This window comes from Bacillus sp. ISL-46 (genome assembly GCF_018613205.1).
In genome coordinates this window covers 1-57,286 of record NZ_JAGGQR010000051.1, presented here as the reverse complement: position 1 = coordinate 57,286, position 57,286 = coordinate 1, and the positions used below count along the sequence as shown (strand labels likewise).

General features: G+C 39.6%; 62 protein-coding genes and 3 pseudogenes (1 of these 65 cut by a window edge). 28 read left to right on the top strand and 37 right to left on the bottom strand.

Annotation, left to right across the window (positions count from 1 at the left end; genetic code table 11):
• Positions 1-84, bottom strand: partial view of a YwzD family small protein gene (locus tag J7E67_RS23720; RefSeq protein ID WP_214732946.1) — the 5' portion only. Its footprint begins 72 nt before the window's first position; the window shows 84 of its 156 coding nt (coding positions 1-84); its start codon is at positions 82-84; its stop codon lies off the left edge, out of view.
• Positions 85-402: 318 nt separating this feature from the next.
• Between J7E67_RS23720 and J7E67_RS23715 the strand changes: the two genes are divergently transcribed.
• Together J7E67_RS23715 and J7E67_RS23710 are read left to right on the top strand one after the other, a co-directional pair.
• Entirely contained in the window at positions 403-1,677 is a 1,275-nt protein-coding gene (locus tag J7E67_RS23715) for a C40 family peptidase (RefSeq protein WP_214732945.1), read from the top strand.
• A 123-nt stretch (positions 1,678-1,800) separates the two neighbouring features.
• Positions 1,801-2,151 (top strand): DUF805 domain-containing protein, encoded by a 351-nt coding sequence (locus J7E67_RS23710; RefSeq protein ID WP_214732944.1) that lies wholly within the window; start codon positions 1,801-1,803, stop codon positions 2,149-2,151.
• Positions 2,152-2,558: 407 nt separating this feature from the next.
• On the opposite strand, the gene J7E67_RS31930 is transcribed toward J7E67_RS23710, so the two are convergent.
• From J7E67_RS31930 to J7E67_RS23695, 4 genes and pseudogenes are all read right to left on the bottom strand, one after another.
• Positions 2,559-2,687 (bottom strand): hypothetical protein, encoded by a 129-nt coding sequence (locus tag J7E67_RS31930; RefSeq protein ID WP_285290454.1) that lies wholly within the window; start codon positions 2,685-2,687, stop codon positions 2,559-2,561.
• Positions 2,688-2,999: 312 nt separating this feature from the next.
• Positions 3,000-3,521, bottom strand: coding sequence for a GNAT family N-acetyltransferase (locus J7E67_RS23705; RefSeq protein WP_214732943.1), 522 nt, complete (start codon positions 3,519-3,521; stop codon positions 3,000-3,002).
• Positions 3,522-3,548: 27 nt separating this feature from the next.
• On the bottom strand, positions 3,549-4,010 hold the full coding sequence (locus tag J7E67_RS23700) for a GNAT family N-acetyltransferase (protein ID WP_214711866.1): 462 nt from the start codon (positions 4,008-4,010) through the stop codon (positions 3,549-3,551).
• A gap of 106 nt (positions 4,011-4,116) precedes the next feature.
• Positions 4,117-4,245: pseudogene (locus tag J7E67_RS23695) on the bottom strand (DUF4275 family protein); the annotation flags it as partial.
• A 217-nt stretch (positions 4,246-4,462) separates the two neighbouring features.
• On the opposite strand from J7E67_RS23695, the gene J7E67_RS23690 reads away from it, so the two are divergent.
• A complete protein-coding gene (locus J7E67_RS23690; RefSeq protein WP_214732942.1) occupies positions 4,463-4,975 on the top strand; it encodes a GNAT family N-acetyltransferase in 513 nt (170 codons plus the stop codon).
• Positions 4,976-5,529: 554 nt separating this feature from the next.
• Here J7E67_RS23690 and J7E67_RS23685 read toward each other — a convergent pair.
• A complete protein-coding gene (locus tag J7E67_RS23685) occupies positions 5,530-5,943 on the bottom strand; it encodes a type II toxin-antitoxin system death-on-curing family toxin (RefSeq protein ID WP_214732941.1) in 414 nt (137 codons plus the stop codon).
• Between the two features lie 276 nt (positions 5,944-6,219).
• On the opposite strand from J7E67_RS23685, the gene J7E67_RS23680 reads away from it, so the two are divergent.
• Entirely contained in the window at positions 6,220-6,672 is a 453-nt protein-coding gene (locus J7E67_RS23680; RefSeq protein ID WP_214732940.1) for a C40 family peptidase, read from the top strand.
• A gap of 603 nt (positions 6,673-7,275) precedes the next feature.
• Here J7E67_RS23680 and J7E67_RS23675 read toward each other — a convergent pair.
• Together J7E67_RS23675 and J7E67_RS23670 are read right to left on the bottom strand one after the other, a co-directional pair.
• Positions 7,276-7,506 (bottom strand): helix-turn-helix domain-containing protein, encoded by a 231-nt coding sequence (locus J7E67_RS23675; protein WP_214732939.1) that lies wholly within the window; start codon positions 7,504-7,506, stop codon positions 7,276-7,278.
• A 321-nt stretch (positions 7,507-7,827) separates the two neighbouring features.
• Positions 7,828-8,418, bottom strand: a complete 591-nt coding sequence (locus J7E67_RS23670; RefSeq protein ID WP_214732938.1) for a hypothetical protein — start codon at positions 8,416-8,418, stop codon at positions 7,828-7,830.
• Positions 8,419-8,679: 261 nt separating this feature from the next.
• Here J7E67_RS23670 and J7E67_RS23665 point away from each other — a divergent pair, with 261 nt between their 5' ends.
• A complete protein-coding gene (locus J7E67_RS23665; protein ID WP_214732937.1) occupies positions 8,680-9,165 on the top strand; it encodes a hypothetical protein in 486 nt (161 codons plus the stop codon).
• Between the two features lie 619 nt (positions 9,166-9,784).
• On the opposite strand, the gene J7E67_RS31925 is transcribed toward J7E67_RS23665, so the two are convergent.
• Positions 9,785-9,910, bottom strand: coding sequence for a TetR-like C-terminal domain-containing protein (locus J7E67_RS31925; RefSeq protein WP_214732977.1), 126 nt, complete (start codon positions 9,908-9,910; stop codon positions 9,785-9,787).
• Between the two features lie 116 nt (positions 9,911-10,026).
• On the opposite strand from J7E67_RS31925, the gene J7E67_RS23655 reads away from it, so the two are divergent.
• Genes J7E67_RS23655 through J7E67_RS23645 form a run of 3 tightly spaced genes read left to right on the top strand, consistent with a single transcriptional unit; the run spans position 10,027 to position 11,367 of the window.
• Positions 10,027-10,368 (top strand): PadR family transcriptional regulator, encoded by a 342-nt coding sequence (locus J7E67_RS23655; protein WP_214732936.1) that lies wholly within the window; start codon positions 10,027-10,029, stop codon positions 10,366-10,368.
• Positions 10,361-10,843 (top strand): hypothetical protein, encoded by a 483-nt coding sequence (locus tag J7E67_RS23650; protein ID WP_214732935.1) that lies wholly within the window; start codon positions 10,361-10,363, stop codon positions 10,841-10,843. The genes J7E67_RS23655 and J7E67_RS23650 overlap by 8 nt, the downstream gene beginning before the upstream one ends.
• On the top strand, positions 10,840-11,367 hold the full coding sequence (locus J7E67_RS23645) for a permease (protein WP_214732934.1): 528 nt from the start codon (positions 10,840-10,842) through the stop codon (positions 11,365-11,367). Before J7E67_RS23650 ends, J7E67_RS23645 begins: the two co-directional genes overlap by 4 nt.
• A gap of 530 nt (positions 11,368-11,897) precedes the next feature.
• On the opposite strand, the gene J7E67_RS23640 is transcribed toward J7E67_RS23645, so the two are convergent.
• Positions 11,898-12,284 carry a YppG family protein gene (locus tag J7E67_RS23640; RefSeq protein ID WP_214711877.1) on the bottom strand — a complete coding sequence of 129 codons (387 nt, stop codon included), beginning with the start codon at positions 12,282-12,284 and terminating at the stop codon, positions 11,898-11,900.
• Positions 12,285-12,698: 414 nt separating this feature from the next.
• On the opposite strand from J7E67_RS23640, the gene J7E67_RS23635 reads away from it, so the two are divergent.
• The 3 genes from J7E67_RS23635 (at position 12,699) to J7E67_RS23625 (ending at position 13,503) form a co-directional block, all read left to right on the top strand.
• Entirely contained in the window at positions 12,699-12,803 is a 105-nt protein-coding gene (locus J7E67_RS23635; RefSeq protein WP_214711878.1) for a YjcZ family sporulation protein, read from the top strand.
• A 69-nt stretch (positions 12,804-12,872) separates the two neighbouring features.
• Complete coding sequence (locus J7E67_RS23630; protein ID WP_214711879.1) at positions 12,873-12,968, top strand: YjcZ family sporulation protein; 96 nt, start codon at positions 12,873-12,875, stop codon at positions 12,966-12,968.
• Between the two features lie 418 nt (positions 12,969-13,386).
• Positions 13,387-13,503 carry a YjcZ family sporulation protein gene (locus J7E67_RS23625; protein ID WP_168241186.1) on the top strand — a complete coding sequence of 39 codons (117 nt, stop codon included), beginning with the start codon at positions 13,387-13,389 and terminating at the stop codon, positions 13,501-13,503.
• A gap of 169 nt (positions 13,504-13,672) precedes the next feature.
• Here J7E67_RS23625 and J7E67_RS23620 read toward each other — a convergent pair whose 3' ends face one another.
• Entirely contained in the window at positions 13,673-14,380 is a 708-nt protein-coding gene (locus tag J7E67_RS23620; RefSeq protein WP_214732933.1) for a GntR family transcriptional regulator, read from the bottom strand.
• Positions 14,381-14,468: 88 nt separating this feature from the next.
• On the bottom strand, positions 14,469-15,878 hold the full coding sequence (locus J7E67_RS23615) for a GH1 family beta-glucosidase (protein ID WP_214732932.1): 1,410 nt from the start codon (positions 15,876-15,878) through the stop codon (positions 14,469-14,471).
• 1,038 nt (positions 15,879-16,916) lie between these two features.
• On the opposite strand from J7E67_RS23615, the gene J7E67_RS23610 reads away from it, so the two are divergent.
• Both J7E67_RS23610 and J7E67_RS23605 read left to right on the top strand, forming a co-directional pair.
• Complete coding sequence (locus J7E67_RS23610; protein WP_214711882.1) at positions 16,917-17,306, top strand: YmaF family protein; 390 nt, start codon at positions 16,917-16,919, stop codon at positions 17,304-17,306.
• 259 nt (positions 17,307-17,565) lie between these two features.
• On the top strand, positions 17,566-17,832 hold the full coding sequence (locus J7E67_RS23605; protein WP_214732931.1) for a hypothetical protein: 267 nt from the start codon (positions 17,566-17,568) through the stop codon (positions 17,830-17,832).
• Positions 17,833-17,943: 111 nt separating this feature from the next.
• On the opposite strand, the gene J7E67_RS23600 is transcribed toward J7E67_RS23605, so the two are convergent.
• From J7E67_RS23600 to J7E67_RS23590, 3 genes are all read right to left on the bottom strand, one after another.
• Entirely contained in the window at positions 17,944-19,881 is a 1,938-nt protein-coding gene (locus tag J7E67_RS23600; protein WP_214732976.1) for a beta-propeller fold lactonase family protein, read from the bottom strand.
• Positions 19,882-19,941: 60 nt separating this feature from the next.
• Positions 19,942-22,044, bottom strand: a complete 2,103-nt coding sequence (locus J7E67_RS23595; protein ID WP_214732930.1) for a hypothetical protein — start codon at positions 22,042-22,044, stop codon at positions 19,942-19,944.
• A gap of 74 nt (positions 22,045-22,118) precedes the next feature.
• Positions 22,119-22,649, bottom strand: coding sequence for a DoxX family membrane protein (locus J7E67_RS23590; protein ID WP_214732929.1), 531 nt, complete (start codon positions 22,647-22,649; stop codon positions 22,119-22,121).
• A gap of 1,311 nt (positions 22,650-23,960) precedes the next feature.
• On the opposite strand from J7E67_RS23590, the gene J7E67_RS23585 reads away from it, so the two are divergent.
• On the top strand, positions 23,961-24,116 hold the full coding sequence (locus tag J7E67_RS23585) for a DUF1540 domain-containing protein (RefSeq protein WP_214711887.1): 156 nt from the start codon (positions 23,961-23,963) through the stop codon (positions 24,114-24,116).
• Positions 24,117-24,545: 429 nt separating this feature from the next.
• Here the strand turns inward: J7E67_RS23585 and J7E67_RS23580 are convergent, their stop codons facing one another.
• Positions 24,546-25,283 (bottom strand): hypothetical protein, encoded by a 738-nt coding sequence (locus J7E67_RS23580; RefSeq protein WP_214732928.1) that lies wholly within the window; start codon positions 25,281-25,283, stop codon positions 24,546-24,548.
• A gap of 176 nt (positions 25,284-25,459) precedes the next feature.
• Between J7E67_RS23580 and J7E67_RS23575 the strand changes: the two are divergent.
• Together J7E67_RS23575 and J7E67_RS23570 are read left to right on the top strand one after the other, a co-directional pair.
• Positions 25,460-25,681 (top strand): annotated as a pseudogene (locus J7E67_RS23575) (transcriptional regulator); the annotation flags it as partial.
• A gap of 370 nt (positions 25,682-26,051) precedes the next feature.
• A complete protein-coding gene (locus J7E67_RS23570; RefSeq protein ID WP_214732927.1) occupies positions 26,052-26,564 on the top strand; it encodes a DoxX family protein in 513 nt (170 codons plus the stop codon).
• Between the two features lie 335 nt (positions 26,565-26,899).
• Here J7E67_RS23570 and J7E67_RS23565 read toward each other — a convergent pair whose 3' ends face one another.
• Positions 26,900-27,022, bottom strand: coding sequence for a YjcZ family sporulation protein (locus J7E67_RS23565; RefSeq protein ID WP_214711891.1), 123 nt, complete (start codon positions 27,020-27,022; stop codon positions 26,900-26,902).
• A 329-nt stretch (positions 27,023-27,351) separates the two neighbouring features.
• Here J7E67_RS23565 and J7E67_RS23560 point away from each other — a divergent pair, with 329 nt between their 5' ends.
• Positions 27,352-27,969, top strand: a complete 618-nt coding sequence (locus J7E67_RS23560; protein ID WP_214732926.1) for a DUF47 domain-containing protein — start codon at positions 27,352-27,354, stop codon at positions 27,967-27,969.
• A 72-nt stretch (positions 27,970-28,041) separates the two neighbouring features.
• Here J7E67_RS23560 and J7E67_RS23555 read toward each other — a convergent pair whose 3' ends face one another.
• From J7E67_RS23555 to J7E67_RS23545, 3 genes are all read right to left on the bottom strand, one after another.
• Complete coding sequence (locus tag J7E67_RS23555; protein ID WP_214732925.1) at positions 28,042-28,392, bottom strand: VOC family protein; 351 nt, start codon at positions 28,390-28,392, stop codon at positions 28,042-28,044.
• A gap of 256 nt (positions 28,393-28,648) precedes the next feature.
• On the bottom strand, positions 28,649-28,948 hold the full coding sequence (locus J7E67_RS23550; protein ID WP_214732924.1) for a putative quinol monooxygenase: 300 nt from the start codon (positions 28,946-28,948) through the stop codon (positions 28,649-28,651).
• 133 nt (positions 28,949-29,081) lie between these two features.
• Positions 29,082-30,092, bottom strand: coding sequence for an NADP-dependent oxidoreductase (locus tag J7E67_RS23545; protein ID WP_214732923.1), 1,011 nt, complete (start codon positions 30,090-30,092; stop codon positions 29,082-29,084).
• 118 nt (positions 30,093-30,210) lie between these two features.
• On the opposite strand from J7E67_RS23545, the gene J7E67_RS23540 reads away from it, so the two are divergent.
• Entirely contained in the window at positions 30,211-30,792 is a 582-nt protein-coding gene (locus J7E67_RS23540; RefSeq protein ID WP_214732922.1) for a TetR/AcrR family transcriptional regulator, read from the top strand.
• 270 nt (positions 30,793-31,062) lie between these two features.
• On the opposite strand, the gene J7E67_RS31485 is transcribed toward J7E67_RS23540, so the two are convergent.
• The 4 genes and pseudogenes from J7E67_RS31485 to J7E67_RS23525 all read right to left on the bottom strand — a co-directional run bounded on the left by J7E67_RS31485 (position 31,063) and on the right by J7E67_RS23525 (position 33,204).
• Positions 31,063-31,278 carry an ACT domain-containing protein gene (locus tag J7E67_RS31485; RefSeq protein WP_374223938.1) on the bottom strand — a complete coding sequence of 72 codons (216 nt, stop codon included), beginning with the start codon at positions 31,276-31,278 and terminating at the stop codon, positions 31,063-31,065.
• A gap of 24 nt (positions 31,279-31,302) precedes the next feature.
• Positions 31,303-31,368 (bottom strand): annotated as a pseudogene (locus J7E67_RS32380) (ACT domain-containing protein); the annotation flags it as partial.
• A gap of 219 nt (positions 31,369-31,587) precedes the next feature.
• The gene (locus J7E67_RS23530; protein ID WP_214732921.1) at positions 31,588-31,848 is read right to left on the bottom strand and encodes a DinB family protein; all 261 of its coding nucleotides are present in this window, start codon (positions 31,846-31,848) and stop codon (positions 31,588-31,590) included.
• A 111-nt stretch (positions 31,849-31,959) separates the two neighbouring features.
• Positions 31,960-33,204, bottom strand: a complete 1,245-nt coding sequence (locus tag J7E67_RS23525) for an SH3 domain-containing protein (RefSeq protein ID WP_214732920.1) — start codon at positions 33,202-33,204, stop codon at positions 31,960-31,962.
• Between the two features lie 295 nt (positions 33,205-33,499).
• Here J7E67_RS23525 and J7E67_RS23520 point away from each other — a divergent pair, with 295 nt between their 5' ends.
• From J7E67_RS23520 to J7E67_RS23500, 6 genes are all read left to right on the top strand, one after another.
• Complete coding sequence (locus J7E67_RS23520) at positions 33,500-33,928, top strand: hypothetical protein (protein WP_214732919.1); 429 nt, start codon at positions 33,500-33,502, stop codon at positions 33,926-33,928.
• A 546-nt stretch (positions 33,929-34,474) separates the two neighbouring features.
• A complete protein-coding gene (locus J7E67_RS23515) occupies positions 34,475-34,684 on the top strand; it encodes a hypothetical protein (RefSeq protein ID WP_214732918.1) in 210 nt (69 codons plus the stop codon).
• A 337-nt stretch (positions 34,685-35,021) separates the two neighbouring features.
• Entirely contained in the window at positions 35,022-36,776 is a 1,755-nt protein-coding gene (locus J7E67_RS23510) for an alkaline phosphatase D family protein (RefSeq protein ID WP_214732917.1), read from the top strand.
• A 265-nt stretch (positions 36,777-37,041) separates the two neighbouring features.
• The gene (locus tag J7E67_RS32375; RefSeq protein ID WP_374223937.1) at positions 37,042-37,551 is read left to right on the top strand and encodes a CBO0543 family protein; all 510 of its coding nucleotides are present in this window, start codon (positions 37,042-37,044) and stop codon (positions 37,549-37,551) included.
• A gap of 482 nt (positions 37,552-38,033) precedes the next feature.
• A complete protein-coding gene (locus J7E67_RS23505) occupies positions 38,034-38,171 on the top strand; it encodes a hypothetical protein (RefSeq protein WP_168240856.1) in 138 nt (45 codons plus the stop codon).
• A gap of 820 nt (positions 38,172-38,991) precedes the next feature.
• A complete protein-coding gene (locus J7E67_RS23500; RefSeq protein ID WP_251026950.1) occupies positions 38,992-40,623 on the top strand; it encodes an SWIM zinc finger family protein in 1,632 nt (543 codons plus the stop codon).
• Between the two features lie 115 nt (positions 40,624-40,738).
• Here the strand turns inward: J7E67_RS23500 and J7E67_RS23495 are convergent, their stop codons facing one another.
• Positions 40,739-41,632: a PdaC/SigV domain-containing protein gene (locus tag J7E67_RS23495; RefSeq protein WP_214732915.1), complete on the bottom strand. Its 894-nt coding sequence runs from the start codon at positions 41,630-41,632 to the stop codon at positions 40,739-40,741.
• A gap of 740 nt (positions 41,633-42,372) precedes the next feature.
• On the opposite strand from J7E67_RS23495, the gene J7E67_RS23490 reads away from it, so the two are divergent.
• Positions 42,373-45,315: a DEAD/DEAH box helicase gene (locus J7E67_RS23490; protein ID WP_214732914.1), complete on the top strand. Its 2,943-nt coding sequence runs from the start codon at positions 42,373-42,375 to the stop codon at positions 45,313-45,315.
• Positions 45,316-45,496: 181 nt separating this feature from the next.
• On the opposite strand, the gene J7E67_RS23485 is transcribed toward J7E67_RS23490, so the two are convergent.
• Positions 45,497-45,979 (bottom strand): hypothetical protein, encoded by a 483-nt coding sequence (locus J7E67_RS23485; RefSeq protein WP_214717973.1) that lies wholly within the window; start codon positions 45,977-45,979, stop codon positions 45,497-45,499.
• A gap of 196 nt (positions 45,980-46,175) precedes the next feature.
• Between J7E67_RS23485 and J7E67_RS23480 the strand changes: the two genes are divergently transcribed.
• Positions 46,176-46,322: a hypothetical protein gene (locus J7E67_RS23480; protein WP_214732913.1), complete on the top strand. Its 147-nt coding sequence runs from the start codon at positions 46,176-46,178 to the stop codon at positions 46,320-46,322.
• A 165-nt stretch (positions 46,323-46,487) separates the two neighbouring features.
• Positions 46,488-46,622, top strand: a complete 135-nt coding sequence (locus J7E67_RS31920; RefSeq protein WP_285290737.1) for a hypothetical protein — start codon at positions 46,488-46,490, stop codon at positions 46,620-46,622.
• 84 nt (positions 46,623-46,706) lie between these two features.
• On the opposite strand, the gene J7E67_RS23475 is transcribed toward J7E67_RS31920, so the two are convergent.
• From J7E67_RS23475 to J7E67_RS23440, 8 genes are all read right to left on the bottom strand, one after another.
• Positions 46,707-47,249, bottom strand: coding sequence for a DUF4865 family protein (locus J7E67_RS23475; protein ID WP_214732912.1), 543 nt, complete (start codon positions 47,247-47,249; stop codon positions 46,707-46,709).
• Positions 47,250-47,527: 278 nt separating this feature from the next.
• Entirely contained in the window at positions 47,528-48,271 is a 744-nt protein-coding gene (locus tag J7E67_RS23470; protein ID WP_251026949.1) for a hypothetical protein, read from the bottom strand.
• Between the two features lie 98 nt (positions 48,272-48,369).
• Positions 48,370-48,687, bottom strand: a complete 318-nt coding sequence (locus J7E67_RS23465) for a hypothetical protein (RefSeq protein WP_214717967.1) — start codon at positions 48,685-48,687, stop codon at positions 48,370-48,372.
• Positions 48,688-48,844: 157 nt separating this feature from the next.
• Positions 48,845-49,618, bottom strand: a complete 774-nt coding sequence (locus J7E67_RS23460) for a class I SAM-dependent methyltransferase (RefSeq protein ID WP_214732911.1) — start codon at positions 49,616-49,618, stop codon at positions 48,845-48,847.
• Between the two features lie 135 nt (positions 49,619-49,753).
• On the bottom strand, positions 49,754-50,113 hold the full coding sequence (locus J7E67_RS31915; RefSeq protein WP_285291938.1) for a CBO0543 family protein: 360 nt from the start codon (positions 50,111-50,113) through the stop codon (positions 49,754-49,756).
• 186 nt (positions 50,114-50,299) lie between these two features.
• Positions 50,300-50,473 carry a hypothetical protein gene (locus tag J7E67_RS23450; RefSeq protein ID WP_214732909.1) on the bottom strand — a complete coding sequence of 58 codons (174 nt, stop codon included), beginning with the start codon at positions 50,471-50,473 and terminating at the stop codon, positions 50,300-50,302.
• Between the two features lie 219 nt (positions 50,474-50,692).
• Positions 50,693-51,523, bottom strand: coding sequence for an aldo/keto reductase (locus J7E67_RS23445; RefSeq protein WP_214732908.1), 831 nt, complete (start codon positions 51,521-51,523; stop codon positions 50,693-50,695).
• A 48-nt stretch (positions 51,524-51,571) separates the two neighbouring features.
• Positions 51,572-52,804 carry an MFS transporter gene (locus J7E67_RS23440; RefSeq protein ID WP_214732907.1) on the bottom strand — a complete coding sequence of 411 codons (1,233 nt, stop codon included), beginning with the start codon at positions 52,802-52,804 and terminating at the stop codon, positions 51,572-51,574.
• 178 nt (positions 52,805-52,982) lie between these two features.
• On the opposite strand from J7E67_RS23440, the gene J7E67_RS23435 reads away from it, so the two are divergent.
• Positions 52,983-53,354, top strand: a complete 372-nt coding sequence (locus J7E67_RS23435; protein WP_214732906.1) for a winged helix-turn-helix transcriptional regulator — start codon at positions 52,983-52,985, stop codon at positions 53,352-53,354.
• 63 nt (positions 53,355-53,417) lie between these two features.
• Here the strand turns inward: J7E67_RS23435 and J7E67_RS23430 are convergent, their stop codons facing one another.
• The 3 genes from J7E67_RS23430 to J7E67_RS23420 all read right to left on the bottom strand — a co-directional run bounded on the left by J7E67_RS23430 (position 53,418) and on the right by J7E67_RS23420 (position 56,796).
• On the bottom strand, positions 53,418-53,741 hold the full coding sequence (locus J7E67_RS23430; protein ID WP_214732905.1) for a glycosyl hydrolase family 28-related protein: 324 nt from the start codon (positions 53,739-53,741) through the stop codon (positions 53,418-53,420).
• A 47-nt stretch (positions 53,742-53,788) separates the two neighbouring features.
• A complete protein-coding gene (locus J7E67_RS23425; protein ID WP_214732904.1) occupies positions 53,789-55,474 on the bottom strand; it encodes a hypothetical protein in 1,686 nt (561 codons plus the stop codon).
• 191 nt (positions 55,475-55,665) lie between these two features.
• Positions 55,666-56,796: a 3D domain-containing protein gene (locus J7E67_RS23420; protein WP_214732903.1), complete on the bottom strand. Its 1,131-nt coding sequence runs from the start codon at positions 56,794-56,796 to the stop codon at positions 55,666-55,668.
• Positions 56,797-57,286 lie beyond the last annotated feature (490 nt).

Below are 57,286 nucleotides of genomic sequence, written 5' to 3'. Positions count from 1 at the left end.
GTTTTTGCCCGTTTCGTATGCCCTTCTCACGATCTCTGAGAAATTTGCAACATTGGAGATTCTAGTTTCTGCTGTACGATCCACCTTTCTTTTCCTCCTTTAGTTTAATCTAATTCCCAATTCTACTAGAACAATAGCTTCTTGTAAATGTATGTCCAGTCGACTTTTGTGGAAATAATATGAAAACTATCTAATATTGTCATTATTTCAACGATTTAGAGAGGAAATTGTCCTATTAAGCAGGTTTTGGGTTGGGTGTTTTCTGCCGTTAATTTAGCAAATTATTCTAGTTTTTCACCTCTTTTCTAGTAATTCAGTCAAGATTTGTAACTTTTTTATCAAACTACTAGAAAACTATGGTAAAATTATTAAAAATGTGTAGAAAAAGAGGTGATTTGCTAGATGAAGAAAACCATTGTTCGTGCCTTATCGACAGCTGCCCTGCTTTCGACCGTTTTTGCAGGAACTGCCCTGGCCGATACATACAAGGTCCAAAAAGGCGATAGCTTATCGAAAATCGCTCAAAAATATCATACGAGTGTCAAAGAAATAAAATCAGCAAACGGATTGAAGTCGGATTTTATCTCCGTCAATCAAATGCTCAAGATTACGGTCGCTAGCAAACTGACTCAGGCTTCAAAGCCAGCCACTTACACCGTTGTAAAAGGTGATGCCTTGATTAAGATTGCCAACCGTTTTCATGTGACCGTTGGTGAACTGAAGCTGTGGAACAAGCTTGATACCACGATTATTCGTGTCGGTCAAAAGCTTACAGTGGCGGCTCCTAAACAGACACCGACCGCAGCAAAACCATCTCCGACGCCGACGACGCCAACTGCAAAGCCGAAAACAGGTGCAACCGCTCAGAAGACATCTACAGCAGCTACCAGTGTTTACACGATAAAAAGCGGCGACTATCTTGGCAAAATTGCTGGGAAACATAAAACAACGGTGAGCCATTTGAAGTCACTTAACAAACTAAAGTCCGACATGATTTATGTTGGCCAAAAACTGAAGGTTCCTGTGCAGGAGGCACCAGCGTCTCCAGGAAAACCTGTGACACCTACAACACCGAAGCCACCAGTGACAACCACGCCTGCTACTTCATTACCTGTTGTAAAGCAGACGGAAGTGACAGATTATATCGTTAAAAGCGGGGATACGCTTGGTAAAATCGCTGGCCAATATAAGATTTCAGTTAAAGATTTGAAAGCTCTTAACAAATTAACCTCCGACCGGATTAATGTAGGCCAAAAACTCAAGGTCCCTAAACTAAAAGTGACTGACACGAAGACCGAACCAACTGATAACGCGGATTTCGCCGCAAAGATGGTCGCAAGTGCCAGGAAACTAATCGGTATTCCTTATGTCTGGGGCGGCAGTACTCCGTCTGGCTTTGACTGCAGCGGGTTTGTTTATTATGCTGCCAAACAAGCAGGGATTGAAATTAGCCGTACTTCAGCTGCAGGCTTCTATGACCGCACCTATTATGTCAATACGCCAAAAGCGGGCGACATTGTTTTTTTCGAAAATACATATAAAAAAGGGATTTCCCATCTAGGAATCTACCTCGGCAACAACCAGTTCATCCATGCCAATGATTCAGGTGTGATGATTTCCAATTTGCAAAGCCCGTATTACCAGGCACACTTTGCGAGCTTTAAGCGTTTCTACTAAAAAATAGTGGTAAGACTAGTCTAAAAATTTTTGTTGGAATTTTTTTATGTTAATCGCATACTAATAAAACAATAGTCAATTATTCTAGTTTTTATCATTTTTTTTTAGGGGGGCACACGTTTAATGGAATGGTATTTAAAAGTCTTAAAGAATTATGTAGGCTTTTCAGGTAGAGCAAGACGGAAGGAATATTGGATGTTTGTTCTCTTCAATATGATCGCCATGCTTATTTTAGCCGCTATTGATGGGGTCTTAGGTACATACCCATTATTTTATGGGCTCTATTCTTTAGCCGTCCTGTTACCATCACTAGCTGTTACAATTCGCAGGCTGCATGATGCCGGCAAAAGCGGCGCATGGATTTTAATTAGCCTTGTTCCTTTGGTTGGTGCGATTGTCCTCCTTATCTTTACCTGTTCGGATAGTCAAGCTGATGACAACCAATTTGGACCAAACCCGAAAGCAACGTTCTAGTTTTTTAACCGCCTTTTTTGTTAAAAGGCGGTTTTTGTTTTGGAGGAAATCGGGAGATTTCCTTAATTAGCCCTGATTTGATACAGTATCCAAGTCTTAAGCAGAGTCTAGGTTTTCAGTGTCTGGAATTCATCTCGAAGCCAAGGGATCGGTCGCAGCCGTGCGTGAGGTATAGGGAATGAAGATTGAGATCATTTTTTTTAAATTTCCTGTCCGTCCTGTCCGTCCTGTCCGCCCTGACCGATGTGGACTCTCTGTCGATGATTCTCACTGAGGCTTCTATTGGGATCGGTGTTCAAGCCTATTCTCCATTAGCTGGGGGATGTCGATAACGCAGGAAGTAAAAGTATCAAGACGGAATAAAATGGATAACCATTCCTTAGACGATGGTTATCCATTACACTTAACTATTTTTTACTATCTCTTGCGGCTTGTTTCCTAGCTTTTTTACTTTGTGTCAGCTCGCCTCCAAATTCTGTATCTGCCTTATTACTTCCAGTATGGGGCTGATTTCGATTGTTATTTCGGTTTGTCATCGTATTTCCTCCTCTGTCATCATGCGTAGATTTTCCCTGATGTTTCAAATAAGCCACCATTTGAAGTAACGTAAGTAGGATCGTTTGCTTCCTAAAACGTAATTTTTAGCGGCTAATTTTATCGTGCTTTTTTATCATGAGATTTATTCCATAAATAATAGGATTTTCAAAGAATAAATAGCTGACAAAAAACGCTTGGAAATTCCAAGCGTTTTTATGTGTTAATTTTTGTAGTTAATATAAAAGCAAATTCATATGCTACTTTTTCATGTGAATTGATTTGTTGGAAATCTACCTACAACTACTTCAGTATCATAGATACTTCTCCATTCGAATATCCGTCCACATTTTACCATGGCAATATGTAAATTTTTCGATCCGGCCGATCTCTTTGTAGCCTAACTTCTGATAGAGTTTTTGTGCTTGTTTGTTAAATTCAAAAACGCCTAATTCAATCCGCTTCAGCCCTTGCTTCTTAATCTGTTCCTCCATATATTGAATGGCATCATAACCAATCCCTTTGCCTCGTCCTTCGGATTCACCAATAGTGATTCCGATCCAGGCGGTCCCAGGCTCTTTTTTGTAGAGATAGTTTGGATCGACCACATAGTTCATTTCACCGATTAACTGGTCATTGAGATAGATAAGATAGATGTGATGGTCTTCCAAGCGTTTTGTTAAGTCCTCCAGGGACATTTCTTCACGACGTTCCATTTCTGATTGGTTTTGGTTCGGGCGAGTCAACGGAATTAATGCAGGGTCGTTTTCCCAACGATTAAACACCTCTACGATGTTTGAGGTAGGTTCAGTTAATTTTATAAAATTAGTGGTCATTGTGCTCTCCTCTCTAATACAATTACATTAAAGCTCTCGTAAATCTTGAGATAATCGAACCATATCTCTACAATGTATCCCATTTTCAAAAATCTCTTCCGGGTAGTGCTTAATAAAAAAGTCGATATCGACATCCGTTATTCTAAAACCACATTTTTGATAAAGAGCCAATTGCCCTATGCTGGAATTTCCAGTACCGACCTCTATGGTTTTGTATCCTTTTTGCTTGGCTGTTTGAATCGCACTCATTATTAATTGTTTTCCAATGCCCCTCCCTTGCTGGTTTTCCGCAACTGCTATATTCACCAATTCCACAGTTTCAGGTCTCGTCGGCAGGAGCACATACACCCCAATAATATGATTATCACTCTCAGCTACATAGCATTCTCCCCTATGCAGATATTCCTCAACAAGTGTTGGAGAAGGATCAGCTAATAACAACAATTCTATTGGAGGTTCTTCTTTTATTTTTAGTTTCCGGATATCCATATTACTACCTCTATAAATTGGATTTTCTCTCATTTTATCATTGCTTCTTCAACTCAAGATTTAGAATAATTTCCTATTATCCTCGTTGCTGAATAAGATAAAACGACTATTCCTCCCCTGGCTGATAAAAATAGGGTCCACAAAAGTATTCATGCGTCAGGATATAGGTCCATGTAAAATCTTTATCCACTACATAGACATCATCTATATAACCGTCCATTTCATTTATGATGTCTTTACTTTCTTTGTAGTAATATCGAGTGGTTAGTATGACTATGATTAATCCAATGAAAGAAACTAGAAGCCAGAGCAAGGGATTCACCTCTTTTTACAGAAATAAGATGGTGTTAGGATATGGTAGTTGAAATAGCATCTTCCTTTTCAGGATACATGATATAGTTTGACTTAGTTAGCGATTTTTCAAAAAAACCATAAAATGAGGTGTATTTTAGTTGAAAGTGATTGAAACAGAACGGTTGATCCTTCGCTGGTTAACACCCGAGGATGCCGCGTTTATTCTCGAGCTTTTGAATGATCCTTCTTGGATACGGTTCATCGGTGATCGAGGGGTGCGGACGTTAGAAGATGCTCGGAACTACATTGTAACGGGACCGATGGAGATGTACTCCCGGCTGGGCTTTGGTCTATATTTGACGGAGCTAAAGGATGCGGAGAGGACTCCGGTTGGGATTTGCGGATTGATTAAACGCGATTCTTTAGAGGATGTCGATCTTGGCTTTGCTTTTTTAACAAGGTTTCAAGCGAAGGGTTATGGCTTTGAGGCCGCTTCGGCCACGCTCGTCCATGGAAGGGAACAACTCGGTCTGAAGCGGATAGTGGCTATTACATCAAAGGATAATGATGGCTCATCGAGGCTGCTTGAAAAGGTCGGAATGAAATTTGAACGAATGATTGTGCTCGCTCATGATCCGGAGGAGCTTAAGTTGTTTGGGGTTGAATTTTAAATAGAGGTAGCTTCAGGGAATGCCAAACTGGTAACTGACACCAGACTTCTGGTTACAGTTTACCCCCAAAAATACGTTTGTGGGAATCAGACTCCTTGTTCTACAAGCTATTCTACAAAGACAACCGGGTGCAACGGCACCGAAAGGTGCTAATGTCATTCCCACATATAAGACCTGTTATTTAACCGCCTTTTACGAAAGGGTGGTTTTTGTTTTTGAGGAAATCGTGAGATTTCCTTAGCAGTATCAAAGATTGATACACACGAACGCTTCGATTACGGTCTCTACGTTGTCTGATTCTCGGATTCATCTCGGAGCCAAGGAAAGGTCGCAACCAAGAACGAGGAATAGGGACCGAAGACCCGAGTTCATTTTTATAAAAGTTACCTTTTTTAATAAAAACCCTGCTATTTATTTATGTGATACAATTTTTATCGGCCACTTTCAGGATTTATCTGCCGCTTTGAGCATTTTATCGGCCACTTGCCTTTTTCCACTGCCAAACCTCTTACAAATACCCCATTTCAAAAAAGACCCACCAATGTAGTACATCTTTAAAAATATTCTGGTTCCGTCCATTTGTGAATCCAAGTGACAATTTCCTCAAAGGATACATCTGGCTGTTCTGGATCCACGATTTGAACGCAAAAATCCTCTGCCCTTTTCAGATGGACAATTAACCGATATTTATTTTGTCTTAGAAACATATACAAACTAGCAAAAGCAGTTCGCTTATTTGCATTATGAAAACAATGATTTTTTAATAAACTTTCAAATAGGGCTGCTGCCTTTTCATAAATGGCAGGATAGGCATCTTCCCCAAATGGGCTCTGTTTCGGACGATTAACTGCGCTACTTAAAAGCCCCTTATCTTTCACACCTAGTGGTTCTTTTGGTGAATACAATCTTATTTGGTGAGTATTCAGAAACATTACTTGATGATCTGTTAAATATTTTACTTCGTCCATGATTACCTACCTATCAACCAAGTTTTTAAAGGTTTGGTCGTATTCATTAATCATATCGTTCATTTGCTCCAAGAATTGACGAGTTTTGTCCGTTTTGAAAGATCCTTCTTGGATACGATTCATCAGGGATAACGGTTTGAGAAGTTTAGAGGATGCTCGGAACACATAAAATTATATCAATATAATTTTGTAATGAAATTGTAATTTGGCTGTGATGTCTCTGTTACACCTTCCTAGTATATTAAAACTAACAAATCACACTAGGAGGTAACAATCATGCTAAAGAAATTCATCGTAGCATTTGTCATTATCGTTTCTTGCGGCTCTTTGTTTGCTAACATGGGTGATAAAGCGGAAGCAGCATATTATAATTCAAAAGCAGTTTCGGTTGCAAAGTCTAATTTAGGAGTACCTTATCGTTGGGGCGGAATATCACAAAGTGGCTTTGATTGTTCAGGACTTGTTAAATATTCATATGCAAAAGCTGGAAGAACGCTAAACCGAACCGCCGCTCAAATGTTCTATGGAAACGGATATCGTATCTATAATTATATACAGCCAGGTGATTTAATGTTCTTTGCTCCAACCAAGGCAAGTCAGCCGACACATGTTGCGATGTATATCGGGAATGGTAAAATGATTATGTCTTCTTCTTCAAAAGGAGTCATGATTACAAGCACAAACAACCCCTATTGGCATCCAAGATATGTTGGAACAAAACGCGTTTAACGACCATCTAGGAAGTTAAATATATATAAGTATTAAATTTAAAAGCCTGTATCGATAATAACTAAGTTATCATCGATACAGGCTTTTTCTTTTTTAAACTAAACTGCCCCTTATATACAGTATCAGAAAAAAAGCGTTGACGTGATGCACCCTTTATCATTGTTTATATGTATCCGATAAACAGTAGTTTTCGAGAAATCTAGCACAAGGTACATCATTTAAGACATATATACCTTAATGACCTTAAAATACTGATACATATAATAAACATATTGAAAACATTAATTTTTAATTGGTTACCTATATATATAATCAGATTATTTAGGTACAAAGATGATATTGAATTTTCAGAAAGCAAATCCTACTAAAGGGACAGTGCACCGCCTTTCTGATATATATTCACAGTTAAGTGGGAGTTTACGGCAAGAACTTTATAGGAAGTATTTTTTCAATGAAATTGCATAAAAACAATGCCCTTAAAAAGCATAGCTTTTTTTATTATAAATTTTATCATATTCTTCTTCAACTACCTGCCCCGTTTGTTTACCAAGAAAATCAACACCATAATTTAACAGGGCCAAATAAAAAGAAAAACTCGTCTTTTTAGGAAAGGCGAGATTCTTGGTTTTCTTGTCTAATTGATCTATACAATGTGGCTTTTGATACTCCTGTCATTTCTTCAATTTCTTTTACGGTGTATTGTTTACTATTGTATAGCTTAATGGCTTTTTCAACTTTCTTATTGTCCGCTTTAAGTGTCCCGCCTTTTCTTCCTCTTGCTCTTGCACTCTCTAATCCTGCTTTAGTTCGTTCAACTATTAAATCCCGCTCCATTTCTGAACGCTCATAATGTTTCTATAATATGAACTTAAAGGGAAAATAAAAGGCTATGTTAAAGTTTAAGATTGATTTTGAATAAACCATAATTACACATTAAAAAGGAGTTTGGAAATGTATCTCCAGCTCCTTTATTTTACTCCACGTTTTTCACTAAAGCACCCGTTACTTTAAGTGAAACACATCACAAAATAAATGCACTCTGTAAAGCAAGATTGTTTCCAATATATATGTAGTTATTGCAATGTATTATGAATTCATCGTTTTTTTCACTTACTTATTATTTCAGATAAAAAAATAATTAGAAATTTGATTTTATTATTCAAGATTCACTTGGTTTGTCTTCGAATATTTCCTTTCGGTCCATAAAAAAACATTTGTAATGAACTTTGCACAAACAATAACCAAAACATAGCCTAAAAATACGTGTATGTAGTTAGTCTTTCCGTATATTCTATGTAAATCCATTGAAACGAAAATCGGATTCATTAAAAATGCAAAATTTAATGCAGTTATACCAGAGAAGATATAATAATTTTTGTTATGATTTAGTGTCCATTGGTACACCAACATAAACGTAACAGGAATAATACTGGAGTCTATTGCAAAACCTGGAATCAATGGTATTAATGGAAATGGGTGATTCCAAAAACCCAGCTCTCTAGCGAATGTATCAATATAAAAAGCTAACATATGAACGCAAAGTCCATAAAATCCAATATGAAAGATTTTATTTTTATCAATTTTAAAAAACAGAACAATGAGGGGAGCAATAAACAGAGCTACTACCATCCAGTATTCGAAGGAAGTATATACGGAATAATCTATCCAATAATCAATTAAATCCTTACGAGCCTCTTTAATCGATTTTGCAATTTTATCAAATTGTTCTATCCGATTATCTTCCAATGAAACCATCCTTTTTAATTTATTCCTTGTACAAAATTTTCTAATTTATTCCCTAAATAATCTTCCTATTTTTGCGTCTGTTTATGTACAGAGATAAAATTCTCTCTTGAAAGTTTATTCTTCAACTAAACTGCCACGTTAGCTTAAGTATAATTGTTCACAATCTACTTGTTTTGTATATTAATATTTGATTATTTCACATAGTATATAACGCTTTCCAATAGCTAAAAATAAAATACAAAATTAAAGGGGTAAAGATAAATGCGGCAATTTATAGAAAATTTAGACTTAGGAGCAAAGGGACTGTGGTTTCCTGTTGCAGCAAGTGTTTTATTTGCTATAACAGCCCTTATAATCCCCAAAAAGAACATTTCCTGGAGGGAAATCTATATTACATTTGGGGTAGTAGGGTTTGTTACTTGGTTTAGCGATGGTCTACTTGCCAGGGGTTTCGATCTTTATGATATAGGGGATCCGAATAAAGCTGGACTTGGAGATATTCTCAGTTATACCTTTATACCAACCTCACTTGCAATACTTTATTTAAACTTCCTTACAAAGGATAATAAATGGAAATTGACAATCGGTTTCACTTTAATATCACTTTTAATAGAATTTGGGATGGTCTATGTTGGGTATATGAAATTTAAAGGATGGAATTGGTTAATTTCAATAATTGTGTTTCTTATTGCTTTCGGTCTTATACTACCAATTCATATTAGGTTAATTAGAAATACTATTGTCTAGATAGAATCTGCATACTTCTAACAAATTTACAAATAATACCTCTAATTGCATACATTTGAGGTGAAAGATTTGTATCGTAAATCAATTGATAATAAGTTGCTTTGGCTTATTTTTATGGGGATAGGAAGTGCAATCCTATCCAGTATCTTTAGCGGTATTATTATTACTTTATCTTTAAAAGGCCTGAAGCAATCGTCAAAAACCCAATCTAAAGGTGAAGTTGTTAATCTTGACAGTAGGGTGAGAAGGGGCTATTAATTTAGCCTTTTATGACGCCCTTTGGGTCAAATATGACATAAAAGAGTACAATATTTCACATTCTTGCTCTCTATGATGTGGTAGCGTCAGGAAAATGTACATCGTTAAATATAAAAAGCCCAGCTAGATCGTTGAAATGAAATGGTGCTTTCAAGTTGCTGATGAAAATAAATCTTTCGTTTTTGGGATTTGCTAAGGTGCTTCATGAATGCTTCTTCCCACTGTTTCCGAAGATCGTTCTTTTTGTTTTTGAATTCTCACATTCTAATTTCTTATTAAATCAGTGAAAGACGAATTTCTTAAACTATCAATTTGTTTCTGTCATTCTAAATTATAAGGGAGTTAATTTCATAGGAGATAACTATAGATTCCTCTTAAACAATATCCCCGCTTGTTCTGCCATCACACGAGATGGAATTGTCATTCCATTCTTAAGCCACCATCCAACTAACCCTACGAAAGCTGAACTGAAAAATTGTACAAAAATTTTTTAAAAAAGGACATACTGTCAGTGACATATTACTGTTGATGACAGTATACTGTTATTAACAGTAAAGTGTTGCCGAAAAAATTTTACATTCAAAATAGGGGGTTATATATTTCATGAAACATACAGGGAGACATACAGGTGCATTTCTTCTGCTGTTTTTAACAGAGGGAGATAGCTATGGAGGGAAACTTCTGCAGAAATGTGAAGAAGAGCTTCCCATCAATCCAATTGATAGTGCCATTCTTTATCGCACATTAAAAACATTAGAGAAAGAAGGTGCTGTTGAGTCTTATTTGGACACATCTGATCAAGATAAGCTGATAAAAATGTACAAAATTACTACAGTTGGAAAAAGAAAATTAGAAGATTTTCAAATAGATATCGAAGAAAAAATGAAGAACTTATCATTTTTCTTAAATAAATACAAAGAATGGAAGGAGTCTAATCATGATTAATGGTGCTATCCTTTACGCTATGGCTATTATTCTTCTCAGTATTTCTTTTATAAAAGATCGAAATAAAACAAGAGATGCTCTATTAAAGTCATGGAAAAGCTTTCGTAATATTATACCTGACATGCTATCAATTATGCTTTTCGTTGGACTATCACTATCTATATTAACTCCATCCTTAATTTCTTCAATCATTGGAGATAAATCTGGATTGACAGGTATTGTTTACTCAGCATTAATTGGATCTATTGCACTAGTTCCAAGCTTTGTTGTATTTCCTCTTGGACATACATTAGTCCAAAATGGTGCAGGACTCCCTCAAGTAGCTGTATTAATGTCTACATTAATGTCAGTAGGAATCACAACTTTACCTATGGAACAAAAGATATTTGGGCGAAGTTTTGCCTATTCTCGCAATGCGTCTGCACTGTTAATGTCTCTACTATTTTCATATATTATTTGGGTGGTGATGGGATGAATGAATTAAAAAGATATCGTTTCTTTTTCATTTTATTATTTGGGCTCATTATCCTTACTTTTATTAACCAATCGGTGGGATGGAACGCGTTTCAATTAACAGGAAAAAGTATTTTAGATATGCTGTTTCTACTCCCTCCTGTCTTAATCTTCGTAGGTTTGCTTGACAAATGGGTGGAGAAAGAAACACTAATTAGATATATGGGGAGGAAATCCGGCATCTATGGCATTTTGTTCTCCCTATTATTAGGAGTTATTGCAGCTGGTCCCCTCTACGTAGCTTTTCCAATTGCGGCACTTTTATTAGAAAAAGGAGCAAGCATACGCTATATTGTATTTTTTTTAGGAGTTTGGACAACTGCAAAATTACCGGTTATTGTATATGAATTTGCTTCATTTGGAGTTAAATTTACACTCATTCACATTTGTTTTGGTTTGTTATTTTTCTATTTAATGGGTATTATTTTTGAGAAATTTTATAAGCATCGACAATTGTTAAAGTTTGATATAACTAAAGACGTTTAGATTTAGATCGATAAACTTCGTGGCATCTTTTCGTAAGAACATTTCCGAAAATTGCCTAGAAACTTAGTTTATGGCCCTTATTAAGCCCCAAAAGCAACAAAGTTTACGAAAAGAGCCTTACTAAAAAAGGGGGGGTGATTCCATTTCAAGGGGTTTCGTGCAACTTCCAAAGGGTTTTGTGCCATTTCAACAGGGTTTTGTGCCATTTCAACATGGTTTTGTGCAATTTCTAACGGGTTTTGTACAAAAATCTATGGGTTTTGTACGAAAATCTAGGTGTTTTGTACAATTAGACAATATTTGGAAATATATTCACCCGAATATGGGACTCCCTATCGAATCAAATGAAAAAAATTTCGGTGCGATTACGGATTTTTTTGAACAAACGGGAACTTGTGCAATTTGTTTAGAAAGGATTAGAGCTATAATCCCATTAATAAATAACTGCATATTAAAGAGGGGGTTCAATAGAAAATACCTACACTTCAAATGTAGGTATTTTCTATGTTTTTAGCCATGGCACTAAAAAGCTACTTTTTAAATTTTTTTCCTATTTTACTGAAAAAGGGTATGATCCCTTTAAGTAATGGTTTATATTGTTTGGTTGTCGTAACGAAGGTGTCATAGGTTTGCATAAGTAAGTCAATATCAACATTGTTCATAAAGTTTTCTATTTTACTCTGGGTGCTTTGCGTCTGTTGCTGCCTGTTTTTATGAGCTGTTGCAGGTTCCTTTTTTCTACGTCCAAAAAACCAATCATCTGAAGACGATCGTTTGTTTTGTTCCGGATTTTCTTTTGCATGGTTTTCGCTTTCTTTGTGTGTTTCTCTACGTTTACGGTTTCCAAACATGAATCTAGAAAAAGGGTCAATTTCTCTTGCCGGCTTTTGTTCTTGATGATGATGATCCCCATCCAATTACTTCTCCACCTCGCTTTTATCCTCTCTTAGATAAGCTATGATTGGTTTTGTATCAAAGTGTGGATACTTGTACAAAAAAATAAAAAAGCAGGCATTTTGATTATTTTTTTTAAAAATTCAACCCTTTCTCAGCGCTTGTCCAGTCCGCTTTATTCTTTTTGCATAGTTTATTAGGGAGAGACAGGAATCTCTCATCCGCCGTAAAGAACAGACATATTATTACCTCCGAAAAGGAGCGTATGACACCAGCATTCGCTTCTTTTTGTTTTTTTCCGGTTGATCCAATTTACGGTACGATTGCGGATTTTTATAACAAACGGGAAGTTGTCCAATCATGTTTCGGTGGAAAAAATATATTAATGGAGAGGATGGAAATGACTTCCTCAATAACGAATGGGTGGTGAAGAAGATATGGGCTATGGTTATGGAGGTTCCGGCGGCGGTTATAGCGGCAACAGCTTTGTTTTAATCGTTGTATTGTTCATTCTATTAATTATCGTTCTTTCAACATTCTAGTTTAGTGGAACAATCTGAGCTTGTTTCATTTGAGCATTAAATCGTCATTTTCAAAATGGGGTGAGAAACATGAGTGATGGACATAGAAATAGTTCAACTGCGTTAATCGTTGTACTTTTCATCTTGCTTATCATCATCGGAGCTTCCTTCATGGGAGGCTACTAATTTAATCAAGTGACAGGTCACTTTTTTGAAGGAAGGACAGGTTGAAATAATCTGTCCTTTTTCCAAGCATAAATAAACAGAATACCTCGTATTCTGAGCAGTCTGCTTGAGAAAGGAGGCAAAAAATTTTTCTAACCTTTCTCAACGCTTGTCCAGTCCTTCTTATTCTTTTTGCATAGCTTATTAGGGAGAGACAGGAATCTCTCCGCCGCCAAGCACACACATAGAATCACCTCTGGAAGAAGCGTATTTCATAATGCATACGCTTCTTCTTGTTTTTATCAGTTAAGAAAAATGACGGTCCGATCGCGGATTTCTTCAAAAAAACGGTGCATGTCCAATCACGTTCTCTTGTAAAAAATATAATAATGGTGGGGATGTAATTAACATCCACAAACGAAATAGGTGGTGAAAAGATATGGGATTTTGCGGTTACGGTGGCGGTTACGGCTACGGCGGTGGTTATAGCGGCAACAGCTTTGTTTTAATCGTTGTATTGTTCATTCTATTAATTATCGTTCTTTCCACATTTTAGTTTTAGAGACAATCTGAACATGTTCATTTGAGAATACAATCGTCATTTTCAAATGATCGATCGGAAGGAAGAGCCTAGTATGGGCTCTTTCTTTCATATGTTTATTCTGCGAAAAGCATATGTGCACAGTATTTAAAAAACGGTTAAGAACAGGAGTCTTAACCGTTTTTTATTTAAAATTGATGCGATTTAAGATTTTTGCTTTTTGATAATGAAAGATGGATTGAGATAATTCAAAGATGGTTCCGTTCGTTAAACAGACGGTGTTTTCGATAATTAAGGCTGGATCGAGCGGATGAACCTGGAGCAATTCCGCACTGGCTTCATCGATTTTTTCGCAATAGATGACTTTGTCCGCAAAACCAATCGTTAATTTTAAGTCGTCGATCAGGTAACTATAAATTGAATTTGAGGCAATCTCTTCGTTTAAGTAGGGGACAATGTCTTTTTTAAAATAACTGATTTCAATCGAGAAGGGTTCTTGATCTACGATGCGGAGCCGCTTAATATAATAAAGCTTGGTTCCGACTTCACACCGCAATTGTTTTGCTTTCTCTTCATCGGCTTCTAGCACGTGTAAATCGAGAATTTTCGTCTCAATGTTTTTTGAAGTCAAATCTTTAGTTAAGCCTCGAAGACTGCCTAAATTGATCGTATCGGTTTCGGATTTTTCCCGTAAGAACATGCCGCTGCCCTGCACCTGATAGATGTGGCCGCGATTGACGAGCTGATTAATGGCTTTTCGAATCGTATTACGGCTCACTTCAAATTGTTTTAGCAGTTCTTCTTCTGTCGGCAGCTTTTTCGTGTGATCGAATTTCCCATCCCGAATGTCCCGTTCTAATTGATCCGCTATTTCTTTATATTTTATAGCCATATAATCTCCCTATTGTTTCGTTCCATTATTTAATGACTTTATTATACATCAAGCCTCCTGATTAATATCAAGAGGCTTTCTTTTTTACTTAGAGCTCTTCTCCTCTCGTCTCAATGATCTGCTTATACCAATGAAACGACAGCTTTTTCTTTCGGTTTAAGTAATCCTTGTGATCGACGTATATGAATCCGTATTGCTTTTTATAACCGTTTAACCAGCTTAGGAGATCAATGACAGACCAGGCGTAATACCCTTTTAAATGAATGCCTTCTTGGATGGCACGCTTAATCACTTTTAAATGCGCTTCAATATATTTAATCCGAGGAACATCGACGATTACACCCTCAATGATCGGATCCTCATCACCGAGTCCGTTTTCGGTTACATACATTTTGATATCTCCATAACGCTCTTTTAACATATGCAGCCCGTCTAAAAATCCTTGCGGTGAGATCTCCCAGCCCCATTTTGTATAGGTTTTATCTTCCATTTTCACGGTCCGATAAAAGCCATCAAACGACGGGTTGCCTGGAGTCAGCGTCGAGGTTTCTCGTGAATGTTCCATGGTTGAAACAGCTTCGTGATTTTTTTCGACACGAATCGGCTGATAATAATTCAGTCCGATAAAATCATTTTTTCCGGCATTTCTTTTTAAGGTATCCAGCTCTTCGTCTGTCCAAGTTGGCGTCCAGCCTTTTTCCTGTAATTGCTCGACCACGTAAGATGGATATTCGCCTTTTAAAATGGGGTCATAATACCAAAACGTTTCATATTCATTGGCATGCCGGGCAGCTAGGACATTCCCGTGTTGGTCATCTACGCTGTAAGCTGGTAAGAATACATGGGTAATTCCAATTTCGCCGTAATGATTCAGCCCCTTATAGACTTCGACGGCTTTTGCATGGGCATAAAACACGTAATGTGTCGCTTGAAAGTATTTTTTCTCATCGTTTTGGATCCCAGGCGGATGCGCCCCTTTTAAATAGCCTAAGCCGGTAAACATAACCGTTTCATTAAAGGTAATCCAATGTTTAACGCGGTCACCGAAGGACCGAAAACAAATTTTCGCATACTTGACGAAGGCTTCCGCTGTTCGCTTATTTGTCCATCCGCCGTCTTCTTCCAGCGTCAGTGGCAAATCCCAATGATAGAGCGTAACAAATGGCACAATCCCATACTTTAAACATTCATCGATCACATTATTATAAAATTCCAAGCCTTTTTCATTAACTTCACCATCACCAGTTGGCAAAATACGTGCCCATGAAATCGAAAATCGGTACGACTCCAATCCCATCTCTGCCATTAATTGAATATCTTCTTTGTAGCGATGATAATGGTCGATGGCTACGTCTCCATTGGTGCCCTCATACGTTTTCCCCGGAATCTTTGAAAAGACATCCCAATTGGTTACCCCTTTACCATCTTCATTCCACGCTCCTTCTATTTGATAAGAAGCAGAAGCAGCGCCGAATAAAAAATCATGCGGAAACTTCATTTATTTCCCCTCCATTTTTATACCAACTTATTAAATTTATTACTATATATATTATTTATAGGTATAAATATCAATATGATTATATACCGTTTTTTTATTTTTGACTAGAAAAACTTCCTAGATAGTATCTACTGAAATGGATCATTAAATCCGAGTGCGATTTAATAATTCATGCCCTTTTATACTCCATATTTCGCCATTTATTATAACCTTTCCCCTTTGTTCAACTACTAACAAGAAAGCTAAAAAGCTGGGGTTTTTCCTGGCTAAGGTCATTGTGTTTGCCGCTTATGGAGAACCTTTTATTTTTTGGACTGGATTTCGGACCGTGGCAGGCTTTTTAGTTACCTTTTTTAATCATGCTGGGATGAAAATTTTAGGTTAAGATACTAGATTCCATGGTTTACTGTCCACTTTTCATAGTTTACTGTCCACTTTTGATTTTTACTGTCCACTTCGATCAACTTACTGTCCACTTTCCCCTATTTACTGTCCACTCCCTTATTTCCACCTCAAACTACCCAAAAAGCCAGTCGATAGACTGGTTCTGGTAACTTTTACTCCTCCTTATTCCATTGGACCAGCCTAAATTCAAGACCTAAAACCATTTAGTTACCTTTTTTAATAAAACCCTGCCATCGGATTTACCCGAAGAACAATTTATCGGCCACTTTCAGGATTTATCGGCCACTTCGATCACTTTATCAGCCACTTTTTCATTATCTGCCGCTTTTCGATTTTATCGGCCACTTTCGGCATTTTATCAGCCACTTGTCTTTTTCCTGCCCCAAACCTCCTAAAAAAACACTAAAAAACTAAAAATCCAGGCCTTCAGCCTGGATCAGGTTATTGTCTTTCCCTTTTCTCAAAACCTAAACCAATAAGTTACCCTTTTTAATAAAAACCCTAGTCAAGTCCATTTAAATGGAAAGGAAGCCTACTCTGGGTTCTTTCTCCTTATGTTTATTTCGAAAAAGGACATGAATGATTTAGTTTTTTCATAAATTGTAAGAGCGATTTAGAAAAGGGGGAAAAGATATGGAAATTCCGGTTACTGGGTTTATCATTCATTCAAGTGATTCAGATATGGATACTGAGCATTCTCACCAATTATATCTGACGTCTTGGAACGGCACACCTATTCATAGACATCATTTTTCAGGAGTGACCTCTTTTATGGGAGGGCATGACCATAGATATACAGGGACAACGGAACCTGCCCCTACTGGTGTACAACATACTCATAATTACTTTACCGTGACTTCGTTGGATGATGGCCATAAACATGAAATCCGAGGCACAACGGGTCCTGCTATTCCCTTACCTGGTGGAGTTGGACATTATCATAATTTTCACGGAGTGACGACAGTTAACGGAGTCCATCCTCATTCACATAAATATAGTGGTACAACTAGCCCTAGCGCCTAGCGAAGTTTCACCCCATTAAAAAGCCGATTTCCTAATGGTGAACTGCACCCGAATTGTTAGAGTGTGTCTAACAATTCGGGTGCAGTTCAAAGGAATCGGCTTTTTTTATCTTCTTTAACTGAGGCATCCTTAATCTTAATAAAGGCACCGCTCCAACTCATTTCTCTATTAATTTTCCACTATCCGTTTCACCCATGTTAAAACACACATAGACTAATGATGACTTTACAAATTATTTATCTAAGGAGATGACTGAATTTTGTATAACCCTTACCAATACAATCCTTATCACTTTAATCAACCACATCATTATAGCCCACACCATTATAAACACACAGTATTAAGTAACGTTGAACCTCTTGTTCAATATGGATTACAAGAAGCCCAGCACACTTCTTTTCCTCATGCCTTACGAGAAGTTGCGGCTATTACGTACCTTATGGGTATGGGATATGAACCTACTGTAGCCCGTAAGATCGTTGAGTCTTGGGAAATAAACGAGGCATTTTATCCAGGGCAGATATGATTCCCAACCTTTCAAAGGGGTAATGAAGCACCGTTTTCACGGTGCTTTCTTGTAAAAATTACTGGTATTGCGAAATTAAAGGTAGCTCCTTGTCTATTTTTTGATTACCCTCTATTCTATAGAACGGACATATTCGGCTATTTTTAATATTTCACCGTCTGTAAACGTAGGCTTTCCTTCATATCGAATTCGCTTAATAACCTCTTCAATCGTATTAGCACTGCCATCATGGAAATAAGGTGCACTTGCCCATACCCCTCTTAATGTTGGAACATCAAAATGAAGAGGATCTCTTGGGTTTGTAAAACCTGCTCTAGCATCACCTTTAGATGGTTTATCTAACGGATTAGTAGTACCGATATTATGCAAATAATTAGTATTTCTAGTTGCCAAATGACCGTTTTCACCAATAGCCTTTACGCTATCAGTAAATTGGGTCCCTGCATGACATGCAATACAGCCTGCTTTCCCTTCAAACAATTTTCTTCCATCCTCTGCTGTAGAGGTCAGGCTTCCATCCTTAGTACGGTAAGGACTTTTTGGGACTGGGAATGAATCTGGATCATCGAGATAGGCAAACATCGCATCATACATATGCCGGACATCTTCAGGGAGTGGTTTTCCCGGATCAAATTCTGTCATGCCACCCATTTCACCCTGCACAGTCAATAGATAATCCGTAAAATCATCACGACTGCCATCCCACATAAATAATCCGGTTTTTGTCGTTAAAACATTGCTTGGAACATCTCTTGGTCCTTTTGGAGTCTTTAAAGTAAGTCCATTTGTTTCACCATCAGCATGACAAGAAATACAACTCATCCAATTATTCCCTGTAATTCCTGTCGCAAACTCTTCGCTATTGGCACTATAAAAAATCGTTTTCCCTTCTCTTACTAGTGGGGACAGAGGATCTTTTGATATCAACTCAAGATTTTCACCTTTCATTTTTGCACGAGCGTATGGACTGTCTCCTCCAGTAGAAATCTCGGCAAGATCATGACTCATAGCGTTGTGAGCATAAACGGTTTCGCCATCTGGTGAAATCACGGCACCTCTTGGATTATTTCCTTCAATTCTTCTTAGAATCTGCGTTGCATTGCCACCACGATTTAAATCAAACACAACGAGATCTTCGCTTCCAGACATGACAACATATGCTTTGTTGCCGTTTGGATGAAAGACGACATCATAAGGATTCGAGGAAATGATTGTGTCATTCTTTTTATCTGTGACATTAATTTCTTCGAACAATTCTTTCCGTTCATCAATCAACTCTTCATCAGTCGTTAAATCAATGACAGAGATGGCTGGAAAAATCGTTTCTTGAAAGTGAATAGGTGCATCAACATTTGTTAACAAGTGAGGAATCCAAGCTTTTTTTCCATCGGGATCTATCACAAATTGTTCTAAGGTATTTGGAATCCCTTGGCTTTTTTTGCGATCGTTATTATCTGGTGAATCGGCAAGGGAAATTACTTTACTTATTTTTTCAGTTTCGGTATTAATCACACTAATTTTCGCATCTAAATAATGCGGAACATATAACTTTTGCCCTTCTGCCGTAATCGCTAATGTTCTAGGTCGATCGCCGACTTTAATCTTAGACTCAACTTTTTTATTAGTTAGATCGATTACTGATAATGTACTAGATCGGTAGTTTGCAACATACAGCTTTTTACCGTCCTGACTTGTTACAACACCATATGGTTCAATTCCGACATCAAGAAAATCGACCACTTTTTCTTTTTCAATTGATAGGATGTCAATTTTATTGTCATACCTACAGGAAACATACAATAAACTTTCATCTGGTGAAAGGGTTAGCTGTACAGGGGATTTTCCGACAGGTATTTCAGCTGTCACCTTTTTTGTTTGACTGTCAACAATGGTAACTGTATTTACATCAATATTGGCTATATAAATGGTATTACCAGCCTTATTCATAACAATATTGTTGCTGTTAACAGCATAGTCGCGGACAACTCCTGGCTCTTTCTCTTTTATAACTGCGTTTATTCCTTCCTTACAACCAACTAACGCCCCCATCAATAGGAGCGTTAACCAGAAAAGGGCAATTTTCTTCACGATTATCTACCCTCTTTATCTTTATTTTTTTACTTCAACAGGTACAAGAACAGGTGCAATGCCGTATTTACCATGACCCGCTTGAGTTTGTGGAACTTGATCTCCATCTGTGTTTCCAGACTCATCACCATCAATGTAAAAATCACCTGTATCCCAGAATTCACTTGCCTGCATTCCTTGTTTAAGATCTGGACCATCTATCACAGTTTCATAAAAATCAACATATCGTGAAATAATGGTTTCCACTTCCAATGCTTCTGGCTGTTTTTCATCACCTTCCATATTGCTTAAGTTATTAATCGCAACACGTAAGACAGCAGATACTCCACCTGCAGTAAAGGCATCATATTTCATTTCGCCTTTCACAGTTTCATAGGCTTTTGCCTCATTATCCCAAAGCGTTTCATCCATTGCTTGATAAACGGTACGAGCAGCATTACGATATTTTTCATCTTTTGTTGCAAGATATGCTGCTGTTAAGCCACGAACGGCACCAAGTTGTGCATTTAATGTTGTTTCCTCATCTGCACCTTTACCGAATGTATAGCCTTTTGCAACTAGGCCTGAATCTGTCATCAGTTTATCAATGATAAAATCTGCTTGTTTTTTAATTAGTTCAATTGCACGTTTACCTTCAACTGTATTTAATCCTTCAGCGTCTTCTGCATTTGCATATCCAACTGGAAGACCATCAATTGCACGCTGGAAAATACGAAGTGATTCAATTGTATAGCCTGCATTAAACGTATCTACATAATTTCCTTGCTCTTTACCATTATGTTCAACTACAAATGCACCTTCTTTTTCATTAAAGTGCATGGCATCAATGTTTTTAAACACATGAAGCAGTACGTCACGGTTAACAGAGTATGGATCGTTTACAGTCACATCGTTTCCTGCATTGTTATCAAGATTTACTTTAGGTGCAGCAGGATAAGGATCACTGTCAAAAAGTGCTCGGAATGATGGTGCGACATTTTTATTTTCTGGACGCTGATCTGTAGTGCCGAAGAATTCAGATGACGGCCAAAGCATTAACCATTGATCTGTTAAAATGCTGCGCGCATCTGTTACTTCTAGTGACTCAGCATTAGGAACGTCTGTATTTCCGTCTTCTTTTACTTGGATTGTATGAGGTAAATACACATAGCCTTTTGATGGATCATACTGACTTCCAACACTTGCTGGAAGTAATCTCTTATCATTTGCCTTGTAAAATAAGTGATTACGAACGTAATTTAATTTGTTCCAAATTTCCTCTACTAGGATGGCTCCCTGCATACCATCTGCTGAGCTGACACCAATGGCGACGTTTTCATTATGATCATCAGTAGGTGTTTCACCTTCCAATTCTTCATCACCGTCTACAGTATGAAACCCACTCATAAAATCTCCGGCCCAAAGAGCTTGTTTTAAGAATGCCCCCCCATATGCTGCTGGATTTAATACTTTATCCATTTTATTACGATCCCATCGAAGTGACTTAAAGTTAACTTGATATTGAGGAACGTAAGTATTTTCATCTCCTGAAGCATAGCTAGAAGTATCTACTTCTTGAATATAATGAGGATCACCTTTTGCATATTCAATAAAGGTAGGAAACATATTCCTATGAATCTCTTCACGAGGATAGCCAACTGCATCAGCTAATTTATAGAAACGCTCTCCTAATAATTCATGTGATTCTTTCCCCTGCTTTTTAGCTAATTCCTTGACAACTGGACCATTAATTAAATGTAGCCCTAACCCTGATTTTTCTACCACTTCATACATAGCTTCCTCTGAATATTCATACGATTCAATTCCTGCTGTATAATCAAACTTTGTGGGCGAATCTAATTTTTTGGGATCAAGAACATCCAAATCAAGCCCTAGTCCCTCTACTAAGGGTTCTCCTGAAAGTTCAAATTCTGCATATGCAAACATGTTACCTGCTGTATCAAACGTATAATCTGTCACAGGTACTGTTACAGAAGCGTTTGTCACTTCTTTACTTACTTGTTGCTCTTGTTCTGATGTTTTTTCTTCTTTAGCAACTTTCTTATCACTCGTACATCCAGCAGTTAGTACTAAAGTGGATGCAAGTGCAATAGATGACATCACTTTCCATGGCTTGTTTTGCATAATAATATCCTTTCAACATCATAATTTATCTATCATCATAATAAAAATAAAAAATAAATTGATTAACATATTAATTAAGAAATATTCTTAATAAGCCTTTTTGGTATAACAGGCTCTTCTAACTTTTTGTTCTTAAAAGAAAGCTTTTGATCTATTCCAAAATATCGGTCTAAACTGAAAACATAACTACTTTGTATAAAAAATAAAATTGCAAATGCGCTTGTATAAAGGGTCAGACTTATTAAATTCATATTTCCTGAAAGAATAAAATTCACATGCATAAAAAGACAAATGAAAACAGAAGGAATAATCATGAATCCAACGATCAAACATATTCCCAAAATAATTTGAACAATAGGAATTGTATAATTGAAGAAAATAACATGATCTAATGCTACATGTTCAATGAAATGCTTATAAAATTCTGGAACATTCGGTTTTTCTACTGCTGTTAATAAATAATGTTCAATAAAAACACCAGGTTCACTAAACCAGTGTTTTTCACTAATCTTCGTTACGCCTGCTAATAGCCATCCTACACCAAAAAGAATACGCATTACAGTTACCAATAATTGCAAAACCACTTTATTAATTAATGTACTCATTATTATCACCTCCTACGAATCTATTAAGAATATTCAACAATCAAAATGATAATGATTATCATTTTCGTTTTGATTTTATAATTAAATGATAATCATTGTCAATGCAAATAAAAGTTCAAATTACATAATATATGATATAATGGAAAATTTAATAGTTTAAAATAGAGTAGTAAAAATATATATTGTAAAAATAAGGAGAAAAAATGGATCGATTTAAAAACGTTTTAATTATTTCTTTTTTATTAGCAAATATTATCGGACTTTGTGTTTGGATTTTTTCTATATCGAAATAGAAAAATTCCTTTATTAACAGCCTCCTTGAAAAGTTAATTTCTTAATGGAGTAACCTTATTCCACTACCCTAACCGTTATCTGAACAAGAAAAAAAGGCTGCCAAAAAGACAACCATATCTTGAACTCAAGCACCCGTTAGCCATCTATGAAGCAGGAGTTTCACCACAGAAAATGAAAGATAATTCGTTCTTTCATGGTAGACAACCATGCCGCGCTGCTTTTTTACTAAATGTTTTAAAGAAAGGAATTGAATAAAAGATTTTTAAATTTGCTTCTTTTTTACAAAATGAGCAGGTGCTATGATAATTATCAACTTTAACAACATGAGGAACGTCAAGTGCTTCGAGAGCTTCAGTTACATGTTTTTTACAAACTAACACTTTTACAACCTACTTTCATCAAATTTTCTTAATGCAATTCAGGATGATTAAAAAAAGTGTCATTTTCTTCAAAAACTTCTATATCACATTGTTTATTTAAAGGGCATTTCACACATTCTTTAAATGATTTCATCTTTTTATAACGATTCGGTTTTTATTTTGTTCTTTAATTGAAAGATGATAATAATCCTTTACAATTTTGTTGATAGCATTCTGACCACTTGTCTCCAATGAATTGGGCGATGGGTTTCACTTATAATGTATTGATAATAAAATCTGTAAGGACAACTAATAAAAGTTTCCAAATGATAATCAGTCAGAGTTTTTATTGAAACTTCATAGCTATTTTTTAACATTTGAATATTCCCCTTTATATAAGGACTTTTCACTTTGTACATTATTCAGTTATCAATTCCAGACAATAATTGATATTCATTATCAATATCTTAAATTATAATTGAAAATGATTATCAATGTCAATTATAAAAAAGAGCGACTTTTCAGTCACTCTTAAAAAATTTTTCTTTATAAAAATATATAAAAGCGTTATCTAATTAGAAATTTTGATGTTATTTTCATCAATGGGTATCATCCAAAGTTTATTCGTCAAAGATAAGGAAAAGGAGGTGCGATACGAATGGCACAAGATGTTCTTTGTGAAGTAGATAACTGTACCTACTGGGGCAACGGAAACAAATGTAATGCAGATGCTATTTATGTAGTCAGTCATAAAGGCAAACAGGCATCCAATAGTGAAGAAACAGATTGCAAAACATTTGTTCTAGAAGCATAATTTTCGTTGGGATAGCCTTTGTATGGTTATCCCTCTAATATTTATAGTATTGATAATAATAATCATTTTCATACTTGTTTATGGATATTTCTTATTTTATTGGAAAAGGAACTGAATAGAAAATATTTATATTAGCTTCCTGTTTACAAAATATACAGGGACTTTTATACAATTTGCTTATTTCTACATGTGGGACGTCAAGACCTTTTAGTGCCTTTTTAACATGGTTTTTACACACCATTACCATATAGAGACCTCACTTTCCTTGATCTATAAATAAATATATGTGCTGTATAAAACATTTATCATCACTCAAATATTGCTGACGTGTACACATTTGAATTTTAATTACAAAAAAAGAGCAGCATTTCAGCCACTCCAATGTTATCCCTTTCTTCTTATTTTCGCTTGAACATCTGATTAAGCAGATTAAACTCCAATCGCTTCTTGATTAGCATTCGATTCTTTGAATAGCTGTTCCCACTGCTCATATAGGCTTTTAGCTGTCTGATAATCATCGAAGCCCGCTTTTAAATCTTCCTGTAATTTCTCTTTTAAATTGCGGCATGATGCCTCCCATTCCTCTAAACTTTTTAAATCAAAAAGTTTTGAAAACCTGGGTTTCATACTTTCCCAATTAGAATAAATGGTATTACACCATTCCAACAATTCTTCACGGTATTGTAGTTCTTCGTCTAAATCCACACATTTATCTGTATCAACCTCAATCTCCTCTTGATAAGCAGCCCTTTCCGTTATTCCTTCATGGAATGGTTGTTCCTCTTCCCATTCCAAACGTTGATCAGAATCGACTTCAATCTCTTCTTGATTCGCATTCGTTTCCAATAATTCCTCATGGAATGGTTGTTCCTCTTCCAATTCCAAACGTGTATCAGAGCTGACTTCAATCTCTTCTTGATAAGCATTCGTTTCTTTGAAAAGCTGTTCCCACTGTTCATATAGGCTTTTAGCGTTCAGATAATCATCGAAGTCCACGTTTAAATCTGACTGTAATTTCTCTTTTAATTGACGGCATGATCCTTCCCATTCCTCTAACCTTTCCCTATCATAGAGCCTGGTAACCTTTGGTTTCATACTTTCCCAATTAGAATAAATGGTATTACACCATTCCAACAAATCATCGCGGTATTGTTTTTGTTCTTCCATTTTGAAACATTCCCCTCACCAAGGTTATTTATTTTTTCTCATCCTGATTATAAGGACCACAAATTTATACTATGTTCCACGATTGTCCTAGGATTAGACATTCACCCATATGTAAATAACAACATGACATCATAAAACGGAGAGGTTTCAAGATGCTATTTATCAGCTCTAAGTTTTTATTCACTCAATATCAAGATTATCTTAAGAAATTAGGAGAACAAAACTGCCAAGAGGACCTTGCTGCTTTTTCTGTAGTTGAATTAAAGATTGATGAGGAACACTTTATACAATTTCAAAACGAATTAAACGATTTATTGACTAAATACTACAATACTACGAGCAAGAAAACAGAGTCTCCGGTTCGAACAATTGCTTTTACAATTATTCCAGATGCTTAACAGACTAGAAAAAGAGAGTCTTAATTTACCTCGATGGCTTGGAGTATTCTCCGAGTCATTATTTATGAAAAAAAACTTTCTCCAACGTTGGGAAGAGCTTCAATAAGGAGCTGATCACTCAGCTTCGGTTTACTAAGTCGACTGTTCAATAATTAATTCTTTCTATATAAATAATGGTATTTCCTTTAATCTACAATACATTTGTTCTTTAAATAACTTGCTCAGTTGGCAGAAGAAGGAAATAGGGATATTGGTCTATCTAACCCCAAAAAACTTAGTACTTTACACTCGTTGACTAAAATATCAGTTTAAACGATAATGATAATCGTTATCAATGATAATAATTGTCAATTATTTAGGGGGCTTTATTATGTTTATTACATTTTTAAAGGAAAACCGTTTTGTCTCACTGCTACTTACTTTACTTCGACTCTATCTTGGTTGGCAGTGGTTAAATGCTGGTTGGGGAAAAATCTCTAGTGGGAAATTTGATGCAAGCGGCTTTTTGGATGGAGCAGTAAAAAATATGTCTGGTGAACACCCTGCTGTTCAACCTTGGTGGGGGAACTTTTTAAAAGAGGTAGCATTACCATCTGTCGATCTTTTTAATGTAATCGTTCCTTGGGGTGAATTTTTAGTAGGTCTCGGATTAATTTTAGGTATTTTCACTTCATTTTCTATACTAATGGGGCTTACTATGAACTTTGCTTATATGTTCTCTGGAACAACAAGTACCAATCCACAAATGGCTTTACTAGGGATGTTTATTCTAGTTGCTGGACTAAATGCGGGAAAAATTGGTTTGGATCGATGGTCAATACCTTTTTTAAAAAGATTATTTTTAAAAAAAGCAGAGAAAGAACAATTTCCCCAAAGTGCTTAAAGGGAAGACAAAATCAGCAATTTGTCTAAAAATACGAAAAACGTCTGCTTTATAAGCAAACGTTCTTTGGAGGTAAATCTTTATAAATATTTGGATTTGGTTTAGTAATAATATATGTACAAGATATTAAAACTGAATAGGCAAGTGCTGAGCTAAATGAAAAAAAGTTCTCCAAAATCAGGCTTAACTCATTGGTTATTCACATGAAAGGCTGCATAAGCTAGAGTGTAGCCAAAACCCCATAACCAATCCATGGACCATACACCTTCATGAGTTATAGTTTCAACCAAAAAAGCCCTTATAGGGCTTTTTTTAGTTAAGAAAATTGTTTCTTCTTAGAAGCAGATTACTGCTCCTACGATGATTAACAAGATAAACAATACAACAATTAAAGCAAAACCGCCGCCATAGCCGACACCGCCGTAGCCATAGCCACAACCACCACCATAACCAAACATATTATAGACCTCCTTTAGGATTATTCCTTACAATTTATGTTAAGAGCTTAGGAATGTGAAGGGCTTTTTCACTAGGTCTTTTACGAGACAAATACATTCCCTATGACGAAAACCCGCCTTATGTACGAATAGCTAATTTCTTTAAAATCTTAATAACCAAGAAAAATACCATTCGGCAGTTTTTTGTCGAGTAGATATAGGACGTAAGCCGTTACTTTTGTCCAATGGTTGCATTTATTATAGTAATTGCTTTTAAAAGCGCCTTGATAAAGGTTTTATAACCCTTTTGTTAGGCAATTACACTAATTGGACCATGTGGAGGTAAATTAATGGCATTAAAAAAGAAAGACAAGTTCTTTAATCATTTAAATAGTATTTCTTTAAATTTAAAAGAAAGTGCAAACTACTTTGCTGACTACAAATTAAAAAATGTTAGTGATCTTAAAATTTTTTCCGAAACGATGAAAGAATTTGAATCAAACGGAGATGCCATGGTTCATGACCTGATTAGAGATCTAAATAATGCCTTTATCACTCCATTTGAGCGTGAAGATATTTTAGCTCTTTCCATCAGCATGGATGATATATTGGACGGCTTATACCATACAGCTGCCCTATTTGAAATGTACTCTATTTTTGAAATGGACAATTATACACTTAAATTTGTTGATGAGATCAAAAATTGTGCCGCGGAAATTGATGCAGCGATTGAACTGCTTTCCACTAAGAAATTGCTTCATATAAGAGAACACGCAATCAAAATTAAAGAAATTGAGTCGAATTGCGACCACATTCTGCGTGCATCCATTAAACATTTGTTTACCGCTGAGCTTGACCCTATCCGAATTATTAAATACAAACAAATCTATGAAGGTCTAGAAGAAATCGCGAACTGCTGTCAAGCAGTGGCGAATTCGTTTGAAACCATTATTATGAAGAATGCGTGACACGTTTCATCATCCAGAAGGTATTTTGTTCTCTAACTTATTTCCATATTGCACCAAATTGTTTCGAAGGTTTTAACACTTACACACCATCAAATGATTGCCATCAGGGTCTTTAAAATTGAACCATTGGTTATGCTCTATTCCTGTTGTTATTTCTACCTTCTTTTCCTTCATATACTCGTAAGCATTTTCTATATTATTAGTATTGAAATGAAATAGTGGGGCATTTAATATATTTTCAACTGAAAAAATTTTGCTATCTAATACAATCCCTGTTCCATTCATAGGTACTATAAACAAATGACCAAATAATATTTCGCCTTCTGCTGCTAAACCAAGTATGTCACAATACCAATTACGTGCCTCAACAATATTACTTACAGGAATAAAAACTGTACCGATTTGATTTAGTATAGGATTCATAAATACCTCCAATAAATGACATTAATTCACTTTAAGAATCAATTCGTCGAAAGGTCTCTTTTTCCCTTTTCTTATTGAACTAATCTGCAACTATAGTTCAATAAGAAAAGGGCTGCATCTGCAAGCCCTCTTTCTTGAAGTAAAGCACCAGATAGTTTAAGTACAAAATTTCACAATCTTTCTTGTAAAGAATGTTGTTGAACAAAAGCACCTTTTTATTTAGGAAACCTTAATAGCTTCAATTTAGCTCACTCTTTTACTCCATGAACGAGCGTTCGTTCGAGGCATCGTATTTTAGAATGTCCATTCTCATCCTGTTTCCCCACTTTTTTAAAAACGGCGCCGACTCATGTCTTTCAACATGGGCCGTCAGCGATTCTTGATCTTGCCACCGCTGGACAGTCAGCATGCGTCCGGCGCGCGCATCTTCCAAAGTAAAGGCATAAAAGAGGCATCCATTTTCAGCTCTCGTGCTGGAAACGACGGCCTGAACGTCTGCAGTGAACTCATTCACATCAGACGGATTTAGGTGAACGTAACCCATGAGTATAATCATTGTTGTTCATCCTTTTTTTCTTAATTTAAGTTAGCAAATTTTTTCAAAGCTCATTCGCGGTCCTCGCTAGTGGAACGCTGCAAAATTTTGCGACGTTCCACTAGGAGTGCGATAATCATTCGAGCTGTCGTCCTTACACAACCGTGAGCACGATCTTGCCTTGGATGTGCCCACGGGCGGCTCGTTCGTGCGCCTTGCGAGCATCGGCAAGTGGAAACGTGCTGTCGATGGCGACGCGAACCTTCCCGGCATCGAGCAAGCGCCCTAATTCCGCTAGCTGCGGGCCGTTTGAGCGCACTTGGGTCATCGATACCGTGACGCCCAGCTTTGCGGCCTCCTCGGCGTCGGAGAAGCCTATGAACACTGGGAACAAAGCGCCACCACGCTTGAGCGTACGCAAGAAACGACCGGTTGTTGGACCTCCGAGGGTATCGAGGACGAGATCAACGTCATGGGCGATGTCCTCGGGAGGGCTCTTGGTGTAGTCGATGAATTCGTCTGCACCGAGCTCTCGCAGGAACGACTCATGCTTGCCCGATGCCACCGCGATGACATGCGCACCCTTCCATTTAGCCAGTTGCACCGCTAAGTGCCCCACGCCGCCCGCGGCACCATTGACGAGTACCGTCTTGCCGTTGAGCGGCAGCGGGCGATGCGACTCCGGTTGAAACGGATTCGCTTCATTGTGCCCCAACTCGATCAGGAACTGCCATCCGGTGAGACCTGCCATCGGCGCCCCTGCGGCGTGCACGTGATCGATGCCAGCCGGTTTGAGTGCAAGATCCGACGCTGGCGCGGCGACGTACTCGGCATATGCAGCGCTCTCCCCCATGCTAGGAAAGCGAACCATGCCGAAAACTTCATCGCCGATGGAGAAGCCTTGCACATCCGTGGCTACCGCCTCGACGACGCCCGACATGTCCGACCCCAGAATGAAGGGAAAGGACACCGCCGGCTGCCACTCAGGAGGAAGATCCTTATACCCCTCGCGCAGGTACCAGTCGGGGGGGTTGATGCCAACCGCGTGAACGCGGACAAGCACCTCACCCGGTTTCAGTTCGGGAAGCGGGGCCTCCTCGTAACGCAGTACCTCAGGGCCGCCGAATTCGTGCAGCCGAATCGCCTTCATTGTGTTTGTAGACATCGCTTTCTCCTTTCACACAAATGTGTTATCCTTATGTAGAGCAGTGCTCCACTTAAACGGGTCACTGTTCCGTTTATTATTATACGGAGCACCGCTCCGATTGTCAAGGAGGAATCAGATGCGAGCTGATGCGAAGAAAAACTATGAGCACATACTCGCAGTCGCGAGCGTCGTTGTAACCGAGCACGGCGTCGATGCATCGCTGCGCGATATCGCTCGCAGAGCTGGTGTCGGGCTCGGCACACTGTATCGTCATTTCCCGACGAGAGAGGCGCTGCTCGAAGCTTTGCTCCGCGCAAGCTTCGACGAGTTTACGACAAAGGCAAGTGAGCTCGAAACTGCGAGTTCACCCGATGATGCACTCGTGTCGTGGCTACGCGACGTCGTTGCATTCACGGGCAACTATCAAGGTGTTGTGGACGCGATGATGGCAGCCAAGGAGGACACGGAGTCCGCACTCCACGCTTCATGCGTCACGATGCGCACGGCAGGCACGCGACTTCTCGCTCGCGCTCAGGCCGAGGGTCTGGCGCGTACCGACATGGATGGTGATGACCTGTTCTCGCTAGCTGCTGCGCTTGCGTGGCTCAGCAACCAACCCTCGTCCGCGCCACGAGCTGAGCATCTCTTCAGTATTATCGCGAGCGCGATCTTGACGAATCGAGCGAGCAGCGATTTCAGGGCGCGGCCGCACAACTGATGATGGAGCGCCGCCAAGAAGGGCATGGCGGAGGCACTGAGTACGTTGATTGGCGGCCCAGATGCCCTCTACAGAGGAACTCTGGCCCGCCTCGCCGCTCCTATCACGGCGCTGATCGACCGTGCAGTCAAAACAAGCCCCCCAAGCTTCGCGGGTACTACCCCTTATAGGAATTCAATGCATCTAGGATACTAAAATAATCTCCTTTAGCTTTGAGCCAAAGGAGATTATTTATAATTCCAGTAATGTTTGTTTGAGTGCGAATTATTATTAGATGACAGAATGTCCGTGTTCAGATAATATCTGTAAAGTTTGTTCTAAAGTGTCTGACTTAACTAGAAGATAATCTGTGTTATAAGTAGAAATGGCAAAGATACTAATTTTAGCTTCAGCAAGTGGGAAAGCAAGGGAAGATAATACTCCTGTCATTGAAAAATCAAGAGGTCCTTCCACTTTAATACATCTCCATTCGTTACTTATTTCAATATTTTCAACATGCGACGGTACTACTTCTTCCGTACAAACTATAGATAGTTCTTCATCTGTATAAGTAATTGAGACAAAGTTTTTATTTTCAAGAGCCCATTTAGCACTTTGATTTTACCACATTCCTTGTTTCACTAACCCGCCACGTTACTTCAATAAGAAAAAGCATTACCGTTGTTCAGTAATGCCCCCGTTACTTTAAGTTCACCATTTCACAATCTTTGTTACATATACTAAGAATAGTTTGTTCGGGCAACATTATCGAAACCTATTTTTTGGCTCCTCGCGCAATGACATAAAAAATCCCCTTTAGTTAATCAAGCTTACTTTTATTTCGTCCAAATTGAATCTCAGTAGTTCTTCCTTTGGAGTAAGTGGCTTCTTTGTTTTTAATAAAATAAATGAACCGAGCCAAGCATTATAACAATCTGCTACGTGTACCAATGAGTCTCTCACACTTTGCCAACCATATCCATTGTGGCGAGTAAAGTCATTGGGTTCTAGTTTCCTACAAAACTCTAGCAGCGTTCCTCGAGTATGTCGGACCCATTCATATTCGTTTTGATCCATTATATACACCCACTTTTTTTTAGAATGATAAAACTTATTCTTTATATGTAAAAATAGACCCCTACTTTAGCCCAATAAAAAAAGCCTCAAATCTGAGGCTTTTTTGTCAATTTATTGTAAAGATAGTAAAGTCATTTGTTGACCTCTTTTTCCTTCAAGTGTTAGGGTCACTTTTTCCCCTTGATGTTCAAATAATTCATTTAACATGCTGCCTGATGCTTTGGCAGCATACGTGATCCCATTAGATGTGATAAACCGAAACGTTCCTTGAGGGTCCACCCCTCCTATATTTGCTGTAACTTTTATTTGATTCGTAGCAGCTGCTGTTGTGGCAGGGATTTTAATTTCTTGGCCAATTTTCAACTTTGCTGAGTCTACGGTTGGATTTAGTTCTTGAATCGATGCGACAGAAATATTTAGGGCTTTACTGATTTTTGTAAAATTGTCACCCGGCTTAATCACATACACTGATGTAATTGGTTTTGTTGTTGCTGGCAGGTTAGTAGTTAAATAGGTTTCACTCACATACGCAGCTTTGCCTTTGAATTTAATCTGAGCCCATCCATTTATAGATGCTTCGACAGAAACTCGATCGTTTAATCGTAACGTACCTATTACAGCACTACTCGTAGAGGCAGCTTCTCTCACTCTCAAGGAAGTGGCCGTTACATACATGGGTTTGGCTTGAGTGACCGCTGGTTTCGTCGTTTCTTCTTGTGTGGTAAGATAATTGGCACTCACAAAACAAACTCTTCCTTTGATCAGAATGCCAGCCCAGCCGTTTTCTATGAAGGAGACCTTCACTACATCCCCTTGTATATATTTTCCGATGACACTGCTTTCAGTCCTCGGGTGTGACCGAACATTTAGGGTGGTAGCGGTAACTGTTCTGTTATGTACTTTTGGTAAAAGAATTTTTTTACCGTTAATGGAAGTTCGTCCATTGGCCTCTACTATTTCTTGTGCTGTTACTCCATGTGCGGCAGCGATATCTTCGATTTTTTCACCGTTTTTTACCTGATATGTATATTCCTGAATAAAGGCTGCATTTGATGTGCTTGCAAAAAAGCTAAGGACTACGGTAAAAATACCCGTCACAACCAGTTTTTTTACTGGGCTAGTTTGTATCCATTGGTTCACCTGTGACACATATGTATTCCAATTGGCACGAATATCTTTTAGGAATCCTTTGACATCTAATACATTTCGAATATCAAAATAATTGACGCGTTGATCATATTCGCGTTTTTCCATCCTTGAAGTGAACTCTGGGACAGGTTTGATTTGCTTGCTTTTTCCGTGGGTTTCTTTCCTGATTCGTGTTAATTCACCATTTTCAAATAATTCTTTCGTCATAATATCTTGTTCTCCTATTTCCTGTTTAGGGTCATTCATTTGTTCTCATTTAAGAAAAATGGACGATTATGTATTTTTTTAAGGCAGACGATCATGGTTAACACTAAATGCGGCCCATGACCATTTACCTCCCCTATGTATATTTCGACATTTTCCATCATATTCTGTCCCAATTTTCGTTAGTTTTTCAGAAATATACGAAAATACTGGAGACTGACTACGTCACTATGACAAATTTTTCAAGGGCATTCCCCTATATATTTGCATACGTATATAAGGAATGGAGTGAAATACAGTGAATGCTCAAACAGAAAATACAAAAGAAACCAAGGAAAATAGTAATTCTGACAAGATGGAACTGATTTCACAACTTGAAAAACAAGTTTCCGTTTCAGTCTGGATTCAATTTATTGGTCAACTCATGGAGGCATTTTATTTATCTAAAATTATGTTGATTGATGAGGAAGCCCGATCGGATGCCAATGAAAGACAGATATTACTGGGAGCATGGATTCAAACCATGGGCCAATTTTTAGAAGGTTTTGGTACGACGAAACAATTATTAACGGATGAGGAACGGCTCACGTTGGAAGCTCAAGAAATCACCAATTTGGGAGATTGGTTACAATCCTTAGGGGTTGTATTAGAAGCAAACGCAGGTACGCAAATTATTCTGGAGGAAAAAAAGAATGAATTGGAACCGACCGAGGAGTTCTTGCCATAACTGTTATTTATTTGTTGAAGTTCGATGACTTAAATTGTTACATGGCTAAACAACTACATTGAAAAAAGGAATGGGTTGGAAATGAATCAATCGAGTATGCTCTTGTTTAATGAAAATGATAAAAGACGGATATTTCTGCGACCTCATGCTTTTTATCACCATTTTCACTATGGGAGACCACATTTCGGCACCCCTTTATTTGGTGGATTTATGGATGGATGGTTTAACCGCCCATTTTTCTCTCCATATGGTTACAGTTCCCCTTATTATGGATATGGTTATCCTGGATATTATCCTTATTATTAGTTTAATGTCTTTTTTAACTGCCAGGTGCAAGAAATTATAGTTGAAGATGGGGTTGCGGCTGCAACTCCTTTTCTAATGCCACTAACGGCAGTTTAGTTTATTAAGATATCTTCCATTTGTTTAATTGAGTGCCAGCTCATGTTATAATGAGTAACTTAGGATCATTACTACTTTTACTTAGAAGTGAACGGATGCCAAGAAAAGCCTCCGCCTAGTGATAAAATTTGGAGGTGTAATTGAATGAACAAACGATGGACGATTGGTAAAATTAAAGAATTCGTTGAGAACCATTCGGAAAGCAAGTTGCTGACGACGGAATATCAAGGTTTTTCGCAAAAGTTACTATTTACATGTGCATGTGGCAGCAACTTTGAAAAAACATTTACGAAATTTAAAAATAATAACCAACGTAAATGTGACGTGTGCCAACCTCCAAAAGAGACACGATAACGTATATCGAATAAACGAAGTGCCAATTTCTATTAAAGAGAAGTTGGCACTATTTTTATTTTATAGGGGAATAAAAGTGGATTTAGTTTGTAAGTTTTTCATTAAGATAATATTTAAAAAAACGGTATGGAAAGACTACTTAAAATGGATATAAATTGCCGTTGATTGGAAAAAATATAGATATTATCCCTTTTTAAATCGAAGGTCCTATTCTAAATGAACTGTCTATCGACTACCCGACTATTTCTCTATTTACAATCTTCATATTCAATTAATAAATCCCATTTATAATCAAATCCGTGGTTAAGAAATGTAATCTGAGAGGGGAATATGAAGCATGACAAATGAGAGATCTTTGGACGAATTAATTAGGAAGTTTAACGAACAAAATTTGAAAAAGAATATTGATCGCCGCAGCTTTCTTCATGGAGCCGGCAAGATTGCAGGGCTGTCCCTAGGGTTGGCTATTGCTCAATCAATGGGAGGATTTAAAGTAGATGCTGCTCCGAATTTCAGCGAATATCCTTTTACTCTTGGTGTTGCTTCTGGCGATCCGCAATCTGACAGTGTCGTTTTATGGACAAGGTTAGCTCCGGATCCGTTAAATGGCGGAGGAATGCCCTCTCATATCGTTCCCGTCAATTGGGAGCTTGCAACAGATGAAAACTTCCGCAGCGTTATCAAACGAGGAACAGAACATGCTTCTCCTGCCCTCGCTCATTCTGTCCATGTAGAAGTGAGCGGCCTGAAGGCGAATACGGTTTATTATTACCGTTTCAAGACCGGAAATGAACTAAGCCCTGTTGGAAAAACAAAAACCCTTCCGGCAGCAGGTGCCAGCGTAGCAAGTATGACGTTCGCATTCGCTTCCTGCCAGCAGTATGAACACGGGTATTATACTGCGTACAAGCATATGGCGAAAGAGGATCTCGATCTTGTGTTCCACGTTGGCGATTACATATATGAATACGGTACGAACGAGTATCTTTCGCCAACGGGCAATGTCCGTGCCCACAAAGGCGATGAAATTATCGCGCTTGAAGATTACCGCACTCGCCATGCCCAATATCGTTCAGATGAACATCTAAAGGCTGCACACGCTGCATTCCCGTGGGTTGTTACATGGGATGACCATGAAGTGGAAAACAACTACGCAAATGTCATTCCAGAAAAAGACCAGTCTGTTGAAGAGTTTATCAAGCGCCGTGCCGCTGCATACCAGGCTTATTACGAGCACATGCCGCTTCGCAGGTCGTCATTGCCGCACGATGGAGGCATGCAATTATACAGGGATTTCACGTATGGTGATTTGGCGAACTTCTATGTTCTTGATACACGCCAGTACCGTGATGACCAGGCGAATGGTGATGGAACGAAAGCTCATACACCGGAATCCTTGGATCCAAAGCGCACTCTTCTTGGAACAGAACAAGAAAAATGGCTGCTTGGCAATCTAGGAAACTCGAAATCCCATTGGAACGTCCTTGCCCAGCAGATTTTCTTTGCGCAGCGCAAATCTGGAAGCAGCACGGCTCCGAAATACAGCATGGATTCATGGGATGGCTATCCGGCCGCACGAGAGCGCGTTACGGATTTCGTAGCTGGACATAACATCAACAACGTGATCGTTATTACAGGAGATGTCCATGCAAGCTGGGCTTCTAACCTGACAACGGATTACAACAATCCAGACGCTCCGATTTTTGGAGCAGAGTTTGTGGGAACATCGATTACTACAGGAGGAAACGGATCGGATTGGCGTGCAGACACAGCCAAATCTTTAGCGGACAACCCGCACATCAAATTCTTTAATAATTACCGCGGTTACGTTCGCTGCCAGGTCACTCCGCAACAATGGCGTGCAGATTACCGTGTCGTTCCATTCGTAACTGAGCCGGGAGCAGATATTTCAACAAGAGCGTCATTTGTTTATGAGAAAGACCAGAAAGGGATAAAGGAAATAGCAGCCACCACGGTGCCTATGGGTATCCAATTGTCTGCAGAAGTGGAAGAAGACCGCCACAAAGCCCACGCACGAGCGCATGAAATCCAAATGGAGAAAAAGCGCAAACGCGAAGCCGTTCCTAATTAAATAAGATAATACCTGTAGAACAGCAGGCGTTTCATACGAAGGATACAAAATAGAATGGTCTATTTTGTATCCTTTTTATTTGGAGGCATAATATCGTAGTTATTCTTAGAGTACAAGGATTCAAACTTTGAAATAAGAAATTTTTACGGTATAGATTCAAAGATAGTAAAAGAATGGGGTTTTTATTGCACCTGTCAGTTGAAGAGAAAATAGTAATAATTTTAAGCTTTTTGGTAAACTTTAAAATAAAAACTGTTGAAATTGGGTGTTCCTATTGCGTGTTGTACTGTGCCTAACTCTGGTACTTTGCTGCTGGAAATTTGGAGATATAAAAAATTGGAGAAACTATTACCCCACTATTTTATACCTAATTGTAAATAATTTATTATATAGCTTCTTTGTTAACGGAAAATATTTTCTATGGAAGTTGGAACCTGATTTTTTATTAAACCATACCCTTTCAGTATTAATTCAAACTTTCATCATTTTTCCATGTATCGTCATACTATTTTTGTCCTATTTACCTAAAAATCGGAAGAATCAAATAATGTATTTAATAATATCGGCAGTAATTCTAGTTTGTATCGAAGGTATAATGTTTATTGGTGGAAAAATCACCTATCATAACGGGTGGAACTTCTGGTGGTCAATCGCCTTTAATTTCGTGTGGGTTATTATGTTGAGATTTCATTACCTTAAGCCGATTCCAGCTTGGTTGGTTTCTTTTTTATTTACAGCTTTTTTTGTCATTTATTTTCATGTTCCGTTTCCTTAACACAAGTAAACAACGAAAAAAGATTTTTATCGTTGATTTCAGACTTTAAAAAAATTTAATACCTAATCACACCGAACTTATTGTAGGTGCATAACATGCCTATATGTAACTGCACCTGTTAAACCCTCAACATATATAGGTCCATACAAGGACTGCAACAAAGCAAAGGAAAATATACCTCATCAAAATGTACATCAACCGTATCAACAGCCCCAACATATTCCACAGTACCCACAAACACCATACGCTCCTCAGTATCAGCGATATTGGTGATAGCAGAGAGACCATTACAACTATAACTGGGACGAAGACCGCTTTGAATCTTAAAGGGGTCTTTGTAAGTTTATATAGATGGGCTGGTCTAACTAATGATTTAGTTAGACTTTTTTGCGATGGGCATACCCCTACTCAAGTTTACTGGTATAAGAGAGTGATAGTTTGGCAATAATGATGATAGTTACATATTCGAGGGGGTTATGAGGGTGAAAGAGAATAGGTTGTTATTGTCAGAGTTTGCGAGTGAGGAAGGTTTTGAGCTTAACAGCTATCTTACCAGTTTGTTTGAATATTTTTCTAGTTTGACAAAAAATGAAGGTACGAAGATCGAGCCAACTCCTTGATTTGTGAGGAGTGGCTTTTTTTGTGTGTTCATTTTACTGTGTTGGGGGTTGAGAATGGGGTTTCAGGCATTTACTGGCAACCAGTGGATTCATTCAATGGTTTACTGTCGACTTTTTTCACTTTACTTTCCACTTTTGATTTTTACTGTCCACTTCTATCTACTTACTGTCCACTTTCCCATATTTACTGTCCACTCCCTCCATTCAACCTCAAACTCCCCAAAAAGCCAGGCGATAGACTGGCTCTGGTAACTTTTATTTCTACTTTTTCAATTGGACTAGCCTAATTTCAAGACTTAAAACCATTAAGTTACCTTTTTAAATAAAAACACAGCCAACTTTTTACCCTAAGAAAAATTTATCGGCCACTTTCAGGATTTATCGGCCGCTTTTCGATTTTATCGGCTACTTTAAGCATTTTATCGGCCACTTGTCTTTTTCCTGCTCCAAACCTCCTAGAAAACCCACTAAAAACTAAAAATCCAGGTGTTCAGCCTGGATCAGGTTAATTTCTTTCCTTTTTCGTAGCGGACCAGCCTAAATTCAAAACCTAAAACCATTAAAGTTACCTTTTTAAATTAAAACCCTGCCACCGCCTGAAATTTGGTGTCAGGCACCACGATATGCCGCTAAAATTTTATTATTTGATTGCCGCAAAAAATTAGTGTGTGGGGATTTCTTCGCAAACAATTTCTCGGTTGCGGACGCTATCATGGGTTCATTTTTCAAAAATGTGTTTTGGATTGAGGCTTGCCTTCCTCTTTGGGTGAGTTTTTGGGTATAATAGAGGAATATGGATTTTTTGGAGGGGGTTGTGGCTTTGGAGTCGACGCCTGCAAGTGAACGGATTGAGCTTTTTGGAGATCAGGTGCGGGAATTGCTGCACCCGACGGTGACGGAGGATGCGAAGCTGGTTCAGAAGGGTTTGATGCTGTACCGGCAAGGGCTGGTGAAGCAGTTACAGATATGGAATGAGCAGATTACTGCGACGGTCCAGGATGTGACGCCTTGTTATGTGAAGTTGAATTTTGAGTTTTTGTCGCAGAGTGAGTGCTCGTGTCCGACTGAGGGGTTTTGTCGGCATCAGATGGCGGTGTTTTTGAGTGCTTATTCTCGGGTTGGCAGTGTGGCGGATTGGGTCGCTGAATGGCGGGAGCCGATGCGTGAGTCGAAGGCGGTTTCGGACTGGGGGCTGCAGACGGCGAAGGATTTGATTAAGGCGAATGGGGTGTCGAAGCCGGATTATGGGCGGTGGGTTCATTCGTTTGAGGTGAGTTTTGATACGCTGTTGGCGACGAAGAAGTATACGAGCCCGTATGTGATTCCGGAGTTGTTTGGGATTTATGAGCGCCGGATTCATGCGAGTGCGCCGGTTGAGCAGGAATGGCGCTTGCTGTATGAGTTGGTTGGGATTGTGGTTTCGTTTCGGAAGCTGGCTCGGCTGAGTGAGCAGCTCGGGCATGATGAGGATATGGTGAAGCGGGCTTATTTGCATTTGTTCCATAATTTGATGGATGATGCGGAGGAGCTCTCGATGAAGATTGGCGTGCAGTCGCTTCCGTTTGATTTTGATGAGTTTGTCGATAAGTTACGGGAGGATACGTTTGAGCTGTTGACGTGTACGCAGGGGTTGGCGTATGAGCGGATTTTCTTGTATCGGTTGTTGTGGATTCATTTTTTCAAGAAGAAGGCGTGGCGTGAGGAAGAGTTGGTGAAGATTCAGGCTCGGATGAAGGGGCTGCAGGATTGGGAGAGCCCTGCCCCGCTGCTGCTCGCTGGGATTCATTTGAATTTCTTGCTTGGGGATGATGAGGCTGCGTTGAAGTTGACAGGTCCGTTTGGCGATGAGGAGATTGCACCTTATTTGGTGTATTGGATTGAGTATTTGTCGGGGCTGAAGGCGTGGAAGCGTGTTGGCCCGGTGATTGAGTTGTTTTTGCAAAAGGTGAAGGGCTATTTGGAGTGGCTCGGCGGGTATCATAGTTGTGCGACGTTTGTGCGGAATGCGCTTCGGGCGGTGGCGCCTTATTGTGCGGAGAGTGACCGGGTGGATTTATATGAGCGGGCGATGCTTTCGATGCTGCCGTATAGTTTTGGGGATTATGAGTTTGTGTTGTTTGAGCGCGGGCAGTATGAGCGCTGGGGTGAGCTGCAGGCGTTTGTGGGCTTGGATTATTATGAGTTGCCGAAGGACCGTTTGAAGCTTGTGGAGAAGGAGCGTCCTGAGGTGCTGTTGGCGATGCTGCATCAGACGGCGCAGCGTGAGATTGATCAGAAGAACCGAGCGAGTTACCGGATGGCGGTACGGCATTTGAAGAAGCTGCGGACGTTGTATAAGAAGCTGAAACGGGTCGATGACTGGGAGTATTTCTTGGATACGTTGATGGAGCGGACGAAACGTCTGCGGGCGTTTCATGAGGAGTGTAAGCGGAGTAAGTTGATTGAGGGTTGATGGATTTTTCTTAATAGAGCAAAAGGTGCCAATTCTCGTGGCACCTTTTATTTTTGTTATTTTTAGCAGGGGCGGTGGTGCTGGTTCGTTCGAATGTAAATTTGAACTGGGATGGTTACTGTTGAAGCAGGCTTAGTAACAATAACGAATGTATGTTTTGGGCTATGGCCTGATAGGTAATCTCAAATTCTGCATGGTCCCCTTCTGCATGGCTGACGGGAATGCTAATTCCGAGGGAGTCACTGGTGAAATAGCTAAATGTGTCGGACTGATTTTCGGTACCAATATTGTCGAGTGAATCGGCGTTTGTGAGCATGTTTAGTAGGTCGCTTGGGTGTATGCTGTTCAGGATGCCTTGGTGTTCAGGCTTCATGGATTTGGCGTTTTGCTTGAGATTTCCGACGAAGTTTTCATCGATATTGATCATGTCTTTTAATTGTAGAATAGTTCCCGTTTCGATGTCGATATTGGTTGTATAGTAATGATTATTGGGATGGGCTGCACCGTTCATGTACCCCACTCCTGTGTATTGAATGCTCAGCAGGCTGGGACTTTTGGATTTGATTTCATAATTGATTTCGAGGGTTAGGTCTTGAACCTCGGGCAGGTAATAGTTTAGTACTTTGATGGCTTCTTTTTTTAAAAGTTGATTAATGGTTTTCTCCTTTTGCTGATCGCTTGATTTCGTGAGTTGGGGATAGTTTATTTTGATGTTGTTTTCTGTGTAGTTTGTTTTTGTTATTTCGTAGGGATTACTGGATGGACCTGGATTGTTAGGGCTACTATTGTTGTCGGGTTTTTCGGCGGGTTTTACGCCGGGGTTGGTGTCAGGTTTTTCGGCGGAACCGGGCTTGGCATCGGGTTTATCAGTGGGTTTTTCGTTTGGATTTTCAGTTGATGGCTCCGGTTGTGGATCACCATTCGTTTTCGAATTATTCCCTTGGCTGCAGGAGGTTAACAACAGAAGTAAAAATATTAATAGCGTTATATTGAGATTCTTCTTTCCCATATACGATCTCCTCGTTTTATGTCCTTAATAGATACAATAAAAAATCATAGCTGAAGCTTCCATTGGTGGGTCCAGATGAAACTAGATTTCGCCATCAATTATATGTGATTTATTCGTTTTATGTTACTACTGGCGGTTTCCTTTCTCAGGTCATTGTCTTTCCGATTCTGGAGAACCAGCACTTATTAGGGGACGGATCCCTGCCGGGGACTACTTTTAAGTTACCTTTTGTAACAACAAACCACGTACGAATATACTACTTAAGGAATAACTTCAATCCTCGCCCTCCTCTAACCACACTTTTTTGGGTATAATAGAGGATATGGATTTTTATGGAGTAATTTAGATTTCACTTATGAGATTTTTTGGAGTTAATTTTGGTGTATTTTAGTGTAATTTTTGGTGTCATTTATGGTGTCAGGCACCGCTCGTGGACACTTTAGTTATTTTGTCCATACGGAGCGGACATTTAGTTAGAATTAGCTAGGTTGACTGGTATTGTGGCTTGTTTATTTTTAGGTGAAATTTGTTTTGTGCCATTTTGGATGGTTTTGTGCCATTTTAATAAGTTTTTGTGCCATTTCAGGGGGCTTTTGTGCCATTTTTAAGGGGTTTTGTGCAATTAGACATTTTCTGGAAATTAACAACTAGTAAATAGCTTTGATGTTTGTGAAATTATGCATTTTCCGGAGATTTCCATCTAACTTTGTTCTCTCCCCCAATAAAGGAGTTTTGGATCGATGCTTAAAACAAGGTTTATGAAATTGCTGACAACTAAATTAGGGGAAGGTCGCTTTCTTCTTACTGCAGAGGATGAACGAGGTCATGTGATGAGCCCGTTTAGATGGAAGAATCTCGTTTTCAGCAGTCATGAGGAAAGCTTCTTTGGTACGCTCCTTGAGACGGATACGGTGAACGACGTCGAGGGTGTGGTGGTGAGCGGCTGGCATCTGGTTTCACTTTTTGCCAAGGAGTCGTTTAATCGATATATCGAATGGGATTGGAATGAGCAATCTGAGATTTGTCTGGCGGCCGCCCATTCGCTGTATGAGGGCATCGTTGAGAAGGATTGGCTGCCGGACTTTTCGGTCTGGGAGCACGGGGATTTCCGTTGGAAGCTTCCTGAACGCGTGAAGGATGAGTTTGACCCATCGTTTTGGGAACAAAGGATTGAGGAGTCTGAGCCCGCCATCGACGAACTGATAGGCCATGAGCTTGGGACGACCAAAAACTATATCTCAGACTTGTACAATGATGCCCTCGATGGCTACTTAACGCGGAATTCTGCGATGAAGGAGTTATTCGGGCCGAAGCTTGATTTGCTCCGGAAGCAAAATATTTCCGGCGGTGAGCTCGCTCGCTATTTTGATGAGGAAAGCTGGCTGGAATGGGTCGGAATTAAGGAAAGCGACACACCTTTTACGATTGGGCTGCGCTTAGATGAGCCGGTTGATGGCGAAGGTGCCTGGAGTCTGGATCTATTTATACGAGGAAAGAAAAATGTCGATGAGGTTTATGATGTGGATGGGACCACCAAAATCCCAGCGAAGTGGCGTCCATTTTTAGAAAAAGTTGACCGCGAGCGGGAGCGCTGGATGCGATTGATTCCGTGGTTGGGTGAAGACGGTTATTTCAAAACGCATCTGAGCGAGGAAGAAGCATGGATGTTTTTGACGGAGGCGAGTGAGACGCTGGTGGCGTTGGATGTCGAAATCCTTCTCCCTTCCTGGTGGCAGGCGATGAAAAATGCTAATCTGAAAGTGAAGGCATCGCTGAAGGGTGGCTCGAGTCACCGGCCGTCATTCGTCGGGCTTCAGGCTATGCTTGATTTTAACTGGCGCTTTTCGATGAATGGTGTCGACTTGTCCGAAGATGAGTTTGGGAAACTTGTCGAGGAAAAAAGACGGCTTGTCTTCATTCGCGGCCGTTGGGTAAAGCTTGACCCGCAGTTTATTCGACAAATACAGGATATGATGAAACGTGCTGAAAAAGAAGGCCTGCATGTCCGCGATTTGCTGGAACAGGAATTGCTGGAGTCGGATACTGCTGAAGATGAACTGGACAATCCAAAGGCATTTGCGAAGATTCAAATTGAGTTAAACCGTCAATGGAAGCAAATGATCAAACAGCTGTCGGAAGTCCACGAAATTCCGCTTGAGGACGTGCCTCCTGGGTTGCAGGGTGAGCTTCGTCCTTACCAGCAGCTCGGCATGAGCTGGCTCTGGTTCTTGCGCCAGTACGGATTTGGTGCCTGCCTCGCCGATGACATGGGTCTCGGTAAAACCGTCCAGCTGATCTCTTACCTTTTAAAGGTGAAAGATGTGGTCGGGGATGAATTGGCTGTGGTGCCTGACACCCAAACTGAGGCGAAAAAACGCCGCAAGAAGGATGAGGATGCGGCTGCAGTTAAAGTTCCAACCAAGGCTGCGTTGATTATTTGCCCAACTTCTGTGCTTGGAAACTGGCAGAAGGAGCTAGAGCGCTTTGCACCGGAGATGAAGGTGTATTTGCATTACGGGTCGAACCGTCTGAAAGAGGAAGCTTTTGCGGAGAAGGCAAAAGATGCCGATATTGTTTTGACTTCGTATGGCCTGAGCCACATCGATTTGGAGGAGTTTGAATCACTGATTTGGAGCTCGATTGCGATTGATGAGGCGCAAAACATTAAGAATGCCCAGACTAAGCAATCAAAGGCGGTTCGAAAATTGCGTGGCCGCCATCACATTGCACTGACAGGAACTCCGATGGAAAACCGCTTATCGGAATTGTGGTCTATTTTTGATTTTACCAATCATGGCTATCTGGGCAGCTTGGGGCATTTCCAGAAAAAGTTCGTCATTCCGATTGAAAAAGATGAGAAGAAAGACAAGGTTCAACAGCTGCAATCGTTGATACGGCCGTTCTTGCTGCGTCGCACGAAAAAGGATGAAGAGGTTGCCCTTAACCTTCCTGACAAGCTGGAGCAAAAGGAATATTGCCCGCTCACCGCTGAGCAGGCGTCGTTGTATGAACAGCTCATCCATGACACGTTTGCAGAAATTGAAAAATTGTCAGGCTTTGAGCGCAAGGGGTTAATTTTACAAATGTTAAGTAGATTGAAGCAGTTGTGCAACCACCCTGCCCTCTATCTGAAGGAAAAAGCTGCTGGGCGCGAGCTGCTGGAGCGTTCGAATAAGCTTGAGAAACTTGTCGAATTAATTGATGCCGTTTTGGAACAGGGTGAAAGCTGTCTGATTTTCACCCAATATATCGAGATGGGCGAAATGATTCGGAGCACATTGAAGAAGAAATTTGGCATCGAGGTGCCGTTCTTGAACGGAAGTGTGCCGAAAGTGAAGCGTGACGAGATGATTGAGCGGTTCCAGAATCAAGAGTTTCCGGTGTTCCTGCTGTCATTGAAAGCTGGTGGAACCGGGTTGAATCTGACGGCGGCCAATCACGTCATCCACTACGACCGCTGGTGGAACCCGGCTGTGGAGAACCAGGCCACCGACCGTGCCTACCGGATCGGTCAATCGCGCTTCGTTCATGTGCACAAGATGATCTGTACGGGTACCCTCGAGGAGAAAATCGATGCGATGCTAGAGAAGAAGCAATTCTTGAATGATCAGATTATCCAGAGTGAGAACTGGATTACCGAGTTATCTACGGATGAGCTGAAAGACTTGGTTTATCTGGGGTAATGTGGTTTTTCGTGTAATGATGGTGTCTGTGATGGTAATGGTGTCAGGCACCATCGTGTAAACCTAAAAAACATACAATGAAAAAATGCTCAGAGATTACCACTCTGAGCGTTTTTTCGTTGTTCCACTTATAGTCCCCCGTTTGTTGAGAGGCGCCTCTTTTTGAAGGAATATTCCTAAATTAGGATTTGCAATTTATAAATTTACTGTGTAATGGGAGGAAAAAGCTAAATACAACAAAATACAACGGTATTGAAAAGAAAAAGCTCCAGCCATGTGGCTTGATATAACCTACTTTTCTCATTCCCCATTCCAATAGAGTAGCAATTATGGTAAATATAATGACAATTATCCATTTATTTGTTTTCTTAAAATAGTTTAAAAAAATAACGGAAAGAGAGGAAGGAATTAAGCTGTAACTTATAAACTCTCCTATTCCCGTGATATTTGGGTTACCAAAATCAACAAGGTCGAACATTTTTGCAAATAAGGAATCACCAATCCAAGCAAAATAACCAATTACTCCAAATGTAATATAAAGAACTCTCCAACCGATCTCTTTTTTGGGCATAAAAAGAGCATATAAAAACAATAGCAAACCTACACTGATCGGCAGCCAATTTCCTTGAGCATGTAAATCTAAATTCTTACTCAATGAACTCAAACTAATCACCTCTTATTTACTTTCTCCAAATTTATTGTGATTATTTCAAGTATTGTCCCTCATCATTTAGACCATACTCTGTTATTTTTCAGTATAATTTTGCTATTTCGGCTATTTTGTAACCGCTTTTATGTGAATTGATTCACATGTATAATAGGTTTATAAGGAATCCAATAACCCATTCCAGGGAGGAATCATGATGCTTACTAATTTTTTGTTTGAACTCAAAAACTGGTTGCTTGGCGAGCCAATGGATGAAATCCACGAATTCGAACGATTAGAATCAAAACATACCAGGGTTCACCACGATGAATATATTTACGAAATTATCCGGGTCCATTAATCCATTTTATACGTCAAAGAAGCCTTCAACTTAGAGGGCTTCTTTTTTTCGAATGAGACGAAAGAAATTCAGCTAGCATAGCCTCAAAAAAAGAAAGCAAACTAAAATCGTGGGGTGCTGAAATAGTTGCAGCCTTAAAGGAATAACTAAATGGGTGGTGAAAAAATGGCTAAAAATAAGAATAACCAATTTAAGAAACATAATACGGCTCTACCAAAAGCCGATTTAGAATTTGCGGAAGAACGAGGAAATGGCTTTGAAAAAGTCGCATTAAAAGCCCAAAAGAGTCATAATAAGTAACCATAACGGGACAGTTATCCTATCCCGCCTGTTGTTCTAGTGGAGCGTTTCTGTTCTATTCAGGAACGCTTTTTACTAGCTACTTTATTCATGTGATATATGTAGGATTTGATAAATTACTCCGCTCATTTCTTTTACACTGCTTACATCGTTTAAATAATAAAACACATCGTACTTCCATTTATCGGGATTATAAATAACTAGATACTCTGTATTATCAATCGTTGGAATATCTTTTCCTATTTTATCTTTTAAGTTATTTAGACTTTCTTGTGGTGGTATGTCTCTTGTGATTTGGAAAAGATATTTATTCTCTTTGATTTTCGATGTCGTTGTATCAATTAGTGGAATTCCGACATTTACTCGCTGCCATCCAAAAGAGTTGATTATATTGTCATAATAACCATTAAATAAGAACTTGTTTAGCCCGTTGCTGCCGTTCCAAAGGTATAATGGACAATAACTATTTTGTAAATTATTATGGATTCCTTTTTCAGTTATCAAATAGAGTTTAAATTTAAGATCCTCAAATCCGTCTGTTTTATGACCATTATTCCTTACTCTGTCCTTGATTATGTTCATATCATAATCACTTGGTAATGTAATTTTGTATTGTGTGGCTATCATTTAATCAATTCCTCCTTTTGAGTCCTTGAGAATCACTGGCATTTATTTTTGTAGTGAGGGCATAAAAGAATTTTTGTGGTTCATCGAGGCGGAGATGCGCTTTGGTGACTTTTTTCTTAAACCCATAGATGAACCTCGCTTCGACAGGATGATAAAATTCCACTTCAAATGTGGGTTTTTCTTTGAAAAAATCAGCAAGGACGGCGTCAAAAACTTGTTTTGATTCGTCTTTTGTTAATGTTTCGGGGCCATGATAATAATGGATGCTTTTAATTTCCTCAAGCGGAACGATTAACTGTTTGATGAGCCCGACCTGGACGTACAATTGTTGGTCGGTGATCATAATCGGGCAATGCCGAATTGCTTGGATTTCTGCCAGAAAGAATAATAAGGTAAACACATTTAATACCAGAGCGATAGTGGAGACTAGCGGACTCCACTAGTGAAGGAGAAAATGAAAACCTACCGATTCCAAAACCAGTGCGTGGATCAGCATGACGTAAAGCGTGATGGTGCCCGTATTTTTTATGATAGGTGTAAATAAGCTCATTAGGTATCATCGGTTTTTTCCGCCAAGAAAATAGGCTGAAATAATAAATGGTCATATCGGAGAAAAAGATTTCTCGTACCGGAGATGGTTGTAGATGCTGTTCCCATGCTTGTTTCATTCGATATGGAAAGGTTGGAATTTTGCTTTCGTTTTTGCGGTAGCTTTTGATGATTTTTGGAAACGAAGTAAATAGCTTAATCACGACATAAAGCTCTAGCAGGAAAAAGGCTGCCTCACCCGTGAATAAGATATATTTTACAAAGGGGTAAGCTGACAGGAGACCGTGCGGAATAATCAGTACCGCAGCGCCATATCCTGCAATCATGACAGGGAGTATATATTTAAGCGAGTAACGCTTTCTTAGGATAAAGAAGTACACGAGTAAAGGTATGGTAATGATGAAATCAAATAGGGATCCTAAGGAGAGGACGACAGTAAACCAGAGCCATTTATTTTTCGAAAGAGATATCATTGTTACCTCCGGAAGACCTTGATACTGTCATTTTAACATAAATATCCAATTAATTAGATTGTAAAGTACTCTAAAATTGTGAAAAATATCAATAAATTTTAGAAATAACTTCTGTAATAATATAACATTACTCCAAGGGTAATGATGGTATAAGCCATGGAGGTAAGGAAAACAACATTCGGTGAAAACTCATACTTTTGCTGGTCAACTTTGATCCCAGTGGTGCCTTGAACTGTCATATCTAAATATCTTGAAGTGTGCCCGCCTTTTGACGTAAAGAACCAAATGATAACGGTGGAAGCTAATCCAATAAAGAATGAATAATCAATGAATTTTGTATGGGTATAATACGTTATGCCATAACTCAATCCTGTTAAAACTAAAAACGTAATCATGATGGTAATTAGTCTTTTCATTATTGTTAACTCCCCTTTTAAAATACCTATCTCTATATACGGATTTATCGCAAAAATGTTCCAATTATTGGTTTTTTTAATATTAGTTCCATGTTCACAGAGGTACAGAACCATTATCCAGGCTTAACCAAAAGAAGGACCCATATGGTCACCGTGATTACTCTTTTATCCCCAGCACACGAATCCGCTTATAATCCGCGATCCACTCACCGTTGCGGAATAAAACTTCTCTTGAGTTCTCTTCCACTCTCGTGATGATTAACTCTTTGGTTTCGGTTGTCACGCCTTCGAACATGCTTGTGGCGAACATCTCGATCCAGTTTCTTAAGCCTTGCTCTCCAGATAAAGGGGTCGGCCGATCAAAATGTTGGGCGTGGGTGACCCGAAATCCTACTTGTTCCATCATGGATGTGTATTCGCCAATGCTTGGGTAATACCAAGGGAGCTGCTCTGATTTATACGTGATTCCCTGTTCGCCTAACTGATTAATAATTGCGTCGATAATTTTCTGGACGTTGCCTTTCCCGCCGAATTCAGCGACAAATCTGCCCCCAGGGTTTAAGGCATTATAAATGGACTGTAGAGCCTGTTTCGGGGTTTTAATCCAATGAAGTGTAGCATTAGAGAAAACTGCATCAAACTCGTTAGTGTACCCCATGTTCACAGCGTCCTGTACCTTGAAGGTGAGACCCGGGTACTTTTTTTGTGCTTGCTGGATCATGTTTTCGGATTTATCAATCCCAATAATATCGACTCCCAGTTGATTCAGTTGGTTGGCTAGATCCCCTGTTCCGCAGCCAAGATCAAGAATCTTTTCTCCTGACTTCGGTGCTAACAATTGGACCAAATCCCCTCCAAATTGAGAAACAAAAGAATGCTTCTTATCATATAAATTGGCATTCCAACTATCTTCCTTAACCCTATTAGCCATTTTTTATCACAACCCCTTTTAGATACTCTATTAAATAATTATAACAAAGGGATGTGAAAAATACCTGTATGGTGTCCTCACCGGAAGGACAGGTGTCCACAGATGGTGCCTGACACCATTTTTGTGACACCATTATTATTTCTCGGCGGTTTTTCTAATGAGGGACATTAGGATGCGCACGATTAAAAAGGCGGCTGCGATGGATGCAAAGCTATGTAGTGAGGTCCAGGACTTTTTATATTTGATTAATTTTGTGTTTTTTTCGAGCCAAGATTCAACAAGTGTCGATGGTAGTGTAAATAAGAGGCACTTAAATAAGATTCCATATATGCCTGAATTTCTAGTTACTTGATTGAAATAAATGCAGCTGATTGGGAAAATGAGATAGCTAAATAGAACACTTATGTCAAAGCTTTTAGATAGGTTAACTGGGTATTTTAAATATCCTTTTTTTACCAATAAATTATCTAGAATGGTAGCAATATAGCTCTTCAATAGGAAAATAATTAGCCAGTCCTTTAAAGGCGGCTTTCGAATTAAGTTAAAGAACGTACCGATCCCAAAACAAATAAAAACCTTAAGATGTTTTTTTCAAACTGATTTCGTGTTTTCTTCACCCCTCAAGCATGTCGCCTTAGTTTAACCAATAAGGCTGAAAAAAAAGTACTGCATTTATTATTGTTACTTTAAACTCTCTCCATTTACCGCAAGAGCGACTTTTTGCTTTGGATGGTAAATGAAGGTTCTCCATTTACCGCTGGAGCGGATTTTTGCTTTGGACGGTAAATGAAACGGCTCTCCATTTACCGCTGGAGCAGATTTTTGCTTTGGATGGTAAATGAAACGACTCTCCATTTACCGCTGGAGCAGATTTTTGCTTTGGATGGTAAATGAAACGACTCTCCATTTACCGCCAGTGCAGCTTTCGCTTTGACACGGTAAATGTAAGCATAGAAATAAGGCCAATCTCAGTAGTGAGATTGACCTGTCCACACCACCCGGACAAAAAGGTGCATTTGTCCACGGGCGGTGCCTGACACCAATGATGGCACTAAAGATGGAACCATAGGTAATTTAAAAGTCAAAGTTGTCGGGGTCTGGGCCGACGCGGTGGTTTTGGTTTAGGTTGTTGATTTGGTCTACGTCTTCTTGTGTTAGCTCAAAGTCGAATACTTGTGAGTTTTCGATGACTCGGTGTTCTTTTGTTGATTTTGGGATGGTGACGACGCCGTTTTGCAGATCCCAGCGCAGGATGATTTGGGCGACTGTTTTCTTGTATTTTGTGGCGATTGCTGCCAATCCTTCATTGTCTAACAATTGGCCTTGCATTAATGGCGACCAGGCTTCCATCTGAATTCCCTGTTCGCGGCAGAACGCTTGGACTTCCTTTTGGGTTAAGCGCGGATGGTATTCGACTTGGTTTACCATCGGCTTGACCTCTGTATCTTTCATCAGGTCTACAAGCTGGTGCACTTGGAAATTGCTTACCCCAATTGCACGTACACGCCCTTCTTTATAAAGCGTTTCTAATGCTCTCCACGCCTCCTTGTATTTCCCAGCCACAGGCCAATGAATCAGATAGAGGTCCAGGTACTCTAAACCTAGTTTATCTAGGCTTGTTTGATACGCTGCTAATGTGGATTCGTAGCCGAGGTCAGCATTCCAAACCTTGGATGTGACAAATAAATCTTCTCTAGCGATGCCTGATTCCTTAATCCCTTGTCCGACACCCTCTTCGTTTTCATAGATGGCCGCTGTATCAATGCTGCGGTAGCCATGTTGGATCGCCGTTTTCACCGCGTTCACGAGCTCCGGTCCTTCCTCTACTTTAAAGACGCCAAGGCCGAACCAAGGCATTTTTACTCCATTATTTAATGTAGTTGTACTTTGTAGGTTGTTATTCATTGATATAGCCCTCCATTTTTTTTAAGTTGAATTACGCAAATGCCCTTCTCAGGAGGACATTTGTGTTTTAGTGGTGCCTGACACCACTGCTGTTGCAGTTGATTGATCTCTCCGTTCCAACGCTCGACTCCATCCTGTTAGGATGGCTGCTGCGAGGACCATTAAGGCTCCGATCCATGTGGTGTGGATGAGGCCAAGTGTGTCGGTGATGGTGCCGCCTAGGTAGGAACCGATGGCGATTCCGGCGTTGAAGGCGGCGATGTTGAGTGCGGATGCGACATCGACGGCACTCGGGACGTAGCGCTCCGCAAGGATGACGACGTATACTTGCAGTCCTGGTACGTTCATAAAGGCGAGTAAGCCCATAAAGATAATCGTGATGAGGCCCGCGATTTTGAATTGTGCGGTGAACATCAAGACGAACAGGACCACGGCCTGGACGATAAACATATAAAATAGGGATCCAATCGGATTGCGGTTCGAGAGCTTTCCGCCCACCATGTTGCCAATGGCGATCGCCAATCCGTAGGCTAGTAAAATTATTGCAATCGAGCCTTCTTTAAAGCCGGTTATTTCCTGTAGTAATGGTGACAAATAAGTAAAGACAACAAATGTGCCGCCATACCCCAGTGCCGTGATTGTGAATAGAAGTAAGAGGCGGCCATTGGTCAGGAGCTTGAACTGGTCTCGAACGCTGGTCTGGGTTCCTTTTTTCAAAAAAGAAGGTATTAAGACCCAGTTGGCGATGAAGCCGATGATGCCCACGGCGATGATGATGACGAAGGCGAGTCTCCAGCCATATTGTTGGCCAATGAATGTTCCGAATGGAACGCCCGTGACGGTGGCGACGGTGAGGCCGGAGAACATGATCGATATGGCGCTCGCGCGGCGGTTGGCCGGGACGAGGTCGGCGGCGATGGTGGAGCCGATCGACATGAAGACGCCGTGCGACAGCGCGGAAATCACGCGGGCCCCGAGTAGGACGCTGATGGTTGTTGCGCTTGCGGCGATGCTGTTACCGATGATGAAGATGATCATGATCCAAAGTAATAAGGTTTTTCGTGACATTCTCGATGTCAGTGATGTTAGGACGGGTGCTCCGAATGTGACCCCGAGGGCGTATAGGGAGACGGTTAGTCCGGCCGTTGTGACGGGAATGTGTAAATCGTTTGCAATGAGTGGCAGCAGGCCGACGCTGATAAATTCGGTGGTTCCGATCGCGAAGGCGCTGACGGCTAGGGCCAGTAGTGCCAGTGTGCTTTGCTGTTTATTTAAAGGCATGAATTTTCCTCCTCATTTGTGTAGGTTTATTTAAAAGGGTATGATTGTTTTCATCCGGCAAATGTTATTATGGGGTATATGAGGAATTATCGGAAGTACGCACTTTAAAGTGATATAGGTACCTTTGGGTGCGGTAGGTACTTTTCGGTGCCTGTCTGAATGAGGAGGAAGATGTGTAATGGAGAAGAAGAAATACAATATATCGGTGGAAGCGACGCTTGAGGTGATTGGGGGGAAATGGAAGTGTGTAATTCTCTGCCATTTGACGCATGGGAAAAAGCGGACGAGTGAATTGAAGCGGTTGATGCCGAATATTACGCAGAAGATGTTGACCCAGCAGCTGCGCGAATTGGAGGAGGATGGCGTGATTAATCGGATTATTTATAATCAGATTCCGCCGAAGGTCGAGTATGAGCTGAGTGAGTATGGCCGGAGCTTGGAGGGGATTCTAAATTCGCTTTGTACATGGGGGGAGAATCATATTACGAGGGTTTACGGGGATAAGTTTTCTGTGCTTGAAGAAAGTGTTTTGAATGATCATCTTAAATAGATGGTGGTATGGGTGTCAGGCACCGTTTGTGATGTACGTCCACTGCCAATAGTGTTTTTGGTGTCAGGCACCATTTGTGATATGAGTCCAGTCATTGGAAAGCTTTAGAGTAACCGTATCGCGATTCTCGCCCACTAGATTTACATTTGATTTTACAAAAATCGGCTGCAAAATATAGGTTCCAGCAGGTATGTTTACATCGCCCCCGCCATTTTTCGCAACGGTATTTATGGCCTTTTGGAAAGCATTTGTATCATCGGTTACTCCATCACCTTTTGCCCCATAATTCTTCACACTGGACCCCGAGGGATTGTTCACCTGTTTCGTAACGATATAGAATGAAAGGAGCGTTAGTGATAATAAAATTAATAGAGTCACTTTTTTCATTTTACGCTCCTTTTTTATAGGGATTTTTTACGACTTATGCCTGCTTTTTATGATTGTATAAATGGCCGGTCTTTTAGATGGTCGGTCTGCTCCATCATGTGAACGTAAAACAGGTCGTAACGGATCCAGCGGAGCGGGAATTTAAACGCAAGTTCGTTTTTCTTGTCGTAGACGAGAACGTGCTTTTTGTTGTATTCTACCTTTTTGATTTCGTGCATTCCGATCGCATGCTGTTTAGAACCGTCCTTCATCACTAGCTGCTGGCCGACGACTTGGATCGCTCTTTTCTTATTTCTTGTAAGTTCGTATAGACACATTGCGCCACCGATCACAGTTAGTCCAATCAAGAAAGGAATCGAGTCTTCTGAAAATCCTCCAATAGCCTCTCTAATCCAGTTTATCACCGCCAGGCTGAGGAAAAACCAGGCGCCTTTGCTGAGACGTGGCGAACTTTCAAAATAGACACTGGTTTCATGTTCTTGCTGTTCCTCTGCCCTTCTTTTGAAAAAGGCGGCTTTGTGTTCTTCGATGCTGGCAGAATCCCATTCATCAAAATTAGTGTAGCTGCCATCCCATATTTCGGCCGTATCGTCGCCATCCTCGAGCGCATAGCCGCCAGCCCAGCCCGCATATCGGGTCCCGATATGCATGAAACTCAGTAAGTAATATCGGATCGGCTGCCCATAGGTGTTTTCTGTTTCGACTTTATCGATGATCTGAATGTCTTCCGGAAAACGAATGATTCCTTCTTCTTCCTCTGGCAAGTTGATAATCGTCGAAAAAAGCCTAGATTTCGCCAAATGGGGCTGCTTTCCTTCAGCGATTGGATACAGATGCTCTAGATTTCTTTCCTTCAACTCCCAATAAACGATTTCTGCACTTTCGATCTGATTTGCAGCCTCTACTAATGTTTTCTGATCATATGGAAGGTTTTTGGCGATAGATATGATTAGCGCTTCTGTTTTAATAGACGGATCACGGAAAGCCATTGCCTGCTCCAGCTCGGCGCCTATGTCAGATGAATAATAATATTCCATTAAGTTAATTAATAATCGCATTCTCGAACGAAGAGCAAAATAGCTAACCTTCCATGCAGAATACACATATTTGCTTGTAAAATCGGAATCATATTTCAAGTAAGCTTGTTTCTCTGCCTGATAATCTTCAAGCAGGATCGGGAGGATTACCTCTTTTTTATAGCCTTGCTCGAAGCCGGAGGAGTTTAGCGATAATAACAAATCATAGAGCATGAATTTATAGTGTTTGCTATTTAGTTTTTCGAGTGTTTTATCAAGAATTCCCTTGATCAGCATCGGATACGCTTCAAGTTCCTTCACTGGAATAAAAAAATCCTCTGTCTGGATTAACCCTATAATTTTTTCTTCAAGCACGTAGAAAATCTCTTCATCTTCTGTTGCTAGCAACATTAAAATCGCCAGCTCTTTTGCCTGTAAATCGAGACCGTCGAAATGCTTTATGAGTCCCTCCACCACTTCCGGCATGGGAAAATCACAGACAAAGTCAATGAGATAAAAGGATGGGTTGTCCCAATTTTCCTCACGCTCTGGAAAGTTGGATGCAGCCGTCTTGATCATATCCTTTAATACATCGATATGAACCTCGAGTCCTTCTTGAAATTTATATTGAGCAAGCTGTTGTAGTGCCTCAAGTCTTTTTTGCAGACTTTCGCTTTTTACCCGTTTTAAAATCGAACGCAGCTTTAATTCAATCATCGATCCCCATCCCTATCTCAATCTTCTAATTTGTGACCCTATTAAATTATTTTATTTCATAACCAGCAAATCAGCAATGAGGACATTGGTCTTGGGGTGCTCAAAAAAGGAAAATGGACCAAAATTGTGTCGAAAAAAGACCTAACAGTGGATTGTTAGGTCTTTTTGGATGTTTGAAGTTATTGCCGGAATTAGTTTAAAACGATAACTTTCACGGTCTTTCTGCCCCATTGTAATGCTTTTGCTCTATTTGGGACTAATACGTCGATTTTATGGCCCTTAATCGCGCCGCCTGTGTCACCTGCGATGGCAACGCCATAACCTTCAACCCAGACTTTTTTTCCAAGTGGAATGACTCTCGGGTCAACGGCAATCAATTTCATATTCGGATTTTTACGAATGTTGTAGCCGAGTGCGGTAATGGAACCGGACTCTTCTGGGCTGTATGCTGTTGCGGTGACATACATCTCCTTACCACTTACCGTAGCAGTTGTTGTGATGTTTTCTGATGATGATGGCGCTGCTTTTGTTGTTTTTGCAGTTGTACGTGCTTTGGCCTCATCTTGGTCTTTTTTGATTTTCGCTTGAATATCCTTCATTTGTGACTCAACGCCGGCTTTTTCCTGTTCGGCTAGCGCCATTTGTTTAACGATTTGACTGAATTTTTGTTGCATTACGGTTAAGGTTTGTTGTCGTTTTTGCATGTTTTGATCAAGTAGAGCTTGTTGATTCGCAAGTTCCTCTTGGTCTTTTAATAAAATTTGTTCTTGTCTATCAATCTCTTTTTTATCATTTTCAATCTGTTGAAGGTCTTCCTTCTGGGCTCCTAAGATATCTTTATCCGCATCCATCAGGGCCGAAACGGCGCTCGCGCGTTGGATAAATTCTGAGATACTATCAGACTCGAAGAATAGGTTGATCATTACATTGACGTTATCATTTTGTTGAAGTGCGACGGCCCGCTGCTTCATAATCCCTTTACGTGCAAGGATTTTATCTTCTAGGACGACGATTTCTTGTTTCTTTTTTTCAATGAGTTGATTTGTTGCGTCTATTTTTTGCTGCGTTTTTGCCATTGTTTCTTTGTTCTTTGTAATATCGCTGTAAAGAGAGTTCAATTCTTGTTGAATTTTTTCTATCTCTTGATTAACAGTCTGCTTTTCTTGGGCTTTTTGCTCTACTATTCTTTGTTTCTGCTCCAGCTGTTGCTTGGCATTATGTAGGGCTTCACTGCTTGTTTGTGCATATGTAACCATAGACCCCGTTACTGATAGGATGATTGTAAGTAACACGAGAATGATACGCTTTTTTGTCGTTTGCATACGCTTTCTCCTTTCCTTAGTACTCTATTTATACCAGATGAATGTACCAGTAATGTTACAGAAATATTAAAAGTACATCACTTTTTGTCATATTACACGTGAAAGTGTCAATTCTGTGTCATAACAGTGTCCTCTTTTTGGGGTGAAATGTCAGTTGTGGGTGGGGTTTCTTGGCGGTGGAATTTTATTGGTGTCAGGCACCAGAGTAGTCATTTACCTGTGCCAGGCTGGACGCCTGGCTTTTTAGTGGGTTTGAGGATGGTTTGAGGAAGTGGACAGTAAACTATGAAAAGTGGACAGTAAATAACGGATGTAAATAAATGGGGTATCCCGAAATGCCTAAAAGGGTGGGAATTCAAGGCAAATGGAGCTGGTTTACCATACAAGTAGAGAAAATAAGCGTTTTGGCCTTCTGGCGTGGCGAGTCGTTGCTCTTTATTCCTAAAATAAAAAAAGGCTCCGAAAAATCTAAACTGTACCCGTTAGAGTA

Coding starts and splice junctions, on each gene's coding strand:
- J7E67_RS23515 (WP_214732918.1), top strand. CDS start 34,475: ATGAACAAACGATGGACGATTGGTAAAATTAAAGAATTCGTTGAGAAC.
- J7E67_RS23620 (WP_214732933.1), bottom strand. CDS start 14,380: ATGGCTATAAAATATAAAGAAATAGCGGATCAATTAGAACGGGACATT.
- J7E67_RS23490 (WP_214732914.1), top strand. CDS start 42,373: ATGCTTAAAACAAGGTTTATGAAATTGCTGACAACTAAATTAGGGGAA.
- J7E67_RS23655 (WP_214732936.1), top strand. CDS start 10,027: ATGAAACATACAGGGAGACATACAGGTGCATTTCTTCTGCTGTTTTTA.
- J7E67_RS23675 (WP_214732939.1), bottom strand. CDS start 7,506: ATGGAGCGGGATTTAATAGTTGAACGAACTAAAGCAGGATTAGAGAGT.
- J7E67_RS23420 (WP_214732903.1), bottom strand. CDS start 56,796: ATGCAAACGACAAAAAAGCGTATCATTCTCGTGTTACTTACAATCATC.
- J7E67_RS23465 (WP_214717967.1), bottom strand. CDS start 48,687: ATGAAAAGACTAATTACCATCATGATTACGTTTTTAGTTTTAACAGGA.
- J7E67_RS23645 (WP_214732934.1), top strand. CDS start 10,840: ATGAATGAATTAAAAAGATATCGTTTCTTTTTCATTTTATTATTTGGG.
- J7E67_RS23680 (WP_214732940.1), top strand. CDS start 6,220: ATGCTAAAGAAATTCATCGTAGCATTTGTCATTATCGTTTCTTGCGGC.
- J7E67_RS23440 (WP_214732907.1), bottom strand. CDS start 52,804: ATGCCTTTAAATAAACAGCAAAGCACACTGGCACTACTGGCCCTAGCC.
- J7E67_RS31920 (WP_285290737.1), top strand. CDS start 46,488: ATGGCTAAAAATAAGAATAACCAATTTAAGAAACATAATACGGCTCTA.
- J7E67_RS23590 (WP_214732929.1), bottom strand. CDS start 22,649: ATGAGTACATTAATTAATAAAGTGGTTTTGCAATTATTGGTAACTGTA.
- J7E67_RS23615 (WP_214732932.1), bottom strand. CDS start 15,878: ATGAAGTTTCCGCATGATTTTTTATTCGGCGCTGCTTCTGCTTCTTAT.
- J7E67_RS23560 (WP_214732926.1), top strand. CDS start 27,352: ATGGCATTAAAAAAGAAAGACAAGTTCTTTAATCATTTAAATAGTATT.
- J7E67_RS23450 (WP_214732909.1), bottom strand. CDS start 50,473: ATGGAGAGTCGTTTCATTTACCATCCAAAGCAAAAATCTGCTCCAGCG.
- J7E67_RS23545 (WP_214732923.1), bottom strand. CDS start 30,092: ATGTCTACAAACACAATGAAGGCGATTCGGCTGCACGAATTCGGCGGC.
- J7E67_RS23425 (WP_214732904.1), bottom strand. CDS start 55,474: ATGATTGAATTAAAGCTGCGTTCGATTTTAAAACGGGTAAAAAGCGAA.
- J7E67_RS23550 (WP_214732924.1), bottom strand. CDS start 28,948: ATGATTATACTCATGGGTTACGTTCACCTAAATCCGTCTGATGTGAAT.
- J7E67_RS23430 (WP_214732905.1), bottom strand. CDS start 53,741: ATGAAAAAAGTGACTCTATTAATTTTATTATCACTAACGCTCCTTTCA.
- J7E67_RS23540 (WP_214732922.1), top strand. CDS start 30,211: ATGCGAGCTGATGCGAAGAAAAACTATGAGCACATACTCGCAGTCGCG.
- J7E67_RS23570 (WP_214732927.1), top strand. CDS start 26,052: ATGTTTATTACATTTTTAAAGGAAAACCGTTTTGTCTCACTGCTACTT.
- J7E67_RS23715 (WP_214732945.1), top strand. CDS start 403: ATGAAGAAAACCATTGTTCGTGCCTTATCGACAGCTGCCCTGCTTTCG.
- J7E67_RS23665 (WP_214732937.1), top strand. CDS start 8,680: ATGCGGCAATTTATAGAAAATTTAGACTTAGGAGCAAAGGGACTGTGG.
- J7E67_RS23435 (WP_214732906.1), top strand. CDS start 52,983: ATGGAGAAGAAGAAATACAATATATCGGTGGAAGCGACGCTTGAGGTG.
- J7E67_RS23710 (WP_214732944.1), top strand. CDS start 1,801: ATGGAATGGTATTTAAAAGTCTTAAAGAATTATGTAGGCTTTTCAGGT.
- J7E67_RS23635 (WP_214711878.1), top strand. CDS start 12,699: ATGGGCTATGGTTATGGAGGTTCCGGCGGCGGTTATAGCGGCAACAGC.
- J7E67_RS23625 (WP_168241186.1), top strand. CDS start 13,387: ATGGGATTTTGCGGTTACGGTGGCGGTTACGGCTACGGCGGTGGTTAT.
- J7E67_RS23595 (WP_214732930.1), bottom strand. CDS start 22,044: ATGCAAAACAAGCCATGGAAAGTGATGTCATCTATTGCACTTGCATCC.
- J7E67_RS23525 (WP_214732920.1), bottom strand. CDS start 33,204: ATGACGAAAGAATTATTTGAAAATGGTGAATTAACACGAATCAGGAAA.
- J7E67_RS23460 (WP_214732911.1), bottom strand. CDS start 49,618: ATGGCTAATAGGGTTAAGGAAGATAGTTGGAATGCCAATTTATATGAT.
- J7E67_RS23610 (WP_214711882.1), top strand. CDS start 16,917: ATGGAAATTCCGGTTACTGGGTTTATCATTCATTCAAGTGATTCAGAT.
- J7E67_RS23555 (WP_214732925.1), bottom strand. CDS start 28,392: ATGAATCCTATACTAAATCAAATCGGTACAGTTTTTATTCCTGTAAGT.
- J7E67_RS23705 (WP_214732943.1), bottom strand. CDS start 3,521: ATGACCACTAATTTTATAAAATTAACTGAACCTACCTCAAACATCGTA.
- J7E67_RS23685 (WP_214732941.1), bottom strand. CDS start 5,943: ATGGACGAAGTAAAATATTTAACAGATCATCAAGTAATGTTTCTGAAT.
- J7E67_RS23630 (WP_214711879.1), top strand. CDS start 12,873: ATGAGTGATGGACATAGAAATAGTTCAACTGCGTTAATCGTTGTACTT.
- J7E67_RS23445 (WP_214732908.1), bottom strand. CDS start 51,523: ATGAATAACAACCTACAAAGTACAACTACATTAAATAATGGAGTAAAA.
- J7E67_RS23600 (WP_214732976.1), bottom strand. CDS start 19,881: ATGGGGGCGTTAGTTGGTTGTAAGGAAGGAATAAACGCAGTTATAAAA.
- J7E67_RS31930 (WP_285290454.1), bottom strand. CDS start 2,687: ATGACAAACCGAAATAACAATCGAAATCAGCCCCATACTGGAAGTAAT.
- J7E67_RS23565 (WP_214711891.1), bottom strand. CDS start 27,022: ATGTTTGGTTATGGTGGTGGTTGTGGCTATGGCTACGGCGGTGTCGGC.
- J7E67_RS23470 (WP_251026949.1), bottom strand. CDS start 48,271: ATGATATCTCTTTCGAAAAATAAATGGCTCTGGTTTACTGTCGTCCTC.
- J7E67_RS23495 (WP_214732915.1), bottom strand. CDS start 41,632: ATGGGAAAGAAGAATCTCAATATAACGCTATTAATATTTTTACTTCTG.
- J7E67_RS23580 (WP_214732928.1), bottom strand. CDS start 25,283: ATGGAAGAACAAAAACAATACCGCGATGATTTGTTGGAATGGTGTAAT.
- J7E67_RS23530 (WP_214732921.1), bottom strand. CDS start 31,848: ATGGATCAAAACGAATATGAATGGGTCCGACATACTCGAGGAACGCTG.
- J7E67_RS23700 (WP_214711866.1), bottom strand. CDS start 4,010: ATGGATATCCGGAAACTAAAAATAAAAGAAGAACCTCCAATAGAATTG.
- J7E67_RS23585 (WP_214711887.1), top strand. CDS start 23,961: ATGGCACAAGATGTTCTTTGTGAAGTAGATAACTGTACCTACTGGGGC.
- J7E67_RS23475 (WP_214732912.1), bottom strand. CDS start 47,249: ATGATAGCCACACAATACAAAATTACATTACCAAGTGATTATGATATG.
- J7E67_RS23480 (WP_214732913.1), top strand. CDS start 46,176: ATGATGCTTACTAATTTTTTGTTTGAACTCAAAAACTGGTTGCTTGGC.
- J7E67_RS23510 (WP_214732917.1), top strand. CDS start 35,022: ATGACAAATGAGAGATCTTTGGACGAATTAATTAGGAAGTTTAACGAA.
- J7E67_RS23650 (WP_214732935.1), top strand. CDS start 10,361: ATGATTAATGGTGCTATCCTTTACGCTATGGCTATTATTCTTCTCAGT.